Annotated in this window: 55 protein-coding genes and 2 riboswitches (2 of these 57 cut by a window edge); of the genes, 35 read left to right on the plus strand and 20 right to left on the minus strand. The window is 65.4% G+C overall.

All coding sequences use genetic code 11. The features are described from left to right. Positions 1-2,390 carry the 3' portion of an efflux RND transporter permease subunit gene (locus tag WS96_RS02015; RefSeq protein ID WP_059830259.1) on the plus strand. Its footprint begins 817 nt before the window's first position, so only the last 2,390 of its 3,207 coding nucleotides appear in the window; its start codon lies off the left edge, out of view; its stop codon occupies positions 2,388-2,390. Continuing rightward, a complete protein-coding gene (locus tag WS96_RS02020; protein WP_059830261.1) occupies positions 2,387-2,755 on the plus strand; it encodes a copper-binding protein in 369 nt (122 codons plus the stop codon). The genes WS96_RS02015 and WS96_RS02020 overlap by 4 nt, the downstream gene beginning before the upstream one ends. A gap of 92 nt (positions 2,756-2,847) precedes the next feature. On the opposite strand, the gene WS96_RS02025 is transcribed toward WS96_RS02020, so the two are convergent. Further along, positions 2,848-3,858 carry a sodium:calcium antiporter gene (locus WS96_RS02025; protein ID WP_059830263.1) on the minus strand — a complete coding sequence of 337 codons (1,011 nt, stop codon included), beginning with the start codon at positions 3,856-3,858 and terminating at the stop codon, positions 2,848-2,850. Between the two features lie 59 nt (positions 3,859-3,917). Beyond that, positions 3,918-4,094, minus strand: a riboswitch (yybP-ykoY riboswitch). Between the two features lie 116 nt (positions 4,095-4,210). On the opposite strand from WS96_RS02025, the gene WS96_RS02030 reads away from it, so the two are divergent. The 4 genes from WS96_RS02030 to WS96_RS02045 all read left to right on the plus strand — a co-directional run bounded on the left by WS96_RS02030 (position 4,211) and on the right by WS96_RS02045 (position 7,007). Next, entirely contained in the window at positions 4,211-4,486 is a 276-nt protein-coding gene (locus WS96_RS02030; protein WP_012338822.1) for a metal/formaldehyde-sensitive transcriptional repressor, read from the plus strand. Between the two features lie 12 nt (positions 4,487-4,498). Next, positions 4,499-5,512: a CDF family Co(II)/Ni(II) efflux transporter DmeF gene (gene dmeF / locus WS96_RS02035; protein WP_059830265.1), complete on the plus strand. Its 1,014-nt coding sequence runs from the start codon at positions 4,499-4,501 to the stop codon at positions 5,510-5,512. 2 nt (positions 5,513-5,514) lie between these two features. Further along, entirely contained in the window at positions 5,515-5,700 is a 186-nt protein-coding gene (locus WS96_RS02040) for a DUF1289 domain-containing protein (RefSeq protein ID WP_034205583.1), read from the plus strand. Between the two features lie 98 nt (positions 5,701-5,798). Next, on the plus strand, positions 5,799-7,007 hold the full coding sequence (locus tag WS96_RS02045) for an MFS transporter (protein ID WP_059830267.1): 1,209 nt from the start codon (positions 5,799-5,801) through the stop codon (positions 7,005-7,007). A 24-nt stretch (positions 7,008-7,031) separates the two neighbouring features. On the opposite strand, the gene WS96_RS02050 is transcribed toward WS96_RS02045, so the two are convergent. Then, positions 7,032-8,441, minus strand: coding sequence for a heavy metal sensor histidine kinase (locus tag WS96_RS02050; RefSeq protein WP_059830269.1), 1,410 nt, complete (start codon positions 8,439-8,441; stop codon positions 7,032-7,034). Then, the gene (locus WS96_RS02055) at positions 8,438-9,109 is read right to left on the minus strand and encodes a heavy metal response regulator transcription factor (RefSeq protein ID WP_034205580.1); all 672 of its coding nucleotides are present in this window, start codon (positions 9,107-9,109) and stop codon (positions 8,438-8,440) included. Before WS96_RS02055 ends, WS96_RS02050 begins: the two co-directional genes overlap by 4 nt. A gap of 233 nt (positions 9,110-9,342) precedes the next feature. Here WS96_RS02055 and WS96_RS02060 point away from each other — a divergent pair, with 233 nt between their 5' ends. From WS96_RS02060 to WS96_RS02105, 10 genes are all read left to right on the plus strand, one after another. Then, on the plus strand, positions 9,343-9,699 hold the full coding sequence (locus tag WS96_RS02060) for a hypothetical protein (protein ID WP_059830270.1): 357 nt from the start codon (positions 9,343-9,345) through the stop codon (positions 9,697-9,699). Between the two features lie 88 nt (positions 9,700-9,787). Beyond that, positions 9,788-10,069 (plus strand): hypothetical protein, encoded by a 282-nt coding sequence (locus WS96_RS02065; RefSeq protein WP_059830609.1) that lies wholly within the window; start codon positions 9,788-9,790, stop codon positions 10,067-10,069. Next, entirely contained in the window at positions 10,066-11,556 is a 1,491-nt protein-coding gene (locus tag WS96_RS02070) for a TolC family protein (RefSeq protein WP_059830272.1), read from the plus strand. The genes WS96_RS02065 and WS96_RS02070 overlap by 4 nt, the downstream gene beginning before the upstream one ends. 1 nt (position 11,557) lies before the next feature. Then, positions 11,558-12,853, plus strand: a complete 1,296-nt coding sequence (locus tag WS96_RS02075) for a multicopper oxidase family protein (protein WP_059830273.1) — start codon at positions 11,558-11,560, stop codon at positions 12,851-12,853. Between the two features lie 66 nt (positions 12,854-12,919). Next, a complete protein-coding gene (locus WS96_RS02080) occupies positions 12,920-13,267 on the plus strand; it encodes a copper-binding protein (RefSeq protein WP_059830275.1) in 348 nt (115 codons plus the stop codon). A 14-nt stretch (positions 13,268-13,281) separates the two neighbouring features. Further along, positions 13,282-13,662, plus strand: coding sequence for a copper homeostasis periplasmic binding protein CopC (gene copC, locus WS96_RS02085; RefSeq protein ID WP_059830611.1), 381 nt, complete (start codon positions 13,282-13,284; stop codon positions 13,660-13,662). Next, positions 13,659-14,600 carry a CopD family protein gene (locus tag WS96_RS02090; RefSeq protein WP_059830277.1) on the plus strand — a complete coding sequence of 314 codons (942 nt, stop codon included), beginning with the start codon at positions 13,659-13,661 and terminating at the stop codon, positions 14,598-14,600. The genes copC and WS96_RS02090 overlap by 4 nt, the downstream gene beginning before the upstream one ends. Before the next feature lie 168 nt (positions 14,601-14,768). Beyond that, on the plus strand, positions 14,769-16,583 hold the full coding sequence (locus WS96_RS02095; protein WP_059830279.1) for an ExeM/NucH family extracellular endonuclease: 1,815 nt from the start codon (positions 14,769-14,771) through the stop codon (positions 16,581-16,583). Positions 16,584-17,281: 698 nt separating this feature from the next. After that, a complete protein-coding gene (locus WS96_RS02100; protein ID WP_059830281.1) occupies positions 17,282-19,129 on the plus strand; it encodes a S10 family serine carboxypeptidase-like protein in 1,848 nt (615 codons plus the stop codon). An 82-nt stretch (positions 19,130-19,211) separates the two neighbouring features. Beyond that, positions 19,212-19,604, plus strand: a complete 393-nt coding sequence (locus tag WS96_RS02105) for a 2-oxoglutarate dehydrogenase (RefSeq protein ID WP_230624832.1) — start codon at positions 19,212-19,214, stop codon at positions 19,602-19,604. A 71-nt stretch (positions 19,605-19,675) separates the two neighbouring features. Here the strand turns inward: WS96_RS02105 and WS96_RS02110 are convergent, their stop codons facing one another. After that, positions 19,676-20,755 (minus strand): alcohol dehydrogenase catalytic domain-containing protein, encoded by a 1,080-nt coding sequence (locus WS96_RS02110; RefSeq protein WP_059830282.1) that lies wholly within the window; start codon positions 20,753-20,755, stop codon positions 19,676-19,678. 109 nt (positions 20,756-20,864) lie between these two features. On the opposite strand from WS96_RS02110, the gene WS96_RS02115 reads away from it, so the two are divergent. Further along, on the plus strand, positions 20,865-21,656 hold the full coding sequence (locus tag WS96_RS02115; RefSeq protein ID WP_059830284.1) for a helix-turn-helix transcriptional regulator: 792 nt from the start codon (positions 20,865-20,867) through the stop codon (positions 21,654-21,656). Between the two features lie 90 nt (positions 21,657-21,746). Here the strand turns inward: WS96_RS02115 and WS96_RS02120 are convergent, their stop codons facing one another. Next, positions 21,747-23,225, minus strand: coding sequence for an aminotransferase class V-fold PLP-dependent enzyme (locus WS96_RS02120; protein ID WP_059830285.1), 1,479 nt, complete (start codon positions 23,223-23,225; stop codon positions 21,747-21,749). Between the two features lie 909 nt (positions 23,226-24,134). On the opposite strand from WS96_RS02120, the gene WS96_RS02125 reads away from it, so the two are divergent. The 14 genes from WS96_RS02125 to WS96_RS34835 all read left to right on the plus strand — a co-directional run bounded on the left by WS96_RS02125 (position 24,135) and on the right by WS96_RS34835 (position 36,986). Continuing rightward, entirely contained in the window at positions 24,135-25,388 is a 1,254-nt protein-coding gene (locus tag WS96_RS02125) for an MFS transporter (protein WP_059830287.1), read from the plus strand. 174 nt (positions 25,389-25,562) lie between these two features. After that, positions 25,563-26,492, plus strand: coding sequence for a LysR family transcriptional regulator (locus WS96_RS02130; protein ID WP_059830288.1), 930 nt, complete (start codon positions 25,563-25,565; stop codon positions 26,490-26,492). A gap of 115 nt (positions 26,493-26,607) precedes the next feature. Beyond that, the gene (locus WS96_RS02135; protein WP_059830290.1) at positions 26,608-27,102 is read left to right on the plus strand and encodes a hypothetical protein; all 495 of its coding nucleotides are present in this window, start codon (positions 26,608-26,610) and stop codon (positions 27,100-27,102) included. A gap of 37 nt (positions 27,103-27,139) precedes the next feature. After that, positions 27,140-28,159: a hypothetical protein gene (locus WS96_RS02140; protein ID WP_059830291.1), complete on the plus strand. Its 1,020-nt coding sequence runs from the start codon at positions 27,140-27,142 to the stop codon at positions 28,157-28,159. Positions 28,160-28,203: 44 nt separating this feature from the next. Then, a complete protein-coding gene (locus tag WS96_RS02145) occupies positions 28,204-29,670 on the plus strand; it encodes an aldehyde dehydrogenase family protein (RefSeq protein WP_059830293.1) in 1,467 nt (488 codons plus the stop codon). Positions 29,671-29,677: 7 nt separating this feature from the next. Continuing rightward, entirely contained in the window at positions 29,678-30,745 is a 1,068-nt protein-coding gene (locus WS96_RS02150) for a maleylacetate reductase (RefSeq protein WP_059830294.1), read from the plus strand. Positions 30,746-30,853: 108 nt separating this feature from the next. Next, complete coding sequence (locus WS96_RS02155) at positions 30,854-31,165, plus strand: YciI family protein (protein WP_059830296.1); 312 nt, start codon at positions 30,854-30,856, stop codon at positions 31,163-31,165. A 3-nt stretch (positions 31,166-31,168) separates the two neighbouring features. Beyond that, entirely contained in the window at positions 31,169-31,504 is a 336-nt protein-coding gene (locus tag WS96_RS02160; protein WP_059830298.1) for a Rieske (2Fe-2S) protein, read from the plus strand. Positions 31,505-31,694: 190 nt separating this feature from the next. Continuing rightward, complete coding sequence (locus tag WS96_RS02165) at positions 31,695-32,783, plus strand: porin (protein ID WP_059830300.1); 1,089 nt, start codon at positions 31,695-31,697, stop codon at positions 32,781-32,783. A 184-nt stretch (positions 32,784-32,967) separates the two neighbouring features. Beyond that, complete coding sequence (locus tag WS96_RS02170; protein ID WP_059830302.1) at positions 32,968-33,783, plus strand: MipA/OmpV family protein; 816 nt, start codon at positions 32,968-32,970, stop codon at positions 33,781-33,783. 8 nt (positions 33,784-33,791) lie between these two features. Then, on the plus strand, positions 33,792-34,466 hold the full coding sequence (locus WS96_RS02175) for a response regulator transcription factor (RefSeq protein ID WP_059830304.1): 675 nt from the start codon (positions 33,792-33,794) through the stop codon (positions 34,464-34,466). 51 nt (positions 34,467-34,517) lie between these two features. After that, entirely contained in the window at positions 34,518-35,870 is a 1,353-nt protein-coding gene (locus tag WS96_RS02180) for an ATP-binding protein (RefSeq protein WP_059830306.1), read from the plus strand. Between the two features lie 173 nt (positions 35,871-36,043). Continuing rightward, positions 36,044-36,147, plus strand: a riboswitch (SAM-I-IV-variant riboswitch). A 42-nt stretch (positions 36,148-36,189) separates the two neighbouring features. Continuing rightward, complete coding sequence (locus WS96_RS33480; RefSeq protein WP_156443551.1) at positions 36,190-36,522, plus strand: hypothetical protein; 333 nt, start codon at positions 36,190-36,192, stop codon at positions 36,520-36,522. 326 nt (positions 36,523-36,848) lie between these two features. Continuing rightward, positions 36,849-36,986 carry an H-NS family nucleoid-associated regulatory protein gene (locus tag WS96_RS34835; RefSeq protein ID WP_373557842.1) on the plus strand — a complete coding sequence of 46 codons (138 nt, stop codon included), beginning with the start codon at positions 36,849-36,851 and terminating at the stop codon, positions 36,984-36,986. 255 nt (positions 36,987-37,241) lie between these two features. On the opposite strand, the gene WS96_RS31675 is transcribed toward WS96_RS34835, so the two are convergent. The 6 genes from WS96_RS31675 to glmS all read right to left on the minus strand — a co-directional run bounded on the left by WS96_RS31675 (position 37,242) and on the right by glmS (position 44,779). Then, the gene (locus WS96_RS31675; RefSeq protein WP_082720158.1) at positions 37,242-37,493 is read right to left on the minus strand and encodes a PAAR domain-containing protein; all 252 of its coding nucleotides are present in this window, start codon (positions 37,491-37,493) and stop codon (positions 37,242-37,244) included. After that, entirely contained in the window at positions 37,490-38,065 is a 576-nt protein-coding gene (locus WS96_RS31680) for a hypothetical protein (protein ID WP_257127915.1), read from the minus strand. Before WS96_RS31680 ends, WS96_RS31675 begins: the two co-directional genes overlap by 4 nt. 1,132 nt (positions 38,066-39,197) lie before the next feature. Further along, the gene (locus tag WS96_RS31685; protein ID WP_257127916.1) at positions 39,198-40,076 is read right to left on the minus strand and encodes a type VI secretion system Vgr family protein; all 879 of its coding nucleotides are present in this window, start codon (positions 40,074-40,076) and stop codon (positions 39,198-39,200) included. 383 nt (positions 40,077-40,459) lie between these two features. Further along, on the minus strand, positions 40,460-41,317 hold the full coding sequence (locus tag WS96_RS34840; RefSeq protein ID WP_373557837.1) for an SIR2 family protein: 858 nt from the start codon (positions 41,315-41,317) through the stop codon (positions 40,460-40,462). Positions 41,318-41,412: 95 nt separating this feature from the next. Further along, the gene (locus WS96_RS02195; RefSeq protein ID WP_156443552.1) at positions 41,413-41,925 is read right to left on the minus strand and encodes a hypothetical protein; all 513 of its coding nucleotides are present in this window, start codon (positions 41,923-41,925) and stop codon (positions 41,413-41,415) included. Between the two features lie 1,024 nt (positions 41,926-42,949). Further along, positions 42,950-44,779, minus strand: coding sequence for a glutamine--fructose-6-phosphate transaminase (isomerizing) (gene glmS, locus WS96_RS02200; protein WP_059830313.1), 1,830 nt, complete (start codon positions 44,777-44,779; stop codon positions 42,950-42,952). 156 nt (positions 44,780-44,935) lie between these two features. Here glmS and WS96_RS02205 point away from each other — a divergent pair, with 156 nt between their 5' ends. Then, positions 44,936-45,433, plus strand: coding sequence for an Lrp/AsnC family transcriptional regulator (locus tag WS96_RS02205; protein WP_059830314.1), 498 nt, complete (start codon positions 44,936-44,938; stop codon positions 45,431-45,433). Between the two features lie 36 nt (positions 45,434-45,469). Here WS96_RS02205 and WS96_RS02210 read toward each other — a convergent pair whose 3' ends face one another. Next, positions 45,470-46,003: a methylated-DNA--[protein]-cysteine S-methyltransferase gene (locus WS96_RS02210; RefSeq protein WP_059830316.1), complete on the minus strand. Its 534-nt coding sequence runs from the start codon at positions 46,001-46,003 to the stop codon at positions 45,470-45,472. Continuing rightward, complete coding sequence (locus tag WS96_RS02215; protein WP_059830318.1) at positions 46,000-47,472, minus strand: DNA-3-methyladenine glycosylase 2 family protein; 1,473 nt, start codon at positions 47,470-47,472, stop codon at positions 46,000-46,002. The genes WS96_RS02210 and WS96_RS02215 overlap by 4 nt, the downstream gene beginning before the upstream one ends. 323 nt (positions 47,473-47,795) lie before the next feature. Between WS96_RS02215 and WS96_RS02220 the strand changes: the two genes are divergently transcribed. After that, complete coding sequence (locus WS96_RS02220; protein WP_059830615.1) at positions 47,796-49,088, plus strand: MFS transporter; 1,293 nt, start codon at positions 47,796-47,798, stop codon at positions 49,086-49,088. A 78-nt stretch (positions 49,089-49,166) separates the two neighbouring features. Here WS96_RS02220 and WS96_RS02225 read toward each other — a convergent pair whose 3' ends face one another. Then, positions 49,167-50,270 carry a LacI family DNA-binding transcriptional regulator gene (locus tag WS96_RS02225; protein ID WP_034205556.1) on the minus strand — a complete coding sequence of 368 codons (1,104 nt, stop codon included), beginning with the start codon at positions 50,268-50,270 and terminating at the stop codon, positions 49,167-49,169. 70 nt (positions 50,271-50,340) lie between these two features. Here WS96_RS02225 and WS96_RS02230 point away from each other — a divergent pair, with 70 nt between their 5' ends. Beyond that, entirely contained in the window at positions 50,341-51,174 is an 834-nt protein-coding gene (locus WS96_RS02230) for an NAD-dependent epimerase/dehydratase family protein (protein ID WP_059830320.1), read from the plus strand. A gap of 108 nt (positions 51,175-51,282) precedes the next feature. On the opposite strand, the gene WS96_RS02235 is transcribed toward WS96_RS02230, so the two are convergent. The 5 genes from WS96_RS02235 to WS96_RS02255 all read right to left on the minus strand — a co-directional run bounded on the left by WS96_RS02235 (position 51,283) and on the right by WS96_RS02255 (position 54,104). After that, positions 51,283-51,603: a hypothetical protein gene (locus tag WS96_RS02235; protein WP_059830322.1), complete on the minus strand. Its 321-nt coding sequence runs from the start codon at positions 51,601-51,603 to the stop codon at positions 51,283-51,285. Beyond that, positions 51,563-51,871 carry a hypothetical protein gene (locus WS96_RS31695; RefSeq protein ID WP_082720161.1) on the minus strand — a complete coding sequence of 103 codons (309 nt, stop codon included), beginning with the start codon at positions 51,869-51,871 and terminating at the stop codon, positions 51,563-51,565. Before WS96_RS31695 ends, WS96_RS02235 begins: the two co-directional genes overlap by 41 nt. Positions 51,872-52,344: 473 nt before the next feature. Beyond that, complete coding sequence (locus WS96_RS02245; RefSeq protein ID WP_059830326.1) at positions 52,345-52,665, minus strand: DUF1330 domain-containing protein; 321 nt, start codon at positions 52,663-52,665, stop codon at positions 52,345-52,347. 166 nt (positions 52,666-52,831) lie between these two features. Next, positions 52,832-53,542, minus strand: coding sequence for a hypothetical protein (locus tag WS96_RS02250; protein WP_257127917.1), 711 nt, complete (start codon positions 53,540-53,542; stop codon positions 52,832-52,834). 103 nt (positions 53,543-53,645) lie between these two features. Next, positions 53,646-54,104 (minus strand): MerR family transcriptional regulator, encoded by a 459-nt coding sequence (locus WS96_RS02255; RefSeq protein ID WP_059830330.1) that lies wholly within the window; start codon positions 54,102-54,104, stop codon positions 53,646-53,648. A gap of 77 nt (positions 54,105-54,181) precedes the next feature. On the opposite strand from WS96_RS02255, the gene WS96_RS02260 reads away from it, so the two are divergent. Then, positions 54,182-55,414 carry an NADH:flavin oxidoreductase/NADH oxidase family protein gene (locus tag WS96_RS02260; protein ID WP_059830331.1) on the plus strand — a complete coding sequence of 411 codons (1,233 nt, stop codon included), beginning with the start codon at positions 54,182-54,184 and terminating at the stop codon, positions 55,412-55,414. A 94-nt stretch (positions 55,415-55,508) separates the two neighbouring features. Here the strand turns inward: WS96_RS02260 and WS96_RS02265 are convergent, their stop codons facing one another. Next, positions 55,509-56,391, minus strand: the final stretch of a protein-coding gene (locus tag WS96_RS02265; protein ID WP_059830333.1) for a TonB-dependent receptor. The gene runs 1,235 nt beyond the window's last position; the window shows 883 of its 2,118 coding nt (coding positions 1,236-2,118); its start codon lies off the right edge, out of view; it ends in the stop codon at positions 55,509-55,511.

Genomic DNA, 56,391 nt, shown 5'->3' on the forward strand with positions numbered 1-56,391 from the left:
GCGGCATCGCGGAGTTGAACGGGCAGGGCGAGGTGACGGGCGGCGTCGTCGTGATGCGCTCGGGCAAGAACGCGCTGACGACGATCGACGCGGTGAAGGCGAAGCTCGCCGACCTGAAGCGTTCGCTGCCGGCCGGCGTCGATATCGTCACGACCTACGACCGTTCGCAACTGATCGCGCGCGCGGTCGACAACCTGACGGACAAGCTGATCGAGGAGTTCGTGATCGTCGGGATCGTATGCGCGGTGTTCCTGTTCCATCTGCGCAGCGCGCTGGTCGCGATCCTGTCGCTGCCGCTTGGCGTGCTGGCCGCGTTCATCGTGATGCGCTACCAGGGCGTGAACGCGAACCTGATGTCGCTCGGCGGGATTGCGATCGCGATCGGTGCGATGATCGACGCCGCTATCGTGATGATCGAGAACGCACACAAGCATCTGGAAGCGCACGACCGCGCGCATCCCGGCGAGCCGATCTCGACCGTGCGACGCTGGGAACTCGTGGCGGCGTCTGCCGCGGAAGTGGGCCCCGCGCTGTTCTTCTCGTTGCTGATCATCACGCTGTCGTTCGTTCCGGTGTTTTCGCTGGAAGGGCAGGAGGGCAAGCTGTTCGCGCCGCTCGCGTTCACGAAGACCTACACGATTGCCGCCGCCGCTGGGCTATCGGTGACGCTGGTGCCCGTGCTGATGGGCTATCTCGTGCGCGGCCGCATTCCGCACGAGCACGCGAACCCGATCACCCGCGTGCTGATCCGCCTGTATCGGCCGTGGCTCGAAGCGACGCTGCGGCGCCCGTGGGCCGCGATCGGTATCGCGGTCGTCGCGCTCGTGCTGACTGCCGTGCCGTTGTCGCGGCTCGGCGGCGAATTCATGCCGCCGCTCGACGAAGGCGATTTGCTGTACATGCCGACCGCGCTGCCGGGTATCTCGGCGGACAAGGCGAGCGAATTGCTGCAGCAGACCGACCGGCTGATCAAGACCGTGCCCGAGGTCGACACGGTGTTCGGCAAGTCGGGCCGCGCCGATACGGCGACCGATCCGGCGCCCCTCGAAATGTTCGAGACGACGATCCGGTTCAAGCCGCGCAGCGCATGGCGGCCCGGCATGACGCCGCAGAAACTCGTCGACGAACTCGACCGGACGGTGAAGGTGCCGGGCCTGTCGAACGTATGGGTGCCGCCGATCCGCAACCGGCTCGACATGCTGTCCACCGGGATCAAGACGCCGGTCGGCGTGAAGATCTCGGGGCCGGACCTGGCGGGGATCGACACGATCGCGACGCAGGTCGAGGCCGCCGTGAAGCACGTGCGGGGCGTGACTTCCGCGCTCGCGGAGCGGCTGAACGGCGGCCGCTACATCGACGTCGACATCGACCGGCTTGCCGCCGCGCGTTACGGGTTGTCGGTTGCCGATATCCAGTCGGTCGTGTCGTCGGCGATCGGCGGCGAGGAGGTGGGCGAAGTGGTCGCGGGGCGCGAGCGCTTTCCGATCAACATTCGCTATCCGCGCGAGATCCGTGATTCGCTCGAGAATCTGCGGCAACTGCCGATCGTGACCGCGCGCGGCGCGCAGATCCGCCTCGGCGACGTCGCGCATGTCGCGATCGCCGATGGGCCGCCGATGATCCGCAGCGAGAACGCGCGGCTGTCCGGCTACGTGTACGTCGATCTTCGCGGCACGGACCTGGGCACGGCCGTCCGTGCGATGCAGCAGGCCGTCGCGCATCGGGTCGCGTTGCCGCCCGGCTATTCGATCGCATGGTCGGGGCAGTTCGAGTATCTCGAACGCGCGGCGGCGACGCTGCGCACCGTCGTGCCCGTCACGCTCGTCGTGATCTTCGTGCTGCTGTTCGTCACGTTCGATTCGGCAGCCGATGCGTTGCTGCTGATGTCGACGGTGCCGTTCGCGCTGGTCGGCGGGTTCTGGCTGGTGTGGGCGCTCGGCCATGCGGTGTCCGTCGCGACGTCGGTCGGCTTCATCGCGCTGGCGGGCGTGGCCGCCGAATTCGGCGTCGTGATGCTGCTGTACCTGAAGGGCGCGCTGCAACGCCGGCTCGATGCCGGCGAACCGCTGACCGATGCGTTGCTGCTCGACGCGATTCGCGAAGGCGCGGTGCTGCGTGTACGCCCGAAGGCAATGACGGTCGCCGTCGTGCTCGCCGGGCTCGTGCCGATCATGATCGGTCACGGCGCCGGTTCCGAAGTCATGCAGCGCATCGCCGCGCCGATGGTAGGCGGCATGGTCACGGCGCCACTGCTGTCGATGTTCGTCATTCCCGCCGCGTGGCTTCTGCTTCAGCGCCGTCGTGCGCGAAGCGCGAGCCGCACGCGGCATTCCGATGCAGTTCCTTCCGGCACGAACGTGCCATCCATTCCCACCGGAGAATCACGATGAAGATGAATCAATTGATCGCCACCGCTGCCACCGTTCTCGCGTGCGGCGCTTTCGCCGTCCCGGCCGTTGCCGCCGGCGACATGTCGGGCATGGACATGTCCGCCATGAAGATGTCGTCGGACGGCGCGACGGAATCGCACGCCGCGCTGACGGACGCCGAAGTGAAGAAGGTCGATGCCGCAAGCGGCCGGATCACGCTGAAGCACGGCGCGCTGGAGAACGTCGGGATGCCGCCGATGACGATGGCGTTCAAGGCAAAGGATGCGGCGATGCTCGCGCACGCACATGCGGGCGACAAGGTAAAGGTGCGGATCGAGAAGATCGATGGCACGCTGACGATCGTCAGGCTCGTCAAGGGATCCTGATCGTCCGGATGCGGGTGTCACTGCCGCCCGCATCCGCCGCCGCGAAGCGCGCCGCGCCAACGTGTTCGCCGGCCGGCGCGCCCGATCTGCGGTCAGCGCGCCAGCGTCAACGCCAGATACCCCGCATAACCCGCGCCGTTCGCGAGCAACGCCCAGGTCGCGAGCCCGCGCGTATGCGCGTTGACGCGCAGCCAGGCCGCCGCCGCGAGCGTGATGATCACGCCGGTCAGCACTTCGGGGCGCGGCTCCCACGGCGTCAGCATGATGCCGATCGCCGGCAGCAGCGTGCCCTGGAACACCATCGCGCCGGTGATGTTGCCGAACGCGAGCGTGTCCTTCCCGCGGCGGATCCACAGCACGCTGTTGACCTTCTCTGGCAGTTCCGTCGCGATCGGCACGACGATCAGCGACAGCAGCAGCGCCGATACGCCGAGCGCGTGCGATACGCCTTCCACGCCGTGAATGAAGCCCTTCGCCCCGCCGACCAGCAGCGCGACGCCGATCAGCAGTTGCAGCATGATCGTCGCGAGATTGGTTGGCAGGCCGACGCGCGACAGGAACATCGCGTGCGGCGCCTCGGTGCCGTGCCCGGCATCGACGAGGCCGGTCGACGCGCGCAACGTCAGCGCGACGTACATCACGTAGAGGCCGACCAGCATCGCGGCGAGCAGCGCGCGCACGGCCCAGTTGTGATGCGGAACGAACATCGCGACGGTCGCCAGCGAGAACGCGGCGAGGAAGGTGTTCATGTCGCGCACGAAGCCCGTGCGTTCGGGGGCGATCGTGCCGCGCAGCCCGCGCGAGCGGATCACGGCGAGCGTCATCAGGAACGTGGTGAGCGTCGCCAGCATCAGCGGCGCGCCGAGAATCGCGCCGACGCCGATCTCCTCGTTCACGGCCGGGTTCGACGTGCCGCCGGCCAGCGCGAGCAGCGGCACCATCGTTTCGGGCAGCGCGGTGCCGACGGCCGCGAACAGCGAGCCGGTCACGCCTTCGGAAATCTTCAGGCGTTCGCCGAGATGTTCGAGCGCATTGGTGAAGACCTCGGCCGCGACGAGGATGACGGCCAGCATGAACGCGAGTTCGACAAACATGAAGGTCATGCGGCACCTCCGCAGGCAGCGGTGGCGTGGGGGAAGCGAGCGGGGAGGAACATGGGGACTCCGTGGTCGGACGCTGACGAACCATGGCACATCCGCCGCCGTCCGACCAGGAACGACGCGATGTGCCGATGGTCTCGCCAAGCTGATCGGCCGAACGCGCCACGGCCGCAGGCCGAGTGTGTTGACGCGTTCGCTTTCCGGGGACGGAAAGCAGGCTACTCCCCAAAGACGGAAAGCAGTCTAGCCGAGCGGTTTTCTTTCGACAAGCCTTCGTCTCGAAAAAGAATACCCCTCCATGCTACAGGGGCAGCCTTCGGGAGATATACTCCCCTACCCTATACAGGAGCCATCGATGAGTCATACCGTTCGCGAAAAACAGAAGCTGCTGAACCGCGTGCGCCGTATCAAGGGACAGGTCGAAGCGATCGAACGGGCGCTGGAAGACGAGCGCGGCTGCAACGACGTGCTGCAACTGATCACGAGCTGCCGCGGCGCGATGAACGGCCTGCTGGCCGTCGTGCTGGAAGACCACATCCGGTCGCATCTCGTCGATGCGGACACGCCCGACGCACACGAAGGCAGCGCGACCGAGCAGCTCATCGATGTCGTGCACAGCTATTTCAAGTAAGCGGATCGGAACATGAACGAATTCAAGCGCCCGGCGACCGGCGGCGTGCACAGTCACGCGTTTCTGGGCACCGCCCATGCGCAGAACGAGCGGAAGACGTGGATGGTCATCGGCCTGTGCTCGGCGATGATGATCGCCGAGATCGTCGGCGGCTCGCTGTTCGGTTCGCTCGCGCTGGTCGCCGACGGGCTGCACATGTCGACGCACGCGGGCGCGATGCTGATCGCGGCGCTGGCCTATACCTATGCGCGCCGGTACGCCGACGATCCGCGCTTCGTGTTCGGCACCGGCAAGCTCGGCGACCTGGCCGGCTTCACGAGCGCGATCGTGCTGGCGATGATCGCGTTGCTGATCGGCTATGAGGCGATCGCGCGGCTGCTGGCGCCGGTGCCGATTCGCTTCGACGAAGCGATTCCGATCGCCGTGCTGGGGCTCGCCGTGAACCTCGCCAGCGTGTGGCTGCTGAGCGGCGATCACCATCACGGGCATCGTCATGGTCAGGATCATCCGCATCACCACGACGACGACCACGACCACGACCACGACGATGCGCACCACGCGCATCATGGTCACGCATCGCACTCGGCCGCGCATCGCGACCACAACATCCGGTCGGCCTACGTTCACGTGATCGCCGACGCGGCCGTGTCGGTGCTGGCGATCGTCGGCCTGCTGCTCGCGCGCGCGTTCGGATGGGTCTGGATGGACCCGCTCGCGGGCATCGTCGGCGCGCTGGTGATCGCCAACTGGGCGTACGGGCTGATACGCGATACGGGCGGTGTCCTGCTCGACGTCAACGTCGATCGCAAGCTGACGGACAACGTCCGCCGCGCGATCGAGGCGCTCGGCGACCAGGTCAACGATCTCCACGTGTGGCGCGTGGGCCCCGGGCACATGAGCGCGATCGTGTCGGTCGAATCGGGCGACGCCGCACGCGATGCGCGTTTCTACCATGCGTTGGTCGCGCGCTTCGACGGCATGTCGCACGTGACCGTCGAAGTGACGACGCCTGCGAAGGCGGCCTGATCGTGGCCGTGAAATCGCCGTGTATCGACCTGTGCGCATTCGACGGTCGCACGGGCTTTTGTGTCGGCTGCCTGCGCACGCGCGACGAGGCGCGCGACTGGAAGAAGCTGACCGACCATCGCCGCCACCAGATACTCAACGACCGTCCGCGCCGGCAGGCGAAACTCCGGCGCGACGACGCGCAATAGCGAGGGCGCACGCGCTGCCGAAGCCGGCGATCGGCGTCGCCGGCCTGCGGTAGTATCGCTGGCATCCAGTATCGGGATTCCTGAACCGGGAGCGACCCATGCAGACCGACTCGTCGACCGGCATTCTTCGCCAGATTCCGCGCAGCGTGTGGGTGCTCGGCTGTGTCAGCCTGCTGATGGACGTGTCGTCCGAAATCATCCACAGCCTGTTGCCGATGTTCCTGATGACGGGGCTTGGTGCGAGCGCGACGGCGATCGGCCTGATCGAGGGGATCGCCGAGGCGACGTCGCCGGTCGTCAAGGTGTTCTCCGGCACGCTGAGCGACTACCTGCGCAATCGCAAATGGCTCGCGGTGACCGGCTACGCGCTCGGCGCGCTCAGCAAGCCGCTGTTCGCGATCGCGCCGACGATCGGCGTCGTCGTGACCGCGCGGATCGTCGACCGCGTCGGCAAGGGGATTCGCGGCGCGCCGCGCGATGCGCTCGTCGCCGACGTCACGCCCGTTCACCTGCGCGGCGCCGCGTACGGGTTGCGCCAGTCGCTCGACACGGTGGGTGCGTTCCTCGGGCCGCTGCTGGCCGTCGTCATCATGCTGGCGTGGCGCGACGATTTCCGCCTCGCGTTCTGGCTGGCCGTGATTCCCGGCGTGCTGGCCGTGGCGCTGCTCGCGTTCGGCATCGACGAGCCGGCGCATGCGCCGGGCGAGAAGCGCGTGAACCCGATCCGCCGCGAGGTCGTCGCGCAACTCGGCGCCCGCTACTGGTGGGTGGTGGCCGTCGGCGGCGTGTTCGCGCTGGCGCGTTTCAGCGAGGCGTTTCTGGTGCTGCGCGCGATGGGCAGCGGCGTGCCCGTCGCACTCGTGCCGCTCGTGATGGTCGCGATGAACGTCGTCTATGCGTTGTCCGCTTACCCGTTCGGCAAGCTCGCCGATACGACGAGCCACACGAAACTGATGGTGGTCGGGCTCGTCCTGCTGATCGCCGCCGACATCGTGTTGGCGCACGGCGCGTACTGGCCGACCGTGCTCGTCGGCGTCGCGCTATGGGGCCTCCATATGGGGATGACGCAAGGGCTGCTCGCGACGATGGTCGCGCATGCCGCGCCGGCCGAATTGAGAGGGACGGCGTTCGGCGTATTCAACTTGATCAGCGGTATCGTGACGCTCGTATCGAGCGTCGTCGCGGGCTTCCTGTGGGACCGCGTGGGCGCCGCCGCGACGTTCTACGCGGGAGCCGTGTTCAGCGCGGCGACCATCGCGCTGCTCGTGTGTGTTCGCACGTCGTTTGGCGCAGGACAGGATCGTTAGCGTCGAACGTGGAGAGGCGCGGGGCTAACCGTCCGTGCCGCGCGGGAAGTAGAGCGCGAACGTCGTGTGCCCGTCGCGGCTCGCGACCTCCACCTTGCCGCGATGCAGCTCCATGATCGATTTCACGATCGCGAGCCCGAGCCCCGCGTTGCGCGCCGCGCCGTGCCGCGACGAATCGATCCGGTAGAAGCGCTCGAAGATCCGCTCGACCTGTTCGGGCGGAATCGCGGCGCCGCGATTCGTGACTTCGACGACCGCGTAACCGCCTTGTACGGACACGGCCAGCTCGATCGTCGACGTAGCTTCCGCGTGTTCGAGCGCATTCGACGCGAGGTTGCTCACCGCGCGCCGGAACAGCGTGGCGTCCGCGACGACCGGCGCTTCGCCATGCACGTCGATGCGCACGCCGGCCTCGTCGGCCAACGCATGGAAGTACGACGCGAGCCGGCGCAGTTCGCTGCCCGCGTCGAGTTCGGCGGTCTTCAGGTGCTGCCGCGCATTGTCGGTACGGGCGAGAAACAGCATGTTCTCGATCATCCGCTGCAGCCGTTCGCACTCCTCGATGTTCGATTCGATCAGCGCTTCGTATTCGTCGGCGGTGCGGGCGCGCGATAGCGTGATCTGCGACGAGCTGATCACGTTCGCGAGCGGCGTGCGCATGTCGTGCGCGAGATCGGACGAGAATTGCGACAGCCGCACGAACGCGCGTTCGAGGCGGTCGAGCATCCGGTTCACCGACGTGGCGAGCTCGCGCAATTCGACCGGGCCGCCGCGCGCGTCGAGGCGTGCGTTCAGGTTGTGTGCCTCGATGCGCGACGTCTGCCGGCCGAGGCTTTCGACCGGGCGCAGGCCGCGCGACGCGACCGCGTAGCCGAGCGCGCCGACCAGCAGCGCGCCGACGGCCGCCGCGAGCCAGATGTCGACGCGATAGCTTTCGAGTAGCGACTGGCGATCGGTCGCGGTGCGCGCGAGCGCGACCTGGATCGCTTCGCCGGACGGCAGCGTTTCGCGTGCATGCACGCAGCGCGACGTGCCGATGCCGGGCGGCGCGCACGTGAACGGGCTGCCGACGCTGCCAGCCGGATGCGGCGCTGCGATCACCGACGCGAGCGTATTGCCGGCTTCGTCGGAATGCTCGACGAGCGGATGACGTTGCGCGTCGTAGATGCCGAGATAGACGCCCGGATGCGACAGCAGCACGTCATGGAACACGGCTGGATCGGCGCGCAGCGCGGCGGCCGAGCCGCTGGCGCGTGCGAGTTGCAGGAACTGGTTGAGCTTGGCGGTGATCTCGATGTCGTCGCGCCGCGTCAGTTCAGCGGACAGCGAACGATAGAGATACGCGCCGGTCAGCGCGAACACGAGCGCCGCGACGGCGGCGAACGCGAGCGTCAGGCGCCGCAGCAGCGAATACGGCACGGGGCGCGCGGTCACGAACGATCCTCGAGCACGTAGCCCATGCCGCGAATCGTGTGGATCAGTTTCTTCTCGTACGCGTTGTCGATCTTCGCGCGCAGGCGCTTGATTGCCGCATCGACGACGTTCGTGTCGCTGTCGAAATTCATGTCCCAGATCTGCGACGTGATGAAGGTGCGCGTCAGCACCTCGCCTTCGCGTTCCGCGAGCAGTTGCAGTAGCGCGAATTCCTGCGCGGTCAGGTCGATGCGGGTGTCGGCGCGCCGCACGCGACGCTTGAGCAGGTCGATCTCGAGATTGGCGACGTGCAGGACGTCGCGCACGTTGCGCGGCGCGCGCCGCAGCAGCGAACGGATGCGCGCCAGGAACTCGGCATACGCGAACGGCTTGAGCAGGTAATCGTCGGCGCCGAGTTCGAGCCCGGCGACCTTGTCCTCGATCGCCTCGCGGGCCGTGAGCAGCAGCACGGGTGTCTGCTTCTGCGCGCGCAGCCGCCTGAGCACCTCGAAGCCGTCCAGTTCCGGCAGCATCACGTCGAGCACGACGAGGTCGAAATCCTCGTGCAAGGCGAGAAACAGCCCGTCCTTGCCGTTTTCCGCGACGTCGACCGTGTAGCTCGCCTCCGTCAACCCCTTCCGGAGGTACGACGCCATCTTGGGTTCGTCTTCGACTATCAGTATCCGCATGGTCGGGCAGGCTGTCCGTGATTCGAGCCGGTCAGTGTAAAGCCAGAGCGTACGGCGTCGCGCGTGCGCGAAGGATGACCGGCGGATGACGGAATTGTCATGAAAAGCCGGTCATGTTTCAGCCATGCCGTCGTCACCGCGGCGGCGATAAGCTGCGGTCGTCTTGTCCCCGGCGCGCGCCGTCACGGCGCCGCGACGGCCTGAACGATCGCTGTCTGCCCGATTTCGTCTCCATGTCGTACTGGCGCACCTTCCTCGTCGTCGTATTGCTCGCGCTGAGCCTGCCGATCCAGTCGTTCGCGGCTGTTTCGATGCCGTGCTCGGGAGCCGCCGTGCGGCATGCGGACAACACGTCGCACGCGATGCCGGCCGCGCAGGACGGTCATCGCGATCGCGACGACCACGCGCGGCATGCGTCGTCGTGTGCCGCGTGCGTGTCCTGCTGCTTCGGCGCTGGCATCTCGGAGGCGCTCGCGGTGCCTGCCGCGGTGAGCGTCGGCGTCACGATCGTCGCGCCGCCGCCTTCGGCAGGGGGCGTGTCGTTCCTGACCGGCGGCATCGACCGGCCGCCGCGCCGGATGTCCGCCTAGTCCCTGCCCGCGGCCGACGCGCCGCGATCCGCCATGTGCACCGGGCGCCGTATCGGGCGCGCCGGACGACTTACGACGAGACATGTTCATGCGATTGATCATTGCGGCGCTATGGGGCGCGGCGGCCCTCGTGCCGACGTTCGCGCCCGCGCAAACCCCGTTGCCCGATCCGGCGGACGCCGCCGCGTCGGTGCCGGACGTCACCGTGACCTCCGCGTTCGACGGCTACCGTCCGTATCGGGACGACGCAGGCCCGGGCTGGCAGCAACTGAACCGGGACGTGACGGAGCGGCCCGCGAAAGCACGCACGACCGGCGGCGCGGCCGGCCACGGCGCGGCCCATTCGACGCACGGAGGGGCCGCGCGATGACGACGTTCGCGATATCGCCGAGGATCGGCGTGGCCGCAGCCGCGCTGGCGTTCCTCGCGGGCTGCACGACGTTTTCGAAGGACGGCGGGTTCGACGCCGTGTCGTCCGTCGCATCGGAACGCATCGGCAAGGACGCGGTGGTGATCAGGACCGACGCCGACCGCGAAGCCGTCGACCGGCGGACGAAGGAACTGCTCGGCAAGCCGCTGTCGATCGACGACGCGGTGCAGGTCGCGCTGCTGAACAACCGCGGCTTGCAGGCGTCGTACGCGGAGCTTGGGTTGTCGGAGGCCGACCTCGTGCAGGCGGGCCGGCTGCCGAACCCGCGCTTCGCATTCAGCCGCACGCGCGCCGGCGACGGCGAGCTCACGCTCGGCCGCACGTTCTCGGCGAACGTGTTCGCGCTGCTGACGATGCCGCTTGCAACGAAGATCGAGCGCCGCCGTTTCGAGCAGACCAAGCTGGAAACGGCCGATGCGATGCTGAAGGTCGCGGCCGAGGCGCGCCGCGCGTATGTCGAGGCCGTCGCCGCGGAGCAGGCCGCGAACTATGCGCAGCAGGTGCGCGACGCCGCGAGCGCGGCCGCCGAACTGGCGTTGCGCATGCGGCAGGCCGGCAACTTCAGCCGGCTCGACTACGCCCGCGAACAGGCATTTCATGCCGATGCGGTCGCGCAGCACGCGAAGGCGCGCCAGCAGGCCGTCGCCGCACGCGAGAAGCTCACGCGTGCGATGGGGCTGTGGGGCGAGCGCGCGCGGTACGCGCTGCCCGAGCGCTTGCCGGATGTGCCGAAGGCGCGCCCGGACCTGCGCGAACTCGAACGTTTCGCGATGGGCAACCGCCTCGACATCCAGGCGGCGAAGCTGCAGACGCAGGGTGTCGCGTCGTCGCTCGGCCTGAGCAAGGCCACGCGCTTCGTCAACGCGGTCGAGCTCGGCTACGTGAACGACTACGAAACCGGCAAGGGCCACGAGCACGGCTACGAGATCGGCGTCGAGATTCCGCTGTTCGACTGGGGCGGCGCCAAGGTCGCGCGCGCCGAGGCCATCTACATGCAGTCGGCGAACCGGCTCGCGAAAACGGCCATCGATGCGCGCTCCGAAGTACGCGAATCGTACGCGGCGTACGTGACGAGCTACGACGTCGCGACGCACTATCGCGACGAGGTCGTGCCGCTGCGCAAGACGATCTCCGACGAACTGCTGCTGCGCTACAACGGGATGCTCGCGAGCGTATTCGAGCTGCTGACCGATGCGCGCGAACAGGTCGGCGCGGTCAACGGCTACATCGACGCGCTGAAGGACTACTGGCTCGCCGAAACCGATCTGCAGATGGCCGTCGGCGGCCGGTTGCCGTCGCCGGACGCGACGCATTCCGCCCATTCGGCATCCGAATCCACCCCAACCGCCGACGCTGCGCCGCAGCCGGCATCCACGCCCGCGGCGCCGTCGGCGCCCGCGACGCAACCGCATCCGGAAGGTCATTGACATGGTGTCCCGTCGACAATTTCTCAGCGGCTCGGGCGCCGCGCTGCTCGGTGCGGCGATGGTCGCCAAGGCCGGCGCCGCATCGCTGCCCGAAGCGCCGACGATGGCGAAGACCGGCACGCAGCCGCCGCTCGTGCCGCCCAACGGCCGCCCGTATACGCCCGTCGCGACGCTGAACGGCTGGTCGCTGCCGTGGCGGATGAAGAACGGCTGGAAGGAATTCCACCTGACGGCCGAGCCCGTCGTGCGCGAGATGGCGCCCGGCATGAACGCGAACCTGTGGGGCTACAACGGTCAGTCGCCGGGCCCGACGATCGAGGCCGTCGAAGGCGACAAGGTCCGCATCTTCGTGACCAACCGGCTGCCCGAGCACACGACGATCCACTGGCACGGGCTGCGGCTGCCGAACGGGATGGACGGCGTCGGCGGTCTCACGCAGCCGCATATCCCGCCCGGCAAGACCTTCGTCTACGAGTTCCAGCTCGAAGCGCACGGCACGTTCATGTATCACCCGCACGCCGACGAGATGGTGCAGATGGCGATGGGGATGATGGGCATGTTCGTCGTGCATCCGAAGGATCGCGGCACGATGCCGGTCGATCGCGATTTCGTGTTCCTGCTCGCCGCGTACGACATCGATCCCGGCAGCTACACGCCGCGCGTGAACGAGATGACCGACTTCAACATGTGGACCTTCAACTCGCGCGTGTTCCCGGGCATCGATCCGCTGCCGGTGCGTGCCGGCGACCGCGTGCGGATTCGTTTCGGCAACCTGACGATGACGAATCACCCGATCCACCTGCACGGCTACAGCTTCGAGGTCGCGGGCACCGACGGCGGCTGGATTCCGCCGGCCGCGCGCTGGCCGGAAGTGACGGCCGATGTCGCGGTGGGCCAGATGCGCGCGATCGAGTTCACCGCCGATCGCCCGGGCGACTGGGCGTTCCATTGCCACAAGTCGCACCACACGATGAATGCGATGGGCCATCAGGTGCCGAACCTGATCGGCGTACCGCAGAAGGACCTCGCGAAGCGGATCGGCAAGCTCGTGCCCGACTACATGGCGATGGGCAGCACGGGCGGCGCGATGGGCGGCATGGAGATGCCGCTGCCCGACAACACGCTGCCGATGATGACCGGCACGGGCCCGTTCGGGCCGCTGGAAATGGGCGGCATGTTCACGGTGCTCAAGGTGCGGCAAGGGCTCGGCCGCAACGACTATCGCGATCCGGGCTGGTTCCGGCATCCGAAGGGCACCGTCGCATACGAATACACCGGCGAAATGGCGGACGGTTGAAGCAGCACGCGGCGGCCGCGCCGATGCGGCCGCCGGTTTCCATTCACTCACACGGGAGTCGACACGATGAAGAAGGGACTGGTTTTGATGGCGACGGGTTGCGCGCTGGCGTTCTCCGCTGCGTCGTACGCCGCCGGCGACATGGCCGGCATGGACATGAGCGACGGCGCGAAGCAGGGCGCCGCGGCGGCGTCGCGCATGTCGCACGGCGAGATCCGCAAGGTCGACACGGCGGCCGGCAAGCTGACGATCAAGCACGGCCCGCTGGAGAACCTCGGGATGGACGCGATGACGATGGTATTCAAGGTGAAGGACCCGGCGATGCTGTCGCAAGTGAAGGCGGGCGATACGATCGACTTCGTCGCCGAGGACGTGGGCGGCGCGCTGACCGTCGTCGAACTGAAGAAGCCGTGACGCGGAGCGCGAACATGACCAGCACGATTTCCGGACGGCTTGCCGCGTTCGCCGCGGCTGCTGCCCTCTTCGCGATGACACCGGTCGCGGCCTCGGCCCACGGCAAGCTCGAAGGCGCGGCACCGGCGGCCGGCAGCACGGTCGACGCGGCGCCCGATACGGTGCGGCTCACGTTCAACGAAGACCTCGAATCGGCGTTCAGCTCGGTGAAGGTGTCGGATGCGAGCGGCAACGCCGTCACGCAGGACAACGCGAAGGTCGATGCATCGAACCCGCGCGTGATGACCGTCGCGATGCCGAAGCTGGCAGCAGGCACGTACACCGTGCAGTGGGCGGCGATGACGGCCGATGCACATCGCACGAAGGGCACCTATACGTTTCGGGTGAAGAAATGAGCGACGGCATCGTCGGCCTGTTGCGGCTCGTGGCCGTGGCGATCCAGAACGCCGGGTTCGCGGTGGTCGTCGGTGCGCTGCTCGGTCGCCACTGGCTCGCGCGCGGCGCGTCCGCATGGCAGCACGGCGTCGGCCGGCGGCTCGTCGCGACGCTGCGCATCGCATCCGTCGTATCGCTGCTCGCGAGCGTCACCGCGTTCTGGGCGCACTGCGCGCTGATGAGCGAAGTGTCGCTGCTCGACGCGGGGCCGGCGGTGTGTTCGATGCTTGCGCGCACCGGGTTCGGTCATGCGTGGCTGGCCGGCACGGTGTTCATGCTCGTCGTCGTGCTGCTGTCGTTCGTCGGGCGCGCGAACGACACGCGGTTTCCGTTCGCGATGGCGGCCGCGCTTGCCGCTGTCGCGCTCGCGCGCAGCAATGGCGGCCATCCGGTGGACGCCGGGCTGTTCAGCGTGCCGGTGTGGGTCGACTGGCTGCATCTGCTGGCGATCAGCGCGTGGGTCGGGCTCGTGCTCGTGACGGCGTTCGGCCTGATGCCGCGGCTCGCCCGCATGCCGGCGAGCGAGCGCATGACGGGCGCGGCGTTCGTGCAGTCGCTGTCCGATGCGTCGACCTGCGCGTTGATCGTGCTGTTCGCGACCGGTGCGTACAACGGCTGGCGCGGTGTCGAGACGCCCGCCAACCTGCTCGCGTCGACGTACGGACAGATCCTGCTGCTGAAGCTCGCGCTCGTGCTGCTTGCCGCGATGCTCGGCGGGCACAACCGCTTCTTCGGGATGCCGAAGCTGCTGGACGCGTTGAAGGACCCGGCCGCCGCGATGCCGGTACGCGCGTCGAAGCAGTTCGGCGCGGTGCTGCGGATCGAGGCGGTCGTGCTCGGCGGCGTGCTGATGGCGGCGGCCGTGCTCGTGTCGAGCGCGCTGCCGGGGACGGTCTAGCGCGGCGGGTTTTCGTCGGAAGATCGGCTGCATTGTCGAGACTTGACCGGGCGACGCAGGGCGATCGCGGCGCGATGACGCCAATTACATCGGCCTGTCTGCCGATTACCGGAAACTGTCATTGAGCGCCGCTAAGCTTTCGTCACCCTCACAACCGGGATTCCCTCCATGCGCTCGACAATCCGCCTGCTTGCCCCGCTATTGCTGCTCCCGACGCTCGCCGCGCCGGTATTCGCCGCGACCGCCGCGCCCGTCAGCCCGAATTGCGGCGGCAGCACGACGCCGATCGCCGACATCCAGGGGCCGGGCGCGCCGTCGCCGCTCGCCGGCCAGAACGCGTCGATCGAAGCCGTCGTCACCGCCGATTTCGGCGGCACGGACGGCTTCGGCGGCTTCTTCGTCCAGCAGGCCGACGCGCAGCGCCGCAACCAGCCGGGCGTGTCCGAAGGCCTGTTCGTCTATGCGCCGAAAGCGCGCGCGAAGGCCGGCGATCTCGTGCACGTGACGGGCAAGATCGAGGAGAAATACGGGCAGACGCAGCTCACGCTGTCGGGCCCGATCGCGGTGTGCGCGAACGGCCAGACGGTCACGCCCGCGACGCTCACGCTGCCGGTCGACAGCCCGAACGCGTTCGCCGCGTACGAAGGGATGCGCGTGCGCCTGCCGCAGACGCTGAGCGTCACCGACAACTACGAACTCGGCCGTTACGGCAGCGTGATGCTCAGCAACGGCCGCCTGCGCACGCCGACGAGCGTCGTGCCGCCCGCACAGGCGCAGGCGCAGATCGACGCGAACGCGCGCAACCGCCTGATCCTCGACGACGGCTCGAACAAGCAGAATTCCGCGACCGTGCCGTACCCGGCGCCGGGCCTGTCGGCCGCGAACACGCTGCGCGCGGGCTACACCGTGCGCGACGTCGAAGGCGTGCTCGAAGTGCGTTACGGCGCGTGGCGCGTGCAGCCGCTGCCCGGCGCCGCAGTGCCGGCGTTCGAAGCACGGGCGAACCCGCGCACGAACGCGCCGGCGCGCGATCCGAAATCGAACCTGCGCGTCGCGTCGTTCAACGTGCTGAACTACTTCAACGGCAACGGTCTCGGCGGCGGCTTCGACGATCCGAACAATCGCGGCGCGAAGACCTTCCAGGAATTCCAGCGCCAGGAAGCGAAGATCGTCAGCGCGCTGAAGGCGATCGACGCCGACGTGATCGGCCTGATGGAAATCCAGAACAACGGTTACGGCGAACTGAGCGCGGTGCGCCAGCTCGCGGCGAAGCTCGGCGACCACTGGCGCGTGGTCGATCCGGGTACGTCGCGGCTCGGCGGCGACGCGATCGCGGTCGCGATGATCTACGACAGCCGCAAGGTCGAACCGGTCGGCCGCGCGGCGACGCTCGCGATCGACGACAAGAACCGTCAGCCCCTCGCGCAGTCGTTCCGGCTGATCGACGGCAACAAGCAGGCGCTGACGGTGGCCGTGAACCACCTGAAGTCGAAGAACTGCCCGGACGCCGCGAACGACGATCTCGACCAGGGCGATGGTCAGGGCTGCTGGAACCCGACGCGCACGCGCGCGGCGGCGAAAGTCGCCGACTGGCTGGCCGGCAACCCGACGGGCGTCAATAGCCAGGGCGTGCTGCTGATCGGCGACTTCAACAGCTACACGTACGAAGACCCGATCCGCACGCTCGAATCGCGCGGTTACCGCAACCTCGTCGCGCGCTGGATCGGCGCGAACGCGTACAGCTACGTGTACAACGGCGAAGCCGGCTATCTCGACCACGCGCTCGCGACGCTGCCGCTCGCGTCGCACGTGAAGGCCGTGCACGAATGGCACATCAACGCGGACGAGCCGCTCGCGCTGCAGTACACGCTCGCGTACAAGTCGGCCGAGCAGCAGAAGACGTTCTACGCACCGGATGCGTATCGCTCGTCGGATCACGATCCGGTGCTGATCGATATCGCGTTGCCGGGCGGCGGGAAGTGACGATGGTTTGAGTGCCTGCGACAGGCGCGACGCGCGGCAATGCCGTCCGTCGCGGCCTGTCCGGGAAAGCCGTTCGAATGCCGGGTAAATAATGCCGCGCAGAATTAATCGAACCGGTATTTTATGGATGACGCAGTGCACATCGTTTCTGCAATTGAAGCGTGATTGAAGCGAATCGAATTATCGAATGACGTGCGCATGTCGCTGCACCGTCCCGATCGAGCCGGCGATAATAAAAATGAAAGAATGACCCTGTCGATCCGAAGGCTTTGAATACGCTTCGCCAATACGGGAAAGGCTTCCGCGTTGTGCGGGAAAAGTAAAATATTCGGCGCGGCATTGCCGATGAAGCATACCTTGCACGAATAATCCCGTTTTCTTTCAAATTCCAGACACTGTCCGCCCTTCGCATCATTGCGGGATTTTTAATATCCGAATGATCTTTGACAACGCGGCGCAGCACCGCCTATTTTTGTCATGTCGTAAATTTCAGTAATACAAAAGTGGTCCAAACTGCAGGGGGCGCGTCCTGGCATCATTCTCGCCGGCAGTTTGCTGTGTCTGTATCAAGTTCAGTCTCTTAGAAGTCCCATCCAACCGCCGATTGCCGACCGTGCAACGCGAGTGGCGGGTACGCCTGCGCGTTTCGCGGGCGTCGGCGGCCTTTGTGACGCGGTATCCGAAATCAAAGGGCAGAGATGAAACCAGACAGGAGCAGTACCGGCAGCCGCCGCGCTCGTCGCGGCCGGCTGGGCGGGCTAGGCGCATTGACCGCCATGACACTGGCGCTCGCGGCATGCGGCGGCGACGATTCGTCGTCCGTCGGCGCGTCGAGCCTCGCACAGGCCACCGCGAGCCAGCAGGCCAGCGCGCAGGCGGCCGGCACCCAGGCGCCGGCGGCCAACCAGCCGTACGTCGACCCGGTCGCGTATTCGATGAACGCGACCGACGGCCTCGCGCCGTCGCAGGTGGCCGAGAAAGCGGCCGTCATGCATTACCAGTGGAAGGGCGGCGGCAAGACGATCGACTACACGACGACCACCGGCCACCTGACCGCTCAGGACGCGAACGGCAATGCGGAAGCGTCGATGTCGTATGTCGCGTACACGGCGCCCAGCACGAACGGCAAGCCGCGCCCGGTCACGTTCGTCTATAACGGCGGGCCGGGTTCGTCGTCGATCTGGCTGCGGCTCGGCTCGTTCGCGCCGACCCGCGTGGCCACGCCCGATCCGCTGTTCGGCAACAACTGGCCGAACTATCCGCTCGTCGACAATGCGGAAAGCCTGATCGACACCACCGACCTCGTGTTCATCGACCCGCCCGGCACCGGGCTGTCGGAAGCCGTGTTGCCGAACACCAACCAGAAGTACTGGGGTTCCGACGCGGACGTGAACATCATGCGCGACTTCATCCAGCGCTACCTGAACGTCAACAGCCGCGGCACGTCGCCGATCTACCTGTACGGCGAATCGTACGGCACGCCGCGTACCGACATGCTCGCGCTCGCGCTCGAATCGGCCGGCGTGCACCTGACGGGCATCGTGCTGCAGTCGTCGATCCTGAACTACTTCGCGGATGCGGTGGAAGCGGTGGCGATCACGCAGTCGACCGAAGGGCTGCTGCTCGATACCGACACGGTGGCCGGCTATCTGCCGGGCTACGCGGCGGTCGCGGCGTACTTCAACCAGGTCTCGCCGGCGCCGGTGAACCAGGATCTGTACGCACTGCAGACGGAATTGTTCACGACGCTGATCTACAGCCAGCTGCAGAAGTACTCGCAGTCGTGGGTGTTGAGCCAGCTCGGCATTCCGGATGCGCTCGGCACGCCGGTGTTCCCGAGCGATGCGACGCTCAGGCTGTGGTCGATCCCGTCGAGCCTCACGCAGCAGGCGCTGCGCGGCTACTTCAACGCGAATCCGTTCGGCACGAGCCTGCTGCCGGGCACGACGATCGGCCGGTATGACGGGCGCGTGTCGTTGCCGAATTCCGATCCGCGGCTGCAGACCGACGGCGATCCGTCCGACATCCTGATCTCGCAGCCGTTCACGAACGCGCTCGCGACGCAGATGCCGGACTATCTCGGCTACACGGCCCCGAACGCGACGTACCTGCCGCTGAACGACAACATCATCGGCGTCTGGGACTTCTCGCACGACGGCCAGCCGATGCCCGACACGATCCCCGATCTGCTCGGTGCGCTGCAGCTCAACCCGAAGCTTCGCGTGCTCGCGGAGAACGGCTACCACGATCTCGCGACGCCGTTCTTCAACACGGAGAAGCAGCTCGCGCGGCTGCAGACGGTCAAGGGCCTGAATCCGAAGCTGCAGGTGAACTTCTTCCAGGGCGGTCACATGACTTACCTGGACGACGTCGCGCGTCCGCTGATGAAGCGGGATCTGCAGACGTTCTACAAGGGCGCGCGGATTCCGACGGCGCTGACGCTGCGCATGCTGCCGCCGCCGTGGCCGGACGAAAACCCGCCGAGCGTGCCGACCGGCAGCGTGCCGGGCGCGACGGCCGCGACGACGCTGGCGGCCGCCCCGTGAGCGACGGACGCGTTGTCGGCGGAACCCTCTATTCATCCATTGAATGCGAGCGATCATGTCCCTAATCCAATTGATGCGGCGTATGTCCCCGTTGATCGTGCTCGGTGCCGTGATGAGCAGTGCCTACGCGTTGCCGCCGCAGGCGGTGGCGCCGGTGAAGCTGCCGCACGGCGGGCGCGGTGTCGACGGTCCGTTCTTTCCTGCCACGCGGGCGGCGCCGGTGTTGCCGTCGACCGGCGCGGCCTTGCAGCAGCAGGCGCAGCAGCGCGTCGACGCGAGGCTCGGCGGCAATACCGTGCTGAGCAACGGCGCAGCCGTGACGAAGGCGCAGGCGCAGAGCAGCGGGCTCGGCTTCGTGTCGAAGCACTTCGACGAGATCGATGCGAAGCACACCGGCCGCGTGACGATGAGCGACGTACGGCAGTTCATCCGGCAGCGCCAGGCGCAGGCGCAGCAGGAACAGCAGGACGAGTGACGTAGCAGGCAGGGCGGCGGTCGGTGCGGCTTGTCGGGCGCACCGGCCACCGAATCGTCGGCGGGCCCGGCTTAAGGCGCGATCACCGTCATCCTGAACGGCCCGCCGTGCTCCGCCGCATGCGCGACCGCGTCGTTCGCGTCGTCGAGCGCGAAGGCCGTCACGTCGAATTGTCCGAGGTCGAGCAGCCCGCCGCGAACGAGCCCGATCATCAGCGTCACGGCTTGCGTCGGATACATCCACTTGCCGCGCAGCGTGATGTCGTTGCGCATGATCCACGGATACGGCAGCTCGAGCCCGGCCCCGCCGAGCATGCCGACGCCGCCCATCAGCACCACGCGCCCGTACGGGCGAACCGCCATCACGGCCGCGCGCACCGTCGTCGCGGGCACCGACGGCGGCATCAGGTCGATCACGCAGTCGATCGGCCCCGGCGCCGCCTGCTGCATGCGGAGGCGGTCTCCGGTTTCGTCGCCGGTCAGCTCGACCGTGCGCACGCGGTCGCCGAAGCGGCGTTCGAGATCCGCGAGCACGCGCACGTTGCGGCCGGGCGCGACCACGCAGCGCGCGCCCATCGCCAGCGCCACCGCGACGCAGGCGCTGCCGAAATGGCCGGTCGCGCCGCTGACGAGCACGATTTCGCCGGCGCGCAGGTCGGATGCCAGCAGCCCGCCGTAAGGCACGAGCAGGGTATTGAGCGCGCACCAGCGTGCGGCGTCGGCCGACGCGATCGCGCCGATGCGCACCGCGTTCTCGGTCGGCACGCGCAGCCGTTCGGCGAACGGACCGTCGTGAAAATAGCGCTGCAACTGCTTGCCGCCTTCGCCGCGCGTGCTCCAGCCCTGCAGCACGATGTCGGGCATTCGCGCGTCGTCGCGCGAGTGGACGGTCGGGTCGCAGAACACCCAGTCGCCCGGCTGCAATTGCGTCGCGTCGGGGCCGGTTTGCCGGACTCGGCCGATCGCGCCGCAGCCGGGCACGATCGGCAGCTCGATCGGATAGCGGCGCTCGCCGCTGAACACTTCCCGCGCATAGGGCAGAACCGGCGTCGCGGCGACGTCCACGACGACTTCGCCGGTGCCGAGTATGGGGTCCGGCATCGTTTCGATCGCGAGCGGCCTGCCGAACGATTTCAGAATCGCAGCTTTCATGATGCTTCCTGACGGTGGGGATGCGTCGATTCTGGCAGGCTTAGAATCTGCAACAAGGCCCGGCGCGAGCCCAGGATCGGCCGATACCACCCTGCCCGGAGCGAACCCGATGACCGTCACCACGCGAACCCCGTTCGGCGATTTCCTGCGCTCGCGGCGCAAGAAGCTGCGCCCGGAAGCTGTCGGCCTGCACGGCGGCCCGCGCCGGCGCACACCCGGCCTGCGGCGCGAGGAAGTCGCGGAACTCGCGGGCATCGGCGTCGACTGGTACGTCCGGCTCGAGCAGGGGCGCGACGTCAACCCGTCGGAGGCGACGCTCGACGCGCTGGCGCGTGCGTTGCGGCTCGACAAGGCCGAGGCCGTCCATCTGCGCACGCTCGCACGGCGCGACGGGCCTCGCGCGTTCGTGCCGGAACGCGTGCCGCCGACCCTCGCGCGGCTCGTCGCGCATCTTCGGCAGCCTGCCTACGTGACCGGCCGGCGCTGGGACATCCTCGCGTGGAATGCCGCCGCGGCCGAGGTGCTCGGCTTCGACCGGCTGGCGCCAGCCGATCGCAATATCCTGGTCTACATGTTCGAGACGCCGCACGCGCGTGCGCTGTTCGCCGCGAGCTGGGCCGACGAGGCGCGGCGGATGATCGCGTTGTTTCGCACGAGCCACGATCTCTACGCGAGCGATCCGGCGTTCGTCGCACTGGTCGCGCGATTGCGCGCCGGCAGCGCCGAGTTCGCGCAATGGTGGGATGCGCATGACGTGCGCAGCGGCGTGTCCGGCGAGAAAGTGCTCGTGCATGCGCAACGCGGCACGCAGCGCTACGAGTACGCGACGTTCCAGGCGAACGACGATCCCGCGCTGAAGCTGGCGATCTATACGCCGGTGAACGGCGATGAACGGACCTGATGCGGTCGTGACCGGCGCCACCGGGCAGCCGCGCAACGAAGCATCGGCTTCATGCGCGACCGCAGGCGGTCAGGCGTAAGAGGGGGAGGCTCACGCCGCACGTCGAGCGGACAGCCGATTCCACAGCATGCCGGAGCGGCTGCCGCTGCGGCAATACGCGAGCACCGGCTTCGGCAGCGTGTCGACCAGTGCGCCGAACGCGTCGACTTCCGCGTCGCCGATGCGGTCGCGCTCGACCGGCAGGTAGCGCGCGTCCATCCCCAGTTCGCGCGCGGCCGCGGCGATCTCGTCGAACGACGGTTGATCCACGCCTTCGCCATCCGGCCGGTTGCAGATCACCGCACGAAAGCCCGCATTGCGGATCGCCTTCAGGTCGGCCGGCGTGATCTGCCGCGACGCGGCGAAGCCGGTCGCCGCGGCCGCCCGGCATTGCTCGGTCGCCCGCGCGAAACAGCCGATCGCGAAGTCGACGTCCTGCTCCGTCGTGAAGCGCCCGAAACTGATGCGCACGGTACGCCCGGCCGTTTCCGCATCGAGGCCGATCGCGGTCAGCACGTGGGACGGTGCGCCGCTGGTCGAATTGCATGCGGAGGTGGACGACACGGCGAGCGTTTCGCCGAGCATGAACGGGAAGAAGCCCGGCGCATTGACCGTCAGGCTCAGCGTGTGCGGGATGCGGCGGGCGGCGGCCGCGTTCTGCGTGACGTCGCCGAGCGCGAACAGCGCGTCGGTGAGCCGCGCGCCGAGCGCAGCGATCCGCGCGGCTTCGCCGTCGAGTTTCTCGGCGGCGAGTTCGCATGCGACGCCCATGCCGACGATCTGATGCGTCGCGAGTGTGCCCGAACGCAGCCCGCGCTCGTGGCCGCCGCCATGAATCTGCGGCGCGATCCGGCTCGCGATCTCGCGGCGGACGAACAGCGCGCCGATGCCCTTGGGGCCGTACACCTTGTGGGCGGACATCGACATCATGTCGATGCCGAGCGCGCGCACGTCGATCGGCGTCTTGCCGAGCGCCTGCGCGGCGTCGACGTGGAGCAGCGCGCCGGCGGCGTGCACGATGCGGGCGATCGCGCCGATGTCGGTCAGCGTGCCGATCTCGTTGTTCACGAGCATCAGCGACACGAGGCCGGTGTCGGGGCCGAGCGCGGCCGCCACTGCGTCGGCGGTGATTTCGCCGTGGGCGTCGGGCGTCAGGAAAGTGACCTGCATGCCGCGCTTCGACAGGTTCGCCATCGTGTCGAGCACGGCCTTGTGCTCGAGGCGGCTCGTGATCAGGTGGCGCTTGCCGGTCGCGTTTTCCGCATAGCCCTTCAGCGCGAGGTTGTTCGATTCGGTGGCGCCCGACGTCCAGACGATCTCGTCGGCGTCCGCGCCGATCAGCGCGGCGACCTGCGCCCGGGCGTGCTCGACCTTGTCCTTCGCTTGCCGGCCGGCGGCGTGCGAACTGGATGCGGGGTTGCCGAAGATGCCGTCGAAGCCGAGGCAGGCCGTCATCGCGTCGATCACGGCAGGGTCGGCGGGGGTCGTGGCTGCGTAGTCGAGGTAGTGCAGCGGGGTGGGGTCGCTCATGTCCGTCTCTTGCTCATTGCGTAGTGACGGAAATGATACGGGGGACAGAAGGGAAAAAGGATCCAAAGTTGGCTGAGGATTCAACGCGATGTGGAATAAATTTTTATCGATTTGCGGAATTGGGGAATTTTTTGGCAATGACATGCGCAGGCGGCGCCGGTACGCCGGGTCGCGCGCGCATCAGGTCAGATCTCGATGAGGTTGGGGAAATGCCGCAAGCACGGGTGGCGGCGCGAGGTCCACACGATCAAGCAGATGCACGCCGCGCTCGACGGCGTCGCTTTCCGCACGCCCTTGACGCGCACTCACGCCTCGATGACGTTTCCCCGGGCGATGCGACGCAGAAATGGATTTGACCGACCGGAACATCATCGCCGTGCGCCGGCGAATGGCCTCGATGCGTTTTCCGCGCGTTGCGTGACGGCTCTTCGCAGGCTGCGTTCAACCGCGCGTTCAAGCGCGTGACGGCATGCGCCGGAGGCGAGCCGGCAGGTCGTTCGGGATACGTAAAAAGTGGCGATCCCGTTATGCCTGTCGACACGGCCGCATCGCCTTCGCTCGCGAAGCGCAATGCCGATGCATCGATGTCCATGCGGGATTTCCCCGTCACGCACGCGCGAGCGCCGCGTCCAGCTCGTGCGCTCCCGCTCGACGCTTTCCTGCCGCCCCTTCCCGCCCGTCGCTCCCGATTATTTGCGTTTCGCGAATGGCGCGTTCGCCGGTTGTTCGATACCCGATCGGCGGGCGCGCACCTATCGTGGTGGTGTCGGCTGAGCCCGTTCGGCGCGTCGCATCCGGACGCCGGCCGGCACTTCCTCGCGATTCGCGTCGCACACGAAAACCATCGGAGCCGACCCATGCGCAGGCGCTGCGGCGCGCGCAGGCGAAGCGGCGTCCACGGAGACGGACATGAAAGCAAACGAGTGGGATACCTCATACGAGTGGAGGGCGGTGACGCTGCTGGCGCTCGGTTTCGGGCTGGTCGGGCTCGACCGCTGGCTCATCGCACCGCTGTTTCCTTCGATCATGAAGGACCTCGGCCTGAACGCGCAGGACGTCGGCAACTGCATCGGCGTGCTCGGCCTGTCGTGGGGCATCTTCGCGGCGCTGATGGGCGGCATCTCGGACAAGATCGGCCGCCGGAAGGTGCTGATACCGGCCATCGTCGCGTTCTCGCTGCTGTCCGGCTTCTCGGGGCTCGCGGGCGGGTTGCTCGGCCTGATGGCGATTCGCGGGCTGATGGGTGTCGCGGAAGGCTCGTTCTGCCCGACGAGCTTCGCGGCGACGGCCGATGCGTCGCATCCGCGGCGGCGCGGCCTGAACCTCGGCCTGCAGCAAAGCGGCTTCGCGCTGTTCGGGCTCGCGCTGTCGCCGATCATCGCCACGCAACTGCTCGGTTTCATGTCGTGGCGCTGGGTCTTCGCGCTCGTGGCCGTGCCGGGCCTGATCCTCGGCGCGATCATGTTCTTCGTGATCCGCGAGCCGAAGGTCGCGAAGGACGTCGCGTCGGAGCATGCGCCGGCGTCGCTCGGCCACGTACTCAAGAGCCGCAACATTCTCGTGGCAATGGCCGCGCTGTGCTGCGCGATGACCGGCGTGTTCGTGCTCGGCGCACTGCTGCCGCTGTACCTGACCGATTACCTGTCGCTCGGCACGCAGAAGATGGGCCTCGTCGTGTCCGCGATCGGCTTCGGCGGTTTTCTCGGCCAGTTCGGCTTGCCCGGCCTGTCCGACCTGGTCGGCCGCCGGGCCGCCAGCATCGTCGGCTTCGCGGGCACGGCCGCGATGCTCTACGTCTTCCGCGGCCTCGGCCCGCAGCCGTTCGCGCTGTTCGGCGTGCTGTTCGTCGCGTCGTTCTTCACGCTCGGGCTGGTGTCGCTGCTGTCCGGCCCGGTGGCGACCGAGGCCGCGCCGGTCGGCCTCGTGTCGACGTCCATCGGCGTGGTGGTCGGCGTCGGCGAGATCTTCGGCGGCGGCATCGCGCCGGCGATGGGTGGTTACGTTGCCGCACACTTTGGCATCCAGAACATTCTGTGGCTGCCGATGGGCTCGGTGCTGCTCGGCATCGTGGTCAGCCTGCTGTTGAAGGAAACCGCGCCGGCCGTGCTGCAGCGCCGCGCGGTCGTCCAGCCGGGGCTCGCCGCCGGGGAGCGATCGCGGTAATGCCGGCGCGGGCGTACCGGCGCGGGCGTACCGGCGTGGGCATACCGTCGAACGCCGGAGCCGGGACGCCCGGCGATTGACATCGATTTGGCGACACAGTGACGCCTTTCGCATGCCCCAGCCCTTTATCCGCACAGGTAGACTGCCGGTTTCGCTGTCGAAAGAGGGCGCGGTATGGACCGGTTCCTGAGCATCGAGGCATTCGTGAGGGTCGCGGAGGCGAGCAGCTTCGCCGAGGCGGCGCGGCAGCTGGGTGTGACGAGTTCGGTCGTGACGAACCGCATCCAGCAACTGGAGAAGTTCGTCAATGCGCCGCTGTTTCACCGCAGCACGCGTCACGTGCGGCTGTCCGACGTCGGCGAGACGTTCTATCGCGAGTGCGCCGAGGTGGTGGGCCGCGTCAACGAGCTGACGGACCAGATGCGCGAGCTGCGCGCGACACCGACCGGGCGGCTGCGCATCCAGATGCTGCCCGGCTTCGCGCTCGATCACTTCGGCACGCCGCTCGCGGCATTCAATCAGCGCTATCCCGGCATCCAGCTCGACATCATCGTCAACGATCGCGTCGTCGACCCTGTCGAAGAAGGGTTCGACATCGCGTTCCAGATCTTCCCGCCGATTTCCGAGTCGCTGATCGAGCGACGGTTGTTCACGGTCCGGCGCCTCTTCTGTGCATCGCCCGCGTATGTCGACGCGCATGGTGCACCACAACATCCGCGCGATCTGCTCCAGCATACGACGGCGCTGTATTCGGGCTATCCGTCGCGCAACCGCTGGACGATGACGCGCGGCGACGAGGTCGTCGAGATGGAGTTGCCGGGCATGATCCGCTCGAACTCCGTTCATCTGCTGCGCGAGTATGCGCTGACCGGCGGCGGCGTCGTCTGCCTGCCCACGCTCGTGGCGAGCGACGCGCTCGTCGCGGGCCGCCTGGTGCCGATCCTGACCGACTACCAGCTCGCGCCGCTGAGCTTTGCCGCCGTTTATCCCGCCACGCAGCGGCAGGCGCTGAAGGTGAAGGCGTTGGTCGAATTCCTCGCCGAATACATCGGCGACGAATCGCCGTGGGATCTGCCGCTGCTGGCGCGCGGCTGGGTGCGTTGACCCGCGCGGATTATTCGCGAAACGCAAATGCCGTAATCGCCATCCGTTGCCTTGTTGCGGCTGTTCGTTGCCCCTAGAGTGGAATCCAACAAGCGGTTCAACTCAGGAGACAGTCATGACCAGCACGGCATATCGCACCGTCTTCGGCTCGCTCGACGATTACCGGAAGGGCGAGATCGAAATCACCAGCGGCAGCGCGCAGCACTACGCGTTCTCGAACATCTTCGAAGTGGCGTCGAAGTCGGCCCCTTACGAAAAAGTCGTCGCCGGCAAGAACCTCGAATACGTGATCGAAGTGCTGCGGACCGACGGCCAGTCGCCGTGGTTCGCGTGTGCGCACGACGAGTTCGCGATCCAGATGGACGGCGAAGTCCGGATCGATTTCATCAAGCTCGACGAGCCGCCGCAATCGGGCCGCGGCACCGTGAGCGCGGGCGCGCATCCGGCCGGCCGAAACATGGGGTACGTCGTGTTGCGCCACGGGCATCAGGCGCTGCTGCCGGCCGGCTGTGCGTATCGCTTCACCGCGAGCCGGCCGGGCGTCGCGCTCGTCCAGACCGTGCTGGGCGAACTGTCCGTCGAGAAGTGGGCCGAGATCTGCCTGCACTGACCGCTCGACCGCATTCGACTATTCCAGGAGACACGTTATGGCCACCCTCGAGACCCTCGACCTTTCCGCGGGCTTCGCCGCCGATCTGGTGCGATCGACCGAAGCCGATGCCGTCACCGGCTACCGCCGCTTTCAGCTCGGCGAATTCGCGTTCCAGCGCGACGAATATTTCGTGAAGATCAACTGGCCCGCGAAAGGCCAGGTCCGCACGCATGCGATTCCGGCCGACGCGTTTCTGCGCGCGATGATGCGCGACGTCGCGTGGGGCTTCTTCTACGGCTGGGTGAATTTCGATCACGTATTCGGCACGCGCAATCACTACGGCAAGGTCGACGTGTATGCGGGGACCTTCAACGGCATCCTGAAGGACGCCGGCGTCGATTACACCGAGACCTTCGACACGCCGACGATCATGGCGACCTTCAAGGCGATGCTGCACGACTGGACCAACGAAGGCTTCGACCCGTTCGCGGCGCCCGAGGAGACGGGCACGGCGTTCGGCCGCAAGCACGGCGACAACGGTTCGGCGATCGAGCGCACGCGTATCGCGACGCGCCGCATGCCGGGCCTCGAAGGCGACTCGCCGCTGCGCGACGAACTGCCGGTCAACCGCGCGTTTCTCGACGTCGCGCAGGACGAGCCGGAAGTGCATGTCGAGCCGGGCTTCGAGGGCGAGCTGCATGCGTTCAACCTGTTCAAGTACCTGTCGCGCTCGGACGTGACGTGGAATCCGTCGGTCACGTCGGTGTGCGGGCGCAGCCTGTTCTGCCCGACCACCGAGGAATTCATTCTGCCGGTGTTTCATGGCAACGACCGCGTCGAATGGTTCCTGCAACTGTCCGACGAAATCGTGTGGGACATCGGCGACAAGAACACCGGCGCGCCGCGCGCACGCATCACGATGCGGGCCGGCGACATCTGCGCGATGCCGGCCGATATCCGGCATCAGGGCTATTCGACGAAGCGCTCGATGCTGCTGGTCTGGGAGAACGCGACCCCGGATCTGCCGCAACGCTACGAGCGCGGCGAGCTCGCGCCGTATCCGATCGCGTTCTAGGCCGTGCTTCAGTTTCCGCTTCCGCATTCCACCGAGGACGATTCATGCAAACCCAACTCTTCATCGACGGGCGCTTCGTCGACGCCGTCGATCGCGGCACGATCGATGTGCTGAACCCGCACGACGGTTCCGTCATCACGAAGATCGCGGCAGCCACCGCGGCGGACGTCGATCTGGCCGTCGACGCCGCCACGCGCGCATTCCCGAAATGGTCGGCGCTGCCGGCTGCCGAGCGCGGCCGTCTGCTGCTGCGCCTCGCCGATGCGATCGAAGCGAATGCCGAGGAGCTGGCGCAGCTCGAATCGCTCGACACCGGCCACCCGATTCGCGATTCGCGGGCGCTCGACGTGCCGCGCACGGCGGCCTGCTTCCGCTATTTCGGCGGCATGGCCGACAAGCTGCAAGGCTCGGTGATTCCGGTCGAGACCGGCTTTCTGAACTACGTGCAGCGTGCGCCGATCGGCGTCGTCGGCCAGATCGTGCCGTGGAATTTTCCGCTGATGTTCACGAGCTGGAAAATGGGCCCGGCGCTGGCGGCCGGCAACACGGTGGTGCTCAAGCCGTCGGAAATCACGCCGCTGTCGACGTTGCGCATCGTCGAGCTGATGGCCGAGGTCGGCTTTCCTGCCGGCGTCGTCAACATCGTGCCCGGCTACGGCCATACGGCCGGCCAACGGCTCGCCGAGCATCCGGGCGTCGGCAAGATCGCGTTCACCGGATCGACGGCGACGGGCCGGCGAATCGTCGAAGCGTCGCAGGGTAACCTGAAGCGCGTGCAACTCGAGCTGGGCGGCAAGGGTGCGAACATCGTGTTCGACGATGCCAATCTCGACGCGGCCATCAACGGCGCCGCGTGGGCGATCTTTCACAACCAGGGGCAGGCGTGTATCGCGGGGTCGCGGCTCGTGCTGCACGAACGCATCGCGGACGCGTTTCTCGAGCGTTTCGTCGCGCTCGCATCGTCGATCCGGATCGGCAATCCGCTCGATCCGGATACCGAAATGGGGCCGCTCACGTCGAAGCAGCACCTCGATCGCGTGCTGTCGTATGTCGACGTCGCGCGCGAGCAGGGCGGCCGGGTGCTGACGGGCGGCAGCGCACCGCAGGATCCGGCGCTCGCCGACGGCTATTACGTACGACCGACGATCGTCGAGGCGAAGCATGCGACCGACCGCGTCGCGCAGGAGGAAGTGTTCGGCCCGTTCGTCACCGTACTGCGCTTCGGCAGCGACGAAGAAGCGCTGGCCATCGCCAACGCGACGGAATACGGGCTCGGCAGCGGCCTGTGGACCCACGACCTCTCGCGTGCGCACAGGATGGCGGCGCGGATCGACGCGGGCATGTGCTGGATCAACTGCTACAAGCGCGTCAATCCGGGCAGCCCGTTCGGCGGAGTGGGCAAGTCGGGCTACGGCCGCGAGATGGGCTTCGAGGCCATGCACGACTACACGGAAGCGCGCTCGGTGTGGGTCAACGTCGACGGCAACGTGCCGCCGCATTTCAAGCGCTGAGGCTCGTATGGAGCGTTTCGTCTATCAGGGCACCCCGTCGCGCGTCGTGTTCGAATGGGGCGCGCTCGAACGGTTGCCGGACGAGCTGTCCGCGCTCGGCGCGCAGCGGGCGCTGATCCTTTCGACGCCCGAGCAACGACATCTCGCCGATCGCGTGAAGGCAGTGCTGGGCGAACGCGCGGCCGGCGTGTGCGCGCAGGCCGTGATGCACGTGCCGGTCGAAGTCGCGCGTGCCGCGCGCGAGACGGCCGCCGAACTGGGCGCGGACTGTTGCATCGCGATCGGCGGCGGCTCGACGATCGGGCTCGGCAAGGCGATCGCGCTCGAATCGTCGCTGCCGATCCTCGCGGTGCCGACGACTTACGCCGGTTCGGAGATGACGCCGATCTACGGGCTCACCGAAGGCCGGTTGAAGCGCACGGGGCGCGATGCGCGCGTGCTGCCGCGTACCGTGATTTACGATCCGTCGCTGACGTTGTCGCTGCCGCCGGGCATTTCGGCGGCGTCCGGCGTCAATGCGATGGCGCACGCCGTCGAGGCGCTCTACGCGGAAGATGCGAATCCGGTCATCGGCTTGATGGCCGAAGAATCGATTCGCGCGCTCGGCGAAGCGTTGCCCGTCGTGGTGCGCGATCCGCAAGATCGCGCGATGCGCAGCCGCGCGTTGTATGGCGCATGGCTCGCCGGCACCTGCCTCGGTGCGGTCGGCATGGCGTTGCACCACAAGCTCTGTCACACGCTCGGCGGCACGTTCAACCTGCCGCACGCGCAGACGCACGCGGCGATGCTGCCGCATACCGCACATTACAACCACGCCGCTGCGCCCGACGCGCTGCGTCGCGTCGCGCGGGCGCTCGGCGGGCGCGACGCGGCCGAAGCCGGGCCGCTGCTGTTTGCGCTGAACGCACGGCTCGGCATCGCGCCGGCGCTGGCCGATATCGGGATGCCGCAGCACGGGCTCGACGAAGCAGCCGATCTCGCGTGCCGGAACCCGTATGCGAACCCGCGGCCGATCGAACGCGCGGCGATTCGCGCGTTGCTTCAGCGCGCATGGGAAGGGCGCGCGCCGCATTGAGCGGCCGGTTGCGCGAACGGAGAACGACGTGATGAATGACCAGATCGGCCTGCATGGCGCGTACCGCGAAGCGACGTTCGGCTTCGTCCTCGATCGGAGCTGATCGCCATGGCGCGCTTTTTTGCGGTGTTTGCCACCGACCAGCCGGGCATGCGCGACGTGCGCGACCGCATGCGGCCGATTCACCGGACGTATCTGCGTTCGGCGGCCGAGCACGGCGTGTACGTGCGGCTCGGCGGCCCGACGCTGGACCCGCAGGGCGACGCGATGAACGGTACGCTGCTCGTCGTCGAGGCGGACGATATTCATGCGGTGATGCGGTTCGTCGGCAACGACCCGTATGTGAAGGAGGGCCTGTTCTCGCACGTCGAGGTGCGTCCGTGGGACTGGAGCCTCGGCAATCCCGAGCAAAGGGTGTGAGCGATGACAGCAAAACGGCTCTGCCGCGTGTCCGATGTGCCTGACGGTGGCGCGCGCGTCGTCGACGAAGCGTGCATCGGGCGCCCCGTCGTCGTGGTGCGGCGCGGCGAGCAGGTGTGGGCGTACGTGAACCGCTGCCCGCACTTTTCGGTGCCGCTCGATTTCGTGCCGGGCAATGTGTCGTGCTACCGGTCGCAGGTGTTGATGTGCGCGCATCACAGTGCGTTGTTCCGGTTCGATGATGGCGTGTGTATCGACGGGCCCTGCGCGGGAGCGGGGCTCGAAACCGTGGCCGTCGAGGTGGACGCATCCGCGTGGATCGTCTTTCGAGGCGCTTGATCCGCCGGTTTTGAATCGCGCGGATCGGTGACGGTTCGCCGGGAATTTTCCGGATCGATCAATCAGTAAAACTAATTTCAGGTGGTGATGCGGCCGCCTGAATCAACGCGATTTTTCACGAAGCAATGAGCGAACACCTGCCTCGCAGCAGGTGTCGGACTCGTATTTTCATAAAAAAGACGGAGACAACATGAAGCTCAGGTTTGGCGTATTCGCAGTGCTTGCCGTGGCGCAGGGTGCATGGGCGCAAAGCAGCGTGACGATGTTCGGGCTGATCGATTCCGGTATCACGTACGTCAGCAACGAGGGCGGCGGCAAGAACGTCAAGTTCGACGACGGCATATTCGCGCCCAACCTGTTCGGCCTGCGCGGCGCCGAGGATCTCGGCGGCGGGTATCGCGCGACGTTCGCGCTCGTGAACCAGTTCTCGATGGCGAACGGCAGCATCGTCGGAACCGGGATTTTCGGCAGGAATGCTTACGTGGGGATCGAGAGCGACCGGCTCGGCAGCATCACGCTGGGCAATCAGTACGACTTCATGGTGGATGCGCTCTTTTCAAAGGGCAACGCGATTTCGCGGGACATCTCCGGGCTGTACGGCTTTCGGAATGGCCCGTTCCAGCGTCTTGCGCTGCCCGGGAATCCGACCGGCGCGTTCGACTGGGACCGCACCGCGGGCAGCAAGCCGATCGCGAATGCGGTCAAGTACAGCTCGCCGACGGTCGCGGGTTTTTCCGGCGGCGTGATGTATGCGTTCGGCGGCGTGGCGGGTTCGGTCGGCGCGGACAACGCCGTCAGCGCCGGCGTGAACTATGAGGTGGGGCCGTTCGGCGTGGGGGCGGCGTATACGAACGAGAAATACGGGCCGGCGCCGGGCGTGCCGTCGACCAGCGTACGCAACTGGGGCGTGGGGATGCACTACGATTTCGGTGTCGTGATCGCGAAGGCGCTGATGACCACCGTGCGCAATGCGTTCAACGACGCGGGCGTGTGGATGGCCGAGGCCGGCGGGCTGTGGCGCATCCGGCCGGACGTCGTGCTGGGCGCGAAATACATGTACATGAAGGGTAACGAAGCGGTGAACGACAACCACGCGCATCAGGTCAGCGTCGCGCTTCAATATCTGCTGTCGAAGCGGACGATGGTGTATGTGTCGGCGGATTATCAGCGCGCGAATAGCGGCGCGAATGCGCAGGTGAATGGCGTGCTGGATCAGAACGGGGCGTCGAGTTCCGCGAATCAGGCGGTGGCGCGCGTGGGCTTGCATACGGTGTTCTGACGGGGCGAACTGTCACGCTCGTTGAGGGCGCCGGGCGACACGGGCTCGTCCTGCGCCGATATTTCCCACCATTTGAATTCCCCGCGCGGTCCGCAAGGCGATGATTTTTTCCTGGTAAGTGAGCGGTAAGTCGACTGGTCCTACAGTAGCCCCCGTTTCGACCGCCGACTCCAGGAAAACGATTGTGAAAATTGCCGCCCGCCGCACAGGTTCGTTATGGCTGATTGCCGCTTCATTCGCACTGTCATCCGCTTCCGCATGGGCGGACGACGCCATGAGCCCGCCCGATCCCGATCATTCGGGGCTGACCATCCTCGACCACGCGACGAACGTCACGCATTGGGGATTGGGCGCCGGCATCGGCGTCGAGCCGTCGGTCTACAGCGGCGACGGCACCCGCGTATTGCCTTTTCCGCTGGTCTACTTCGACAACAAGTGGGTGCAGGCCATCGGCACCACCGTCGATCTGAAAATCGGCAGCTGGAGCGGCGTCAATCTCGCGCTTCGCGGCCAGTTCTCGCTGTTCGACGGATACAAGGGCTCGGACGCACCAATCCTGAACGGCATGGACAATCGCAAGGGCGCGTTGTGGTACGGCCCCGCACTGTCATGGAGCACGCGCTTCGGCACGTTGTCGGGCAGTTTCCTGCTCGGCGGAAACAAGGGCGAGCGCGCGAAGATCGGCTTCGAGAAGGCGTTCGCGCTCGGCGCGTTCTCGATCGCGCCGCATGTCGGCGTGGAATGGCTGAGCGACAAATACGTCGACTACTATTACGGCGTGCGACCATCCGAGGCACGTGCGTGGCGCGCTGCGTACAGCGCGGGGTCGGCCGTGAACGTATCGGCCGGCACCCGTATCGACTACCGGCTGACGAAGCAGCAGACGGTTTTCGTGGACGTGGGTGTGTCGCGTCTCGGCGACGGCATCACCGACAGTCCGCTCGTCGGAAGACGGGTCGTTCCCGAGGCCAGAATCGGCTACATGTATCGGTTCAAGTGAGTGCGCGTATGCCAAGAGTGGCGATTGTCGAGGATCACGAGCGCCTGGCCGGCCTGCTGGCTCAGGCCCTGGCCGCGGCGGGGATCGAATCCGATCGGTTCGGCAATGCACGGGAAGCCGCTTACGGTATCGACCGGGCCGATTACGCGCTGCTGATCGTCGATCGAGGATTGCCCGACGGAGACGGCCTGGCGTTCTTGCGCACGCTGCGCGCGGCGGGGCGCATGATGCCCTGCCTGATGCTGACGGCGCGCGACGCGTTGCATGACCGCATCGACGGACTCGAAAGCGGCGCCGACGACTATGTGACCAAGCCGTTCGAAATGAGCGAGCTCGTCGCCCGCGTCCGCACGCTGATGCGGCGCCCGGCGCTGCTCACGACCCTCGTCGCGTCGTTCGCGGACGTGACCGTGGACCCCTCGCAGCGCACGATGCGCTGTGGCGACCGGACGACACTGCTGGCGCCGGCCGAACTGCAGGTCATGCTCTGCCTGATGGAAGCCGCGGGCCGGACCGTCCGACATTCGAACCTCGAGCATGCCGCATGGGGGCTCGCGGAGGCGGTCACGCCGAACGCGCTCGAGGTGACGGTGCACCGCTTGCGCAAGAAACTGACGGCGATCGGCGCAACGATGCGACTCGCCAATATCCGCGGCGCCGGCTTCGCGCTGCGCGACGCGTGACGATGCTTCGCCGCGTTCCGCCGGTTGTCACGTCCTCGTAAGAGAACCACCATGTTCCGTCATTGGGTTCTACGCCTGTCGACCCGTCTGTGGGTGACCAACGTCGTCGCGTTCGCCATCAGCCTGGCGCTGCTGTCTGCGCTTTCCATCTATTTTCTGGATCGATATCCCGAGTTCTTGGGACGGCGCCAGCAGATGGAGAGCATCCGTCATATCGTGGCCGGGATGCGTTTCGACGCGGCCGGGCGCCCCGCATCCGTGCGATTGGGCGAGCATGCGGCGGTGATGTTCCGGCTCTTGCCGGCCGACGTGAAGTATCGCGTGCTCGATGCGACGGGGAAGGTGTTGCTGGCGTCGGTGCCTTCGAGCGACGACCGACCATGGCTGACGGAGGACCTCGCGACGGTGGCAGGCAAGGTACTGCCCGCGACGATCGACAGCAAGGCGTACGTGGTCGCGACTCAACGCGCGTTGAACGGTAGCGTCGTCTATTACGTGCAGGTGGCGCACAGCAGGCAACTCGTCGATGCGCTCGTCAGGACGCGGATCGATCCGATACCGAAGACCATCGCTTATGTGCTGGTCATTGCGACCGTTATTTTCGGACTGACGCTGCCGTTGACGATCAGCCATGTGCTGGAGCCGTTGCGGGAGGTATCGCGTGCCGCGCGGGAAATCGAGCCACGCAACTTGAAGACGCGGCTGTCGTCGGCCGGGATTCCCAGCGAGATCAAGCCGCTGATAGACGCGTTCAACGATGCGCTGACCCGGCTCGAGAACGGCTTCGCGGTTCAGCAGCAATTTCTCGCCGACGCCGCGCACGAGTTGCAGACGCCGCTCACGCTGGTCAGAGGGCAGATCGAGCTGCAGCCCGACATCAGCCAGAAGGCGCTGCTGCTTCGCGAGATCGACTTGATGGCCCGGCAGGTCAAGCAACTGCTGCATCTGGCCGAAGTCAGCGAAGCGCGGAACTTCAGCTTCGACGACGTGAACGGCGCCGAGGTCACGCGAGACGTCGTGAGCTTGCTGGCCGGCAAGGCCGATGCGAAGCAGGTGAAGCTTCATATCGAAGCGCGCGACTCCGCGGCGCCTATACGGGCGGATAGCGGGGCGCTTTTCATCCTGCTCAAGAACATCCTCGAGAACGCGATCAACGCTTCGCCGTCGAGTGGTGTCGTCGTGCTGACCGTTCTCGATTCGGCGATTCATATCGAAGATGAAGGGCCGGGTATTCGGCGGGAGCATCTTCCGCTGCTCTTCGATCGATACTGGCGGGCACCGGACTCGCGGTATGACGGTGCCGGCCTCGGGCTGGCAATCTGCAGGGAGATTGCCGACGCTCATCACTGGAACCTCACGGTCGATGTGCTGACGACGGGGACGCGGTTCAGTGTCTGGTTTTAGTTGGCCATGAAGGGATTTCGACCCTCATGCAAGACACGCGGGTCCGTGGGTTACCTTGGTGACGGGGCGGACGAGTGCACCTGTCACGCTGATGTGTCGCTTTTCACCGCCCCCTTGTCCGGCGTCGATTTTTCGATATAATGAATCCACGTTCGGAATGACGAACGTGAGAATTCAAGCATCCAGAGTCGGGTTATCCGACGCCAACCTGCCCTCCCGGGCAAGGTGGACGCCATCGAGGCGATGCGGCCGATTGACGGCAACGAAGCGGGAGCAGCATGGCTGGCACCGGTTCGATCACCATTCATCCGGAGCAACCATGAGCCAAGTTTCCTCCGCTTCCCGCCCGACCGTCTGTGCAGACTGGTCGCACTTCCTTCCCGGTTTCACGTTGACGCATACGGTTCATCTCGTTTCGAGACGGCTTCCGGGCATCGTTTCGACCGCGGAGGCCGTGCTCGAAGGTGAAACGGCTACGGTCGATCGTTGGGCCATCACCCGCTGTGGCGACGTTCTCGAACAAAAGATCGTGCTGGGCGAAATGACGGAAGGGCAAGCGGTGCGGCTGCGTGAGCGGCTTGCCGCGCTGGAGGGAGTGCTCCGGGCGCGGGTGGAGCATCATTTTGTTCGGAGCCGATCAGCGGCGAACTGACATGTGCGGGGAGCGATCGTTAGACGGTGCTTTCGTGTCGTCGTGGAAATATGGATCAGCAGTCGTCACGCACGCCAAGCAAGGCTTCTCGGGGAAAGTACGCATCCTCAGCATGACCACGCATCGAGTGTTTTCTCGCCATGGTCGCGCTCCGCGCCTGATGCGCTTGCGTTTCTCTGCCTTCCGTCTACGTTCACCCTAGTAATAGGGCCGGTTCTTCGTGAATATGCGGCTTCCAAATCCAGCAACGCGTTGTGCATGCAATTAGCGAGGCTCGTGCCGAATATGGCATCACGGCCGAGCAACTTTTCGGACGACGTCGTGCCGTGGCATCAGGCGAGCGTGCGCCGGTCGCGCCGAAGTATCGCGATCCGAAAAGCGGCAAGACCCGGGGCGGGCGTGGCAAGACTCCGCAATGGATTGCAAGCGCGAAGAATCGCGATCGGTTTTTGATCGAGCAATGAGCGGCGTTAATCATTGAGCACGACGAAGTCGACGTTATCGGATGGAAACTACCTGGCGATTTGTCGTGAGCGGACGGTCTTTGCCGCTAGGGCAAACGGGCACGGCGACGCGTTCCCGCACGCGGCGATGATCGTCACGGCTGAATAGGCTACCTTTACCCGCGACGGTGTCGAAGTGTGGAACTGCAGTGCGCGCTACGCCGCTGCGACTTCAACACTCAGTCGATCTAGGAGATGAGGTCGCAAGGTCAAGGGTCAGACTAGGCTCGAAATCAGGTGGCAGCCACACGTGGCGCGATGGCCGTGCCGTGCGATCGGAACACTATCATCGGTCATCGACGAGTCGCCTTCCTCGATGAGGTTTGGCGACACGTCGGGATGTTGGGGGCACGAGACGCGGTCGCCTTTGCGTGCGACAAAGCGGCCGTCGAAGCGCATTGTGCTAGACCCCGTTTCAACCTTGCCGCCGTGATCGGTGGCGTCACCGACGCGGATGAGATTCATCATTTCGCGGGCTCGCTAGCGGCGGATTGCCGCAGACCAACGCCAAGGCCGTTGCCCCGCAGTCGGTTACTGCTTACCCAACCTCGAACGGGGGTGGCCTTCTTTGAATTCTGGTAAGCGACCGACGTGAATCCGTGATAGCTGGTGTACGCATCGACGGACTCTCCAGTCAAAATAAAGACCCCTGGCAATTTGCACGAGTAATCTGGCGCTGAGTAAAACTGAAGCCTACCGCCTCCTATGACTACCATCCCGCCTTCCGCATGAGGTATGGCAGTAGCAGCCTGCGACGCATTCTTATTGAGTTCTTCGCAGTTCGAAGCCGCCTTCGATGGTTTTCGAATACAGTCAGAAATGAATTTTCGGTATTTTTTTTCATTTACCTTTAGCACGTCCGGATGATCTGGGTCTCGCGTCACATCCAGTGCCTTCATCGAATTTGTATCCAAATTCACCCAGCCGATGGCCACTTGTTTATCGAGATTATCGGGGCTGTCCGCAGCGACATACAGTCTGACGCTGTAGACTCCATCAGATACGTCCTCGATATCAGCTTGAATGTCCTTCTTGTTCATTGCAACATGCTCAAGCGGGGGTACAACCAACTCCTTTAATTCGTTCTTACATACTTCGGCGGAGGCGTATGTGCCGTACGAAATCACCATTAAAAAGATGGGTGCTGCGATTTTATCAAATATTTTCATATCGAGTCACTGAAATGAATTTACAATTCGAGGCGTTATTGATTCGAGTGTTTTTCGGTAAATTGCCTGCGCGTTTGCATCAGTTGAGAACCACCTGGCGTAATTCCCATTATAGTGCACAATGTACTTTGCCTTGAACTCCATGCCTAACGGCAACGCACAATATTGACGTGCTCGCCCACGACCAGTGGGCCGGCACGCGGTCATTGCCCGAATTGCTAGCCTACGTAGCATAGATGGGATTAACCGAAGTCCACATCTTTTGAGCGAATCTGCAGTGTGGGGAGGCGACGTACCTATACCGGGGAGCAGGGGCGTTTCGTGGAGGCTCCACCCTGCAATTTCTCTCGAAACCGGAAGTAGATAGCACCGATTTTGTGCTCGATAGAGAATGCAAATTAAAAGCGTTCCGCGCCCTGTTCAGCAAGGGCTTGAGGCAATTTTGACCCCTTCCGCGGAACGCTTTTCCAAGAGGTCACGGAACGCTTTCATTTCTCACGAACAGTAGCAACTTCGAATAGTTTCGCTTAAACGCTGAAGTTTCACTTAAGGGGCAGGCAGAATCTATATAAATCAGCGGGTTACAGGTGACTTGTCTGGGGTGTCGAATGCCCCGTCTGGGAAATGTGACGTGGCGCTTGACCAGTGCCGACAATCACCGCAGTTTCGATAGTTTCACTTAAGCGGAATCGTTCTATCTGTCGACTGGCCTGCGCCTATATCACCGACCGCGATTCCAAGGGACGGAAGTTGGCGGACGCGGCGTCAAAAGGCGAATCCATCTTGAACCGTGAATTGACGGAATCCTCCGGCACCGCCAGCGAATGCTGGAGGAGTGTTGTCTTTAAACGTTTTCGAAAATCGGGTAACTGCGCCGCTGCTTTGGGATTGTCCCGAGCTTGCTTCCCGGTGCGGCGTCGATGGTCTACGTCGGCGTGCACAAGCGGGTGACGTCTTGTGGCTTCTTGCAGCACATTCAGCGAAAAAAGAGGACTAGTCCTCTTCAGGACATCGGTACGACAGCCGTTAATAACGAAAAACCACGCATGGGGCAAAATGATGGGGCTGTTTGGCAGCAAGCTTTCGTCGCTCGGCAGCGGCCTAAAGGATTCGTTAGCCGAGGCCAAGAACACAGTCGCCGCGAAGGCTGAACGGATGGAGGTGCCCGCGGCGCTGTCTGACCTGACCGACAAGGCGACCAGTGCACGAGCGCGTCGGGCTGGTGCGTGACGCCAGCCCGATAGAACCGGAGCTGTTCCGGCTCAAGCGGCTTGAGTGAATACAGGTCGGTTGTGACGAAGAGGGTGTGAGATTTACCGCCGTCGGCATGCTCGAAGTAATAGAACCAGCCTTCTGACTCCATCAGCCGGTGCACGAAGTTCCAATCGTCTTCGTACTGCACGCAGAACGAGCGTGCAGGCGACGGTTTGCTCACCTCGATTCGGTACGCTCCAACTGCCTGAGGATGCCCTTTGAACACTGTTTCGAGAATCGCTTCGACGGTCTGGTCCTGGAATATGCGCGCGTCCTTGCGGAACTTCAGGAAGTGAAGCCACGACGAGAAAATCAGTTGCAGGCTGACCAGCCTTCCGTCGGCACCCAGCCGGCGGGCTGTATGAACATACCCGTGTCGGGGACGATACGTTTTATCAGACTGCTGAATCCAAAGTGTGACGGGTTGCGCAATGAGCGACTTCAGCTCGATTGAATCCTGCAGCGAAACAACGTCGACGGTAATCTCGAAATTACCACCCAGGCGAGCAGTGCCCACCACAATATGTGGCAGAAGCACATTCGGTCCGGCGGGGGTATCCAATTTAACAATCCGGTCTGACTGGAGTACCCCGGCATTCATTAACGCGATAAGGTCCTGCGCTCCCATTTGATTTTCCTTGTGTCGGCTTCTCTCAGAGCCGAGCGAAATCATATAGGGAAGACCCTATGCGGGCAATACAACCTGCGAGCCTTTCCACGCCCCAAAGGCTCGAAGCGGTGTGTATGCCCTCCAGTGAAATAATGCAGCCGTGTGGCGGAGTATGGCCAAACGGACGGCGATAGTACACATGTCCGCCCCATGCAACAGATAAAACTCCCTAGTCCGATGATGTGACGCTCAAGAGACCGCTGTAATTGCATGCCGAGACGAGATGTCGCGCAACCTTTGAAAGCTTCCTCGCTTGGTTAGATTGGGTCGAGCCTTACCAATCTTTTCGAGGCATGCTTGCAATTCGCTGGTTGGATATGGATTGTCGGGTACCACCTCACCTAGAAGCTCCAAAGCAGCGACTGGACTGGTTTCACACAGGCCGGAGGCCGCTCATTTGGCAACTGATTACACGAAATACCAAACTGCGGCAGGTCGGTGTGGCCAAATCTACGCTCCGTAAACGGCGCCAACCACGCGATAGCCGGAGCGGGCTCTGCAGTCGCAAATGCCTTAGCAATTTCACCGGACGGTTCGTTCAGCGCCCAAATGAGACGGGCGGTGCTTCCAGACTTGTCCAATTTGTCTGGATTCAGCCTAGCCTCACGTAAGGCAATCCCTCTGCGTCCCTGGAGGCCTGTCTGATACGTTTTTGCCCAGATTCGTAGTGTCTCGTGCAAGCTCGAATGCCCATCTCCGTCGTCGTAAATGACCGGGGTGACACCTTTCGCGCGCCAGCTCTCTCGAGTCGCCTCCTCGTTGTCAGGGCTAGCCCCAGCGAACGAAAACACCTCGATGGGCTTCTCCCCGAGAAGCTCGTCCGCCGATAATGCATCTAGCATGTATCGCAGTACAACGTCGTCGGCGCTATATCCAACGAAACAAATGGTATATTTTGCAAAAAGTTCGCTGACAAATCGGCTCGCCCAGCGTTCCGTGAGATACGCGAGACCAAAGTCTCCGCTCGTCAAAACCAATCGATTTAGGTCGGTTGCTGATGGCCCTTCCGTCATCAATCCGTGTAGGTAAACAACTCCGTCCCAGCGGCTTTGCTTCGGAGTAGGTAGATGAGGGGCAGAAATATGCCCAACCTTCCTATCCGATTTGACGAAAAGTCGGTCAAAATTGGTTGTGACCAAGCGTGTTCGGTCGCTTCTATCACGAGCCAAGGTTATCCCAACGGCATCATGCGCGCCCACGTCTCCATCGTCACGGGGATTAAAGAATGCCTGGCGCGGATGCAGATAGGAGTTCCGGAGCCGGACAGGGAGAGGGGGCTACTTCTCCGCTGGTGCTACTGGGCATCATGGTCTTTCATTTTCTTCAATAGCGCCCGACCCAAGTCGGTGTAATCGACATAATCCTTGTGCGCACAATCTCGGTTCCAGCTTGTTGCGCTGTCAGCGGAAAATCTGAAGACGTCGCCCTGCTTCAGTTGCCAGGTGGCGTGTCCGCGGTTCATGCCGCCAAAGCCATTCCGGGACGCATACACCATGCACGCGGTCATGAGCTTCGCAGTATGAATCACGCTAACGCTGGATACCGTCATCGATTGCTGGTCGCGCATCGCGTCATAGGTTTTGCCTACTACGCCAAGCACCGCCAGCCGTTCCGCGTTCGCTGCTGTTTCGGTTTGCTTCGCAGCTTCGATATCACCGTGCTTTTGCACATCTTTCTGAATTCTGTCCTGCGCAACCGCAGGAACTGAAGTGCCGCGCAGTGAATCAATCGCATGGCGTACCAGTCCACTCACTAGCATTACAACTATCAGCGTGACAACAGCCTTTGCGATTGGCTTAGCTTTCATGATTTTGTCCCCGTATTTTCACGCATCGAGTCCGGCTTCGCGGTAAATAGTCATCATCGTCTCGACCGGCTGTTGCGTGCCTTGGCCAAGCGGGCAGTTACTTGCCAGAATCCACGCTCGAAGTTATCCGTTTCGCTACAGGCGCGCTTAACCGCGACGCCAAGTCAGCCTTTTGCTTGCGTATATGAGGAAGACGGGCAAGATTGCCCGCAGCCGGCACCCACGGCGTCTTCTCAAGGATTCTCATTACAAGTGAGAAAGCTGCATGGCGATGTGGCACTAAAAGTACCGTACTTTTGATGAAAAGTGCAGTACGTCGACAGCGTTGTTACACAAGGCGTAGATGGAAGATACGTGTTCGGGCATACAGCCTGTTTTTGTGTACAGCAGCAGGCGGGTTCGACCGGTTCAGTGCTCAGTTCAGCGGAGGCATGACCTTGCGAACATGCCGACGGAACGGGCACAAGCCGATTCATCTACCATCATAAGCTATTGATTTATAAAGATTGGCCGTTTGTGGCGCGAAAAGCTGCTTCAAGCGGCCAATGCGCCACTATCTTATGGTCTTGCTCTCTTAGCTCGCCGCAGCGAAACCTGCGCCACGCGATGAAAAGCAGGTATGAGACGACAGCGCTTTCCTTCCCGTCGGCTGAAGCCATACTGCCGTTGTGTACTAGAGGCAGCGCAAGCACTTGCAAGGTGTGGCCCAAACACCTGCCCTCGGCCGACGCGGTCGAATGGTCGGTAGCCGAAGTGCTGACCATATCAGTTCGACGTGTCTTGAGCTGACGGGCTAGTCATTGATCAGAATTGGAAGGAGTTCTGAATGCAGCGCGCGGCGGGACACCGTTTTTCCGAGGCATTCCGCGCTTTGTCCGTGCACAAATGCCGTTGGAACAGTTTCACTTAAGCCCCGCCCAGCGGTCGTTCGCGAGGATTTCAGGGAGCGTTAAGTGAAACTTCGCGCGTCGCTTTAAGTGAAACTATTCGAAGTTGCCAACAGCTGACAAGGGGAAAACACCCCTCACTCCACCGTCACCGACTTAGCCAAATTCCTCGGCTTATCGATATCCGTCCCCCGCGCCAGCGCCGCGTGATACGCGAGCAGTTGCATCGGCACCGTATGCAAGATCGGCGACAACGGTCCGTAATACTCGTTGAGTCGAATCACCTCGATCCCTTCGCTTGGCACGATCCCGCAGTCCACATCCGCGAACACGAAAAGCCTGCCATTCCGCGCACTGACTTCATGCATGTTCGACCTGAGCTTCTCGAGCAACATGTCGTTCGGCGCGACCGCGATCACCGGCATTTCATTGCTGACGAGCGCCAGCGGCCCATGCTTGAGCTCCCCCGCCGGATAAGCCTCCGCATGAATATACGAAATCTCCTTCATCTTCAGCGCCCCTTCGAGCGCGATCGGATAATGCATCCCGCGCCCGAGAAACAGCATGTTGTCGCGTCGCGCGAGCAACTCCGACCACGCCATGATCTGCGGTTCCAGCGCGAGCACCTTCGACATCGCATCGGGCAGATGCCGCAACGCGCGCAGATGCTCCTTTTCTTCGTCGTCGCTCAAGCGCCCGCGCACTTGTGCCAGTGACAACGTCAGCAGGAACAACGCAACGAGCTGCGTCGTAAACGCCTTCGTCGAAGCCACGCCGATCTCGATCCCCGCACGCGTCACGAATTGCAGTGCGCATTCGCGCATCAGCGCACTCGTCGCGACGTTGCAGATTGCGAGCGTGTGCGTCATTCCGCTGCGCTTCGCGACATGCACCGCCCCGAGCACATCGGCCGTTTCACCGCTTTGCGACACCGCAACCACCAACGTGCGCGGATTCGGCACACCGTCGCGATAACGAAACTCGCTTGCGATTTCCACACTCGCCGGCAGCTTCGCGATGCTCTCGATCCAGTACTTCGCCGTCAGTGCCGCGTGATAGCTGCCGCCGCACGCGAGCAGCAGCACCGAATCGACGTCGTTGAACACGCGCCAGGCGCCGTCGCCGAACAGTTCGGGCATGATCGACGAAACGTCGAGCAGCGTATCGGCCACGGCCTGCGGCTGCTCGAAGATCTCCTTCTGCATGTAGTAACGATACGATCCGAGATCGGCCGCGCCGCTATGCGCGGCGACGCGTTTCACCGTGCGCTCGACGCGCTGGCCGGCCGCGTCGACGATCCAGTAGCGATGCAGTTGAATGTCGGCGACGTCGCCGTTTTCCAGATACGCAATGCGATCGGTGATGCCGGACAGCGCAATCGCGTCGGACGCCAGAAAATTCTCGCCTTCGCCGACTCCGACCACGAGCGGCATCCCGTCGCGCGCGCCGACGATCCGGTGCGGCTCGTCGCGGCACATCACCGCGATCGCATAGCTGCCGCGCAGTCGCGCGACCGCACGCCGGACCGCGTCGAACAGGTCACCTTCGTACAGGTGATCGATCAGGTGCGCGATCGCCTCGCTGTCGGTCTGGCTCGCGAACACATAACCGTGCACCTGCAGTTCCGCACGCAACTGATCGCAGTTTTCGATGATTCCGTTGTGCGACAGCGCGATGCGCGCATTGGCGTCGCTCGGCGAGAAGTGCGGATGCGCGTTGAGCGTGACGGGTGCGCCATGCGTGGCCCAGCGCGTATGCGCGATGCCCGTGTAACCGGACAGCCCCTGCGTGGCGATCTCGCGCTGCAGATTCGCGACACGATCGACGCTGCGGGCGCGCGCCAGCTTGCGGTCGCGGTAGACCACGACGCCGCACGAATCGTAGCCGCGGTATTCGAGCCGCTTCAGGCCGTCGACCAGGTTCGGCAGGATGTCCCGCTGGGCAACCGCCCCGACAATTCCACACATATCGCGCTCCGTAAATATCCCGTCTGGATGAGTGAGTGCGATGGTAGAAGCAGTTGTATGGAATTTAATTTCAAAAAACTAAAGAAAATGAAATGGATGGCGGATCGGCTATCATATTGAAATTAAATTTCACCCGCTGACCGGAAGGAGTGGCCGATGGCCGGCATCACCCTCGACGATCTCGACCTGCGCATCCTCGCGATCCTGCAGGACGACGCGTCGGTATCGAACCTTCAACTGGCCGAGCGCGCGCTGTCGTCGCCGCCCACCTGCATGCGCCGCGTGCGGCGGCTGACGGAGGCCGGCGTGATTCGTCGGCAGGTTGCGATGCTCGACCCGGTCGCGATCGGCACGGCCGTTACCGCGTTGATCGAGATCAGCCTCGACCGGCAGACGGCCGAGGACTACGACGCGTTCGAAGCGTACGTGTGCGCGGAGCCGGCCGTCACGCAGTGTTATCGCGTGTCGCCGGGGCCCGATTTCGTCGTGATCGCGGATCTGGCCGATGTCGCGGAATACGACGAATTCGCGCGGCGGCTGTTCACCGGCGCGTCGAACGTCCGCAACGTGCGGACGTTTTTCTCGACGCATCGCGCGAAATTCGAAGCGAACGCGCGGGTCGCGCATGCGATGCGCAAGCGCAGCGACGGCTAGGCCGTACGACGCGCGCCGAATTCGAAACGCGGAATATCAAAACGCCAGCGCCTGCTGCACCGGATGGTGCGCACCGCGCGAGAATCCGGCGCCTTCGAGCGACAGCAGCGCGCGCTTGCGATCGACGCCGCCCGCATAACCGGTCAGGCTTCCCGACGCGCCGACCACGCGATGGCACGGCACGATGATCGATACCGGATTGCGGCCGACCGCGCCGCCCACCGCGCGCGCGCCGCTCATCGGCAGCCCGACGCGCTCGGTGATGTCGCCGTACGACACGAGTTCGCCGAACGGAATCGCCAGCAGTTCCTGCCATACCCGTCGCTGAAACGCGGTGCCGCGCAGGTGGATCGGCACCGAGAACGTGTCGCGTGCGCCGGTGAAGTATTCGGCGATTTCTTCGGCGACGCGGCGGGCGACCGGCGAGCGGGCGAGCGCGTCCGCTTCGCGCACGATCGCCAGCGGCGGGAAGTATTTCTGGCCGACGAAGTACAGGCCGGTCAGCACATCGTCCTCGATGCGCGCGGCAATGTCGCCCAGCGGGCTCGGAATCAGGTGAGCGGGAGTCATCGCGACATCTCTCCATGAAGGCGCCATGCATGCAATGCGGCATACGCGCGCCACGGCGCCCAGCGCGCCGCCGCGTGCGGCGCGGAGGACGGCCCGCGCGCGGGTTCGGTGCGGGCGGGCAGCCACGCGTCGTCGGCGGGAAATGCGTTCGGCCACGCCATTGCGCGCATCGCGACGTACTGCACCGCGCGTTCGTCGAAGCCGGGCAGCGCGCGCAGCGCGGCGAGCGTCGCGTCGAGCGGCGCCATCGGTTCGAGCGCGAGCGTGCCGTCGTCGACGGCACGGGCGAGCGACACGATCGCGCGTGCCGTGTCGCGCTCGATGCCGATCGTCTCGAGGGCCGAAGGCGGCAGCATGGCCAGCGTCGCGGCGCAGGGCAGCGCGTGCGTGAGGCCCGGCAGCGCGCCGTCGACCGGGTGACCGAAGCGTGCCGCGATTCGTGCGAGCAACGGCGTATCCGCCTGCGCGGCCGCAAGCTGCTCGCCCGCGAGGGCACGGATCGCAATCTCGAGGCCGTCGAACGCACCGGGCACGCGCAGGCCCGGCGAGCCGCTCGCGAGATCGCCGAGATGCGCGTCGATCACGTCGGGGCGGCTGTCCAGATCGAACAGCCGGCGCACGCGTGCGAGCACGGCCGGCACGACCGGCGTCAGCGCGGGCGACACGGTGACGGCCAGTGCGAAGCGCTGCGGCACGTGCGCGACGGACAGCCAGCCGGCCAAGCGGCGGCCGCCGTTCCGGTCCGGCAGCTCGACGATGCGCGCATAACGCTGCGCATCGATCCGCTCGACGCCATCGATCTGCCGCTGCGCGAGAAAACGCATCAGGTCGGCCCATGCGAACGGCGGCCGGTACGGCAGCGGGAAGGTCATGTCGCCGTCGGCCGATGCACCGGCCCCTTTGCGCAGCCGCAGCGGATTGAGGCCGTAGCGCTGGCGGAATAGGTCGTTGAAGCGCCGCACGCTGCCGAACCCGGCCGTCGACGCGACGACGGCCACCGGCAGCGCGGTATCGGTCAGCAGCCGCTTGGCCATCAGCAGCCGCTGCGTCTGCGCGAACTCGACCGGCGACACGCCGAACTGCGCGCCGAAGATGCGGCGCAGATGGCGTTCGGTCACGCCGACGCGCCGTGCGAGCGCATCGACGGAATGCGCGTTCAGGAATCCGTCGTCGATCAGCGTCGCGGCCGCGTCGGCGAGATTGCCGGACAGGTCGAGCAGCCCGTGGCCGGGCGCGAGCTCGGGGCGGCAGCGCATGCAGGGCCGGAAGCCGGCTTTCTCGGCGGCCGCGGCGGTCGGGTAGTAGCTGCAGTTGCGCGCCTTCGGCGGCTTCACCGGGCAGACGGGGCGGCAGTACACGCCGGTCGTCGCCACGCCGACGAAGAACCAGCCGTCGAAGCGGCGGTTGCGCGAAAGCAGGGCGTCGTAGCAGGTGTCGGGATCGAGGCGCATGGGACGACTGTAAACCATCCCCGTCGCCGATTCTGGCTGGAATCGGACATGTGTCTTCCCGGCCGCGCGCCCGCCGCGCCCCAGCGGGAAAATCAGGGGAAAAACGGTTAATGCCAATCTGCGGAACAGTCGTCTCTTTTACCGCGACCAATTTGAGATGACTCATCGAAATCCCCGACTGACACGGCACCGGCACACACCCTATCCTTTGAAAAACGTTTTCCAGACGGATCGGCGAAACGTGCCGTGCGCAGCCGCGCGCCGCCGTTCGCCCCGGCGCCGGTCGCCGGTCAACGAACTTCGTGCGGCGCGACGGGCGCGACCGCGCATCGGAGACATTCATGCCCACTGCCGTCGTCGGCGCCGTGCGCGCGGTTGCCAGCCGCTACCGCTGGACCGTCTGTGCCCTGCTGTTTTTCGCGACCGTCATCAACTACATGGATCGGCAGATCCTCGGCCTGCTCGCGCCGATGCTCCAGCACGACATCGGCTGGAGCCAGGTGCAGTACGGCCGCATCGTGATGGCGTTTTCGGCGTTCTATGCGCTGGGTCTGCTCGGCTTCGGGCGCATCGTCGACTGGCTCGGCACGCGCGTGTCGTACGCGGTGGCGATGCTGGTGTGGAGCATCGCCGCGATGCTGCACGCGGCGGTCGGCTCGGTGACGGGGTTCGCGTTCGTGCGCGCGCTGCTCGGCATCGGCGAGGGCGGCAACTTCCCGGCCGCGATCAAGACGACGGCCGAATGGTTCCCGCGCCGCGAACGCGCGCTCGCCACCGGCATCTTCAACTCGGGCGCGAACATCGGCGCGGTGTTCGCGCCGGCGATCATCCCGGCGATCGCCGTGGCCTACGGCTGGCGCGCGGCGTTCGTGATCATCGGCGCGATCGGCATCGTGTGGCTCGCGGTGTGGCTGGTGATGTATCGCACGGCCGACACGCGCGCACTCGCGGCGGAGTACGACGAGCCGCGCGACGAAGCCGAAGCGCTCGACGCGGCGAATGCGAACGCCGGCGCGCCGCGCTGGGGCGAACTCATCCGCAAGCGCGAGACGTGGGCATTCCTGGTCGGCAAGTTCCTGACCGACCCGGTGTGGTGGTTCTACCTGTTCTGGCTGCCGAAGTGGCTCAACGAGTCGCGCGGGATGGACATGCAGCACATCGGTTTGCCGCTCGTGTGCATCTATGCGCTGACGACGGTCGGCAGCATCGGCGGCGGCTGGCTGTCGTCGATGCTGCTGCGTGCGGGCTGGAGCGTGAACCGTGCGCGCAAGACGGCGATGCTGATCTGCGCCTGCTGCGTGCTGCCGATCGCGTTCGTGTCGCAGGTGCAGAGCCTGTGGATCGCAGTCCTGATCGTCGGCCTCGCCGCCGCCGCGCACCAGGGCTGGTCGGCGAACCTGTTCACGACCGCGTCCGACCTGTTCCCGCGCCGCGCGGTCGCGTCGGTGGTCGGCATCGGCGGGATGGCCGGCTCGATCGGCGGCGTGCTGTTCTCGGAAGTGATCGGCCAGGTGCTGCAGCGCACCGGCCACTATTGGGTGCTGTTCGCGATCGGCGCGTCGGCCTACCTGATCGCGCTGGCCGTGATGCACGGGCTCGCGCCGAAGATGAAGCCTGCGAAACTCGACGCGTGAATCGCGTCGTTGCGAACGAACGCGCCGCCTCGGACGGCGCGTTTTTTGCGTTCGGGACGGCGACGTGTCGCGACCGCGTCAGCCGGCCGCGGCCGTCGACGCGCGCATGATCAGCCGCGGCTCGAACGTCGAATAGCTCGCGTCGGTGCGCCCGGCGAGCGCGTCGATCAGCTTCTGCATCGCGAGCTCGCCCATGTTCTCGCTCTGGATGTCGACGGTCGTCAGCGCGGGCGCCGCGTATGCGCCGTACGGCACGTTGTCGATGCCGGCGACGGATACGTCCTGCGGCAGCCGGAAGCCGAGCGACGCGGCTTCCTTCATGAAGCCGAGCGCGATCAGGTCGTTGTAGCAGATCACGGCCTGCGGGCGTTGCGGCCCGAGCATCACGCGCGAGCACGCGCGCTCGCCGGCTTCGGCGGTAGGCGCATGCGCGTCGTGCACGTCGAGCGTGAGCCCGGCTTCGGCGAGGCAGTCGCGCGCGCCCTGGATCCGTTCGTCGTTCACGCGCGCGGTGCCGAAGCCGAGATACGCGATGCGCGTATGGCCGAGGTTGAGCAGGTGGCGCGCGAGCATGTAGGTCGACAGCCGGTTGTCGATGCCGACGCTCGGAATCGGCAGGCCCGGGCTGCGACGCAGCAGCACGAGCGGCTTGTTGAGGTCGAGCATCCAGCCGGCTTCCTCGTCGGGCATCCGCGTGCTGACGATCAGCCCGTCGACGCGCTGCGCGAGCGCTTCGATCAGCGAACGTTCGCGCGCCTGGCTTTCCTCGGTATCGACGAGCAGCAGCGTGTAGTCGTGCTGCAGCGCGACGCGGTTCGCGCCTTTCACCACGTTCGTGAAGTGCGGGTTGCTGATGTCGAGGATCACGAGGCCGATGGTGCGCGTGCGGCCGGTGATCATCGAGCGCGCGAGCGGGTTCGAACGGTAGCCGAGCCGCTCGATGGCGTCCTTCAGCCGTGCCTCGACGGTCGGCGAGAAGCGCTGCGTGCCGTTCACGTACTTCGAGACCGTCGCGACCGACACGCCGGCTTCCGCGGCCACGTCGCGGATCGTCGGGGAAACTTTTTTCATCCGCAGGGTAACGTTTTCGTTCGATAACGCCGGATTGTGGCAGAAAAAGCCGGCGCGCGGCCAGCGGTCGATATCGGGAAAGTGCGGATGGCTGCAAGCAGGTTCGGCCATTGACGTTCGGCGCCGCGTCCGCGTATAGTTGGAAAACGTTTTCCGATTTGGGTAGATTCAAGGAGATTCGATGAACGCCTCATCCACCGCCGCGCGCAAACCGTTCGGCCGCCTGCTGCTGACGGGCGCGGCCGGCAACCTCGGCCGCCAGTTGCGCGGCGCGCTCGCCGACTGGGCCGACGTCGTGCGCGTCAGCGACATCGCGGCGCTGGGCGACGCGGCCGCGCATGAAGAAATCCGCGAGGTCGACCTGGCCGACCGGCCGGCCGTGATGCAGATCGTCGACGGCGTGGACGCGATCGTTCACCTCGGCGGCATTTCGGTCGATGCGCCGTTCGACGATCTGGTCGGCGCGAACATCACCGGCACGTACAACCTGTACGAAGCCGCGCGCAAGCACGGCGTGAAGCGCGTCGTGTTCGCGAGCTCGAACCATGCGATCGGTTTCCATCCGGTCACCGAAGTGCTCGACGCCGATTCGCCGCTGCGCCCCGACAGCCTGTACGGCGTGACGAAGTGCTTCGGCGAATCGCTGTCGCGCTACTACTTCGACCGCTTCGGGATCGAAACCGTCTGCCTGCGGATCGGCTCGTCGTTCGAGGTGCCGAAGAACCCGCGCATGCTCGTCACGTTCCTCAGCTATCGCGACTTCATCGAGCTCGTGCGCTGCTCGCTGCTGACGAATCGTGTCGGCCACGCGATCGTCTACGGCGCGTCGGACAACCCGGTGAAGTGGTGGGACAACACGAAGGTCGGCTTCCTCGGCTTCCGCCCGCGCGACAGCTCCGAGCAGTTCGCCGGGCTGTTTCCGGTGACGGCGCCGACCGCCGATTACGACGATCCCGCGCAGCGGTTCCAGGGCGGCGGCTTCGTCGTCGGCGAGCCGATGGAGCGGAACGCGTAGGCGGCACGGCTGGCCGAAGGCGCTTCATTGACGACGGATTGGCGGATGAGGACGCGCTCGATCAACTGAAAACGCCGGGCCTCGAGAGTCGAGGTCCGGCGCATCGGATCACTTCTTGCCGTAGGTCGCGTCGTGATCGGGCTCGATCGTGAGGAAGCGGAGCGTATTGCCTTCACGATAGGCGGTCGCGCGACGCGCCTGCGTGATGCGCAGCGAATACAGTGCATCGATGCCGGCCGGCGGCGCTACGCTCGTAATCTTTTCCCACTTCAGCCCCTGGTCTCGGTACAGTTGGTCCCAGTTCAACTGCAGCAACTTCTTGAGGGTCGCGAGCACCCTTGATGCCTCGGTCTTGTCCAGGTCGACCCACTGACGCTGGAAGACCGCATTATTCAGATCCACCTTTACGACGTCGTTTTTCTTGTGCATGTCGCAGCTCTTCGAAAAGGGCGTCAGGGTCTGATTCGTGCGGCGGATTGGCTTGAGCCCACGCGAGTGCTTCCTGCAGGTCACGTTGGGCCTGAGGCGCATGCAGCCACGCTTCATTCTCGGGGATCACGACGGCGGTGCGGACGAGCCACACCCCCGGCTCGCGCTCTTCGATGAGCACTTGCCGGCCGGCGAATTCCTTGCCAAGCGAAATCTGACCGCTCGAACCGACGACCTTGACACTGGTCTTGTGTTCAAACGTGTTCATAGCCGGTTTCGTCCTAGTGATTTATTAAGTAGGCGCACGCTCTGACTTGCCTCCTGTATGCCCAAACGGTGCGCGGCGTTTCGGCGGTTGACGACCCATAGTGTTACGTTGACGCTGAAGCATCGGATGGTGCTTCGATTTGTATTAAACAGGCACCGGCGAGCGCCTGCATTTACTATAGCACAATTGCACGATTGCACAACGGCATGAACGCATGATTTGGCGGCGACGCCGAAGCGCGGCCCCGGAAGGGGCCGTTGCGTATCTCACGGCCATGCGGCTGCGCGGCTTGACTGAGCAATCCCCCGCGACTATCTACACAACCCGGGTTTCGCATAATCGGGTCGAGCATGCCGCGAAAATATTTGTCTGATGAATGACGCATATCAGGCCATCTCGGTGTCGTTACTGAGAACCGTGACGGATGAGGGCGGCGCGCAACGCGTCGTATGCGTCATCACCTGCATCGAGCCTCAGCGCAGGATGTCGGTCGCCTTGTGCCGTTCGTCGACGCCGTCGATCAGGATCAACGGGCCGCTCGCGTGTCGTGCGCGCAGCGGCTGAATCTGCCGGTACGCGTCCGATTCGTACCATGCGCGCGCCGTGTCGAGATCGGGAAACGCGATCGCGATCAGGTCGCCGCGCCACACGCCTTCGCGCACTTCCGGCCGTGCGCCGTGAATCGCGAAATGGCCGTCGTACGGCGCGAGCGTGCCGTCGATACGTTCGAGATATTCGACGATGTCGTCGCACATCTCGACGTCGTGCAGGTGAGCGATGGCGTAGGCGGTCATGGCGGGCTCCTTGGCGGGATGCGGTGCGTGAGTCGATGGAGCCATGATCGCGGCGCGGGAGGTGCGCGTCGATTACCTGCGACGTAAGCAAATCGGTGCAGCCGCGCCGCGCTGCGCCGTGCTTCGGCCCCGCTATTGGCGCGCATCGTCAGCGGCAGTGCCGCCATCAATGCGTGCGGCAAGCCGGATCACTTTCGCGCCGCTCCGCCGAATCGCACCAGTCACGCGGTCGCCACGCTTCGAACGTGACGGGCTTGGCCGCATTGGCGCGCGTAATGCGTACCGGGTCGGCCTTTAGCGCATCGCCGTCCTCGTCATAGTTGAATCGCCAGTTCCGGAACACGTCGCGATGAAACACCCACGTACGGTGTGAGATGTCGTAGCGAAACGTGATGCGGTCGCGCCAATGGTTGTGGCCCGCAAATACCCCCTGTTCGACCGTGAAGGCGCGAGCGCCGACCGTGAGCGCGTTGTCGGCGACGCCATTGAGATACGGGTCGTCCATGCCGCCTTCGTCGGCTTTCATGATCACAGTGTCGTTGCGCGCGGCCAGCCGGTAGCGCCCGTCCTTGCCTTGCAGGAAGATCATCAGCGGACGCAGCGACGCGTTGGCCATCGAGTCGTCGGGTCGGTGCGCGACGACGACGTAGCCGTTGCGCGTGCTATCGGTCAACTGGCCGGATGCGGTGTCCATCGCTTCGTAGCCGGCCGGAAGCTGCGCGACGATCTCGTCCGGCAGATCGGGTTTGTCCGGGCAAGCGAACGACGCAGGCGTGTCGGCGCAAGTCCAGGCGAAGGCGCCGCCGATGCCGAACATCAGCAGCGCGGCGACGAGACATTCTCTGATGCGGGGGGCTGTCATATGAATAGGGGACATGAGATTGCGCTGCGGCAGCCGACGCCTATGCGTCAACCCGTTTCGCCACGGCGCAAATGGATGGATCGACGGACGGCGTAGCGTAATCCCGCAACGCAATCCCTCACGCGCGCTTGCGCGCCGGCCGCACCACGGGTGCGGACTCCAGTGGCTGGCTGGCCTGCTCGCAGAGCCGGTCGAGCATCCGTTGCGCAGCGCTCGCGCAATCCTCGCCTTCGGGCTTGTTCTCGATTTCGTCGATCAACGTCTCGAGGTGCTGACGGTTCTGCGCGAGCCGCCGTTCGAGCAGCGCGATCTCGCCGACCTTGTGCCGCAGCGCGACCAGCAGTTCGTCGTGCGGCCATGCGCCGAGATCGGGCGGCAGCACCGCGCGGATCTCGTCGAGCGAGAAGCCCGCACACTGCGCGCGGTCGATGATCGCGAGCCGCGTCAACGCTTCCGGCCCATATTCCCGATAGCCGTTCGCCTGCCGGCGGGCCGGTTCGAGCAGGCCGCTCGCTTCGTAGAAACGGATGCGAGACGCCGCGAGGCCGCTCGCCTTCGCCAGTTCGCCGATTTTCATGTTGGGCTCCAAAAAGGCTTGACCTTAAAGTTGACTTTAAAGTTATCGTGGGCCATCGTCAATCGAGGATCTGCCACATGAATCTGTTTGCGCCCCTCACACTGCCCAACGGGGCGGTGATTCCGAACCGTCTGGCCAAGGCCGCGATGGAAGAAAACATGGCCGATGCGGACCACGCGCCGTCCGATGCGTTGCTGCGCCTGTACCAGGCGTGGGCCGACGGTCAGGCCGGCCTGATCCTGACCGGCAACGTGATGGTGGACGGCCGCGCGATGACGGGGCCGAACGGCGTCGTGCTCGAAAGCGACGCGCATCTCGACCGTTTCCGCCGCTGGGCGCAGATCGCCCGCTCGGGCGGCGGGCACGTGTGGATGCAGATCAATCACCCCGGGCGCCAGATGCAGGCGGCGCTCGGCCAGACGACGCTCGCGCCGTCGGCCGTGCCGCTCGCGCTCGGCGCGCTGTCGAAGCAGTTTCCGGTGCCCAAGGAGATGACGGCGGCCGATATCGCCGACGTGCAGCAGCGTTTCGTGCGTGCCGCGCAGCTCGCGGAGCAAAGCGGCTTCACCGGCGTGCAGGTGCATGCGGCGCACGGCTATCTGCTGAGCCAGTTCCTGTCGCCGCTGACGAACCGCCGGCAGGATCAATGGGGCGGCAGCATCGAGAATCGCGCACGCCTGCTGCTCGATATCGTGAAGGCGGTGCGCGCGTCGGTATCGCCGGCCTTCGCCGTCGCGGTGAAGCTGAATTCGGCCGATTTCCAGCGCGGCGGTTTCAGCGCGGACGACGCGAAGCGCGTGGTCGAATTGCTGAATCCGCTCGGCGTCGACCTCGTCGAACTGTCGGGCGGCAGCTATGAAGTGCCGGCGATGCAGGGCGAGGCGCGCGACGGGCGCACGCTCGCGCGCGAAGCGTATTTCCTCGAATTCGCGCGCGACATCACGGCCGTCGCGCGGATGCCGCTGATGGTCACGGGCGGGATCCGGCGCCGTGCGGTGGCCGAGCAGGTCGTGAACAGCGGCGTGGCGATGGTCGGCATCGCGACCGCGCTGTCGATCGACCCGAACCTGCCGCGCGACTGGCGCGCCGGCAAGGACAGCGCGCCGGTGCTGCAGCCGATCCGCTGGAAGAACAAGGCGCTGGGCGCGCTGGCGAACATGGCTGTCGTCAAGTTCCAGCTCGCGCGGCTCAGCGAAGGGCGTCGTACGCACCCGCAGGTGTCGCCGCTGCGCGCGCTGGTGAAGCAGCAACTGGCCGCGCAGTGCCAGACGCGACGCTACCGGAAGTGGATGGCGGGGCCGCGTACTTGATCGATGCGTCCGGGTCGGCCGCGACGATACCGGAGGCTGACCGATCCGCCGCCGCGCACGCGGCGCCGCGCGCGTTGCGTCGCGGCGCGTCGCATCAGAACCGGTAGTTCGCCAGCACCTCGAGCCGCCGGTCGTTGCCGAGCAGGTACTGCGTCTCGTTGTAGTACGCGGACTGCACGTAACGACGGTTGAACACGTTGTACGCGCGGGCGGTGATCGTCGTGTCCTTGCGCGGCTTCCACGCGAGGCCGAGGTCGACGGTCGTGTACGACGGCATCACGAGCTGGTTCGCGGTATCGGCGAACCGCTTGCCGACGTACTTGACGCCCGCGATGCCCGTCCAGTCCGGGGCGAAGCGCCAGCTCACCCACAGGTTCGCCAGACGCTGCGGCACCGACACCGGCACGTTGCCCGCGCGCGATACGGTCGCGCCGCCGGACGACTGCTGGAAATCGTCGTATTTCGCGCGCAGGATCGACACGTTCGCATCGACGCGCCAGTCCTTCGCGATCTCCGCACCGACCGTCGCCTCCAGCCCGCGCGACGACTGTTGGCCGACCTGGATCGACTGATTGGGGTTCGCCGGGTCGGCGGTCAGGAGATTGCTCTTCGCGATCCGGTACGCGGCCAGCGTCCATTCGGCCTTGCCGTCGAGGAACGACTGCTTCACGCCGATCTCGATCTGGCGGCCGGTCGCGAGCGTGAAGTTCGCCTTCGATGCATTCAGCGACAGCAGCGAGCTGACCGGATCGGCCGCGACCGAATACTGGCCGTACACGGCGAAACCGGGCCGTACGTCGTACACGGTGCCGACGCGCCAGCCCGTGTTCGCGAACACCTTCGTGAATGCGCCGCCGTTCACGAGATCGTCGCGGTTCACGCTCGCATGGTCGTAGCGCAGCCCGCCGATCACCGACCAGCGCGGCGTGATCGCGAGCCGGTTCTCCGCGAACAGCGCGTACTGGTTCGACTGGCTG

The sequence above is a fragment of the Burkholderia sp. MSMB1835 genome (genome assembly GCF_001526365.1).
GTDB lineage: Bacteria > Pseudomonadota > Gammaproteobacteria > Burkholderiales > Burkholderiaceae > Burkholderia.

Excerpts from the sequence above, each read along its gene's own strand:
- WS96_RS02020 (WP_059830261.1), top strand. The coding sequence starts at position 2,387 with ATGAAGATGAATCAATTGATCGCCACCGCTGCCACCGTTCTCGCGTGC.
- WS96_RS02025 (WP_059830263.1), bottom strand. The coding sequence starts at position 3,858 with ATGACCTTCATGTTTGTCGAACTCGCGTTCATGCTGGCCGTCATCCTC.
- WS96_RS02030 (WP_012338822.1), top strand. The coding sequence starts at position 4,211 with ATGAGTCATACCGTTCGCGAAAAACAGAAGCTGCTGAACCGCGTGCGC.
- dmeF (WP_059830265.1), top strand. The coding sequence starts at position 4,499 with ATGAACGAATTCAAGCGCCCGGCGACCGGCGGCGTGCACAGTCACGCG.
- WS96_RS02045 (WP_059830267.1), top strand. The coding sequence starts at position 5,799 with ATGCAGACCGACTCGTCGACCGGCATTCTTCGCCAGATTCCGCGCAGC.
- WS96_RS02055 (WP_034205580.1), bottom strand. The coding sequence starts at position 9,109 with ATGCGGATACTGATAGTCGAAGACGAACCCAAGATGGCGTCGTACCTC.
- WS96_RS02060 (WP_059830270.1), top strand. The coding sequence starts at position 9,343 with ATGTCGTACTGGCGCACCTTCCTCGTCGTCGTATTGCTCGCGCTGAGC.
- WS96_RS02065 (WP_059830609.1), top strand. The coding sequence starts at position 9,788 with ATGCGATTGATCATTGCGGCGCTATGGGGCGCGGCGGCCCTCGTGCCG.
- WS96_RS02070 (WP_059830272.1), top strand. The coding sequence starts at position 10,066 with ATGACGACGTTCGCGATATCGCCGAGGATCGGCGTGGCCGCAGCCGCG.
- WS96_RS02075 (WP_059830273.1), top strand. The coding sequence starts at position 11,558 with ATGGTGTCCCGTCGACAATTTCTCAGCGGCTCGGGCGCCGCGCTGCTC.
- WS96_RS02080 (WP_059830275.1), top strand. The coding sequence starts at position 12,920 with ATGAAGAAGGGACTGGTTTTGATGGCGACGGGTTGCGCGCTGGCGTTC.
- copC (WP_059830611.1), top strand. The coding sequence starts at position 13,282 with ATGACCAGCACGATTTCCGGACGGCTTGCCGCGTTCGCCGCGGCTGCT.
- WS96_RS02090 (WP_059830277.1), top strand. The coding sequence starts at position 13,659 with ATGAGCGACGGCATCGTCGGCCTGTTGCGGCTCGTGGCCGTGGCGATC.
- WS96_RS02095 (WP_059830279.1), top strand. The coding sequence starts at position 14,769 with ATGCGCTCGACAATCCGCCTGCTTGCCCCGCTATTGCTGCTCCCGACG.
- WS96_RS02100 (WP_059830281.1), top strand. The coding sequence starts at position 17,282 with ATGAAACCAGACAGGAGCAGTACCGGCAGCCGCCGCGCTCGTCGCGGC.
- WS96_RS02105 (WP_230624832.1), top strand. The coding sequence starts at position 19,212 with ATGTCCCCGTTGATCGTGCTCGGTGCCGTGATGAGCAGTGCCTACGCG.
- WS96_RS02110 (WP_059830282.1), bottom strand. The coding sequence starts at position 20,755 with ATGAAAGCTGCGATTCTGAAATCGTTCGGCAGGCCGCTCGCGATCGAA.
- WS96_RS02115 (WP_059830284.1), top strand. The coding sequence starts at position 20,865 with ATGACCGTCACCACGCGAACCCCGTTCGGCGATTTCCTGCGCTCGCGG.
- WS96_RS02120 (WP_059830285.1), bottom strand. The coding sequence starts at position 23,225 with ATGAGCGACCCCACCCCGCTGCACTACCTCGACTACGCAGCCACGACC.
- WS96_RS02125 (WP_059830287.1), top strand. The coding sequence starts at position 24,135 with ATGAAAGCAAACGAGTGGGATACCTCATACGAGTGGAGGGCGGTGACG.
- WS96_RS02130 (WP_059830288.1), top strand. The coding sequence starts at position 25,563 with ATGGACCGGTTCCTGAGCATCGAGGCATTCGTGAGGGTCGCGGAGGCG.
- WS96_RS02135 (WP_059830290.1), top strand. The coding sequence starts at position 26,608 with ATGACCAGCACGGCATATCGCACCGTCTTCGGCTCGCTCGACGATTAC.
- WS96_RS02140 (WP_059830291.1), top strand. The coding sequence starts at position 27,140 with ATGGCCACCCTCGAGACCCTCGACCTTTCCGCGGGCTTCGCCGCCGAT.
- WS96_RS02145 (WP_059830293.1), top strand. The coding sequence starts at position 28,204 with ATGCAAACCCAACTCTTCATCGACGGGCGCTTCGTCGACGCCGTCGAT.
- WS96_RS02150 (WP_059830294.1), top strand. The coding sequence starts at position 29,678 with ATGGAGCGTTTCGTCTATCAGGGCACCCCGTCGCGCGTCGTGTTCGAA.
- WS96_RS02155 (WP_059830296.1), top strand. The coding sequence starts at position 30,854 with ATGGCGCGCTTTTTTGCGGTGTTTGCCACCGACCAGCCGGGCATGCGC.
- WS96_RS02160 (WP_059830298.1), top strand. The coding sequence starts at position 31,169 with ATGACAGCAAAACGGCTCTGCCGCGTGTCCGATGTGCCTGACGGTGGC.
- WS96_RS02165 (WP_059830300.1), top strand. The coding sequence starts at position 31,695 with ATGAAGCTCAGGTTTGGCGTATTCGCAGTGCTTGCCGTGGCGCAGGGT.
- WS96_RS02175 (WP_059830304.1), top strand. The coding sequence starts at position 33,792 with ATGCCAAGAGTGGCGATTGTCGAGGATCACGAGCGCCTGGCCGGCCTG.
- WS96_RS02180 (WP_059830306.1), top strand. The coding sequence starts at position 34,518 with ATGTTCCGTCATTGGGTTCTACGCCTGTCGACCCGTCTGTGGGTGACC.
- WS96_RS33480 (WP_156443551.1), top strand. The coding sequence starts at position 36,190 with ATGAGCCAAGTTTCCTCCGCTTCCCGCCCGACCGTCTGTGCAGACTGG.
- WS96_RS31675 (WP_082720158.1), bottom strand. The coding sequence starts at position 37,493 with ATGATGAATCTCATCCGCGTCGGTGACGCCACCGATCACGGCGGCAAG.
- WS96_RS31680 (WP_257127915.1), bottom strand. The coding sequence starts at position 38,065 with ATGAACAAGAAGGACATTCAAGCTGATATCGAGGACGTATCTGATGGA.
- WS96_RS31685 (WP_257127916.1), bottom strand. The coding sequence starts at position 40,076 with ATGGGAGCGCAGGACCTTATCGCGTTAATGAATGCCGGGGTACTCCAG.
- WS96_RS02195 (WP_156443552.1), bottom strand. The coding sequence starts at position 41,925 with ATGAAAGCTAAGCCAATCGCAAAGGCTGTTGTCACGCTGATAGTTGTA.
- glmS (WP_059830313.1), bottom strand. The coding sequence starts at position 44,779 with ATGTGTGGAATTGTCGGGGCGGTTGCCCAGCGGGACATCCTGCCGAAC.
- WS96_RS02205 (WP_059830314.1), top strand. The coding sequence starts at position 44,936 with ATGGCCGGCATCACCCTCGACGATCTCGACCTGCGCATCCTCGCGATC.
- WS96_RS02210 (WP_059830316.1), bottom strand. The coding sequence starts at position 46,003 with ATGACTCCCGCTCACCTGATTCCGAGCCCGCTGGGCGACATTGCCGCG.
- WS96_RS02215 (WP_059830318.1), bottom strand. The coding sequence starts at position 47,472 with ATGGTTTACAGTCGTCCCATGCGCCTCGATCCCGACACCTGCTACGAC.
- WS96_RS02220 (WP_059830615.1), top strand. The coding sequence starts at position 47,796 with ATGCCCACTGCCGTCGTCGGCGCCGTGCGCGCGGTTGCCAGCCGCTAC.
- WS96_RS02225 (WP_034205556.1), bottom strand. The coding sequence starts at position 50,270 with ATGGCCGAACCTGCTTGCAGCCATCCGCACTTTCCCGATATCGACCGC.
- WS96_RS02230 (WP_059830320.1), top strand. The coding sequence starts at position 50,341 with ATGAACGCCTCATCCACCGCCGCGCGCAAACCGTTCGGCCGCCTGCTG.
- WS96_RS02235 (WP_059830322.1), bottom strand. The coding sequence starts at position 51,603 with ATGCACAAGAAAAACGACGTCGTAAAGGTGGATCTGAATAATGCGGTC.
- WS96_RS31695 (WP_082720161.1), bottom strand. The coding sequence starts at position 51,871 with ATGAACACGTTTGAACACAAGACCAGTGTCAAGGTCGTCGGTTCGAGC.
- WS96_RS02245 (WP_059830326.1), bottom strand. The coding sequence starts at position 52,665 with ATGACCGCCTACGCCATCGCTCACCTGCACGACGTCGAGATGTGCGAC.
- WS96_RS02250 (WP_257127917.1), bottom strand. The coding sequence starts at position 53,542 with ATGTCCCCTATTCATATGACAGCCCCCCGCATCAGAGAATGTCTCGTC.
- WS96_RS02255 (WP_059830330.1), bottom strand. The coding sequence starts at position 54,104 with ATGAAAATCGGCGAACTGGCGAAGGCGAGCGGCCTCGCGGCGTCTCGC.
- WS96_RS02260 (WP_059830331.1), top strand. The coding sequence starts at position 54,182 with ATGAATCTGTTTGCGCCCCTCACACTGCCCAACGGGGCGGTGATTCCG.